This window comes from Salinimicrobium sp. WS361 (assembly GCF_050750585.1).
GTDB lineage: Bacteria > Bacteroidota > Bacteroidia > Flavobacteriales > Flavobacteriaceae > Salinimicrobium.
The window spans coordinates 1-41,004 of record NZ_JBOJLM010000023.1; the positions used below are offsets into that span (position 1 = coordinate 1).

Consider the following 41,004-nt stretch of genomic DNA (forward strand, 5'->3'; position numbering starts at 1 on the left):
AGAAGGCCGTCGCCCGAGGATCATGGTGGCCAAAATGGGACAGGATGGTCATGACCGTGGCGCCAAAGTAGTATCTACAGGTTATGCCGATGTGGGTTTTGATGTAGACATAGGACCATTGTTCCAGACTCCGGCAGAAGCTGCAAAGCAAGCCGTGGAAAACGACGTGCACATTTTGGGAGTTTCTTCTCTGGCTGCAGGACACAAAACCTTAGTGCCACAGGTAATTGAAGAACTCAAGAAATACGGCAGAGAAGATATCATGGTGATTGTTGGAGGGGTAATCCCTTCACAGGACTACCAGTTCCTCTTTGACGCAGGTGCCGTAGCCGTTTTTGGCCCCGGGACAAAGATCAGTGAAGCAGCGATAAAACTTCTGGAAATTCTTATTGACGAGCCTAGTTAAGGTTTAAGGTTTAAGGTTTAAGGTTTAAGAAAATTAAATTTCAAATTCCAAGCACCAAATTCCAAGCGCTAATATCAAAATATTAAATTCCGGACACCAAATTCCAATACCAGACATTGAATAATATATAGTAATTTGAAGTCTTGATTCTTGACTCTTGGTTCCTGAATCTAATTAAATATTTAAATTCTAAAATCTCACATCTAATGGATTACACTCAAAAAATGCTTCGGGACGATGCGCTTAAAGGAAAAGTAATTGTCGTAACCGGCGGTGGCAGCGGCCTTGGAAAGGCGATGACAAAGTATTTTCTTGAACTGGGAGCAAAAGTGGCGATCACTTCGAGAAACCTGGAAAAACTGCAGGGTACCGCTAAAGAGCTTGAAGAGCAAACCGGGGGCGAATGTTTGCCAGTACAGTGTGATGTAAGACATTACGAGCAGGTTGAAAACATGCTGCAACAAACCGTAGAAAAATTTGGTTCCGTAGATATTTTGCTGAACAACGCTGCCGGAAACTTTATTTCTCCCACAGAACGATTAAGTGCTAATGCCTTTGACACCATTATTGACATTGTTTTGAAAGGCAGCAAGAACTGCACTTTAGCTTTTGGAAAACATTGGATCGACAAAGGTGAAAAGAACAAAACGGTATTAAATATTGTCACCACTTATGCCTGGACAGGCTCTGCTTATGTAGTGCCAAGTGCCACAGCAAAAGCCGGAGTGCTTGCAATGACCCGGTCGCTTGCCGTAGAATGGGCTAAATATGGTATAAGAATGAATGCCATTGCACCCGGACCTTTCCCAACTAAAGGCGCATGGGACAGGCTACTTCCGGGAGACCTGAAGGAGAAGTTTGACCTGGCTAAAAAAGTGCCGCTAAAGCGGGTTGGAGAACATCAGGAACTGGCGAATCTGGCTGCCTATCTGGTTTCCGATTTTTCAGCTTATGTCAATGGAGAAGTGATCACAATTGATGGCGGTGAATGGCTTAAAGGTGCCGGACAATTCAATCTTCTGGAAGCAATCCCGGAGGAAATGTGGGATATGCTGGAGCAAATGATCAAGGCTAAAAAGAACAACTAAACTTTGGCTTCTTCCGAAGAAACCATTAAGAACAATTAACAGGATGAACCCTTTAAAGTGCTATTTTTGAAGGGTTTTTTCTTTACAGGCTATGCTAAAAACCTGTTAACAATTTACCTTTCGTAAACCTATAATAAATTGTATTTTTACCCTTTAAATCCAAAATAACTGAATGGGTAAGATCATTGCCGTTGCAAATCAAAAAGGAGGTGTAGGTAAAACTACAACTTCAGTAAACCTGGCGGCATCTCTCGGGGTGCTTGAAAAAAAAGTTTTGCTCATCGATGCCGATCCGCAGGCGAATGCCACATCGGGTCTGGGAATAGATGTTGAATCGGTCGAGTTAGGAACTTACCAGTTACTGGAGCACTCTATTAAGGCTGAAGAAGCCATCATGAAAACTGAGTCCCCAAACCTCGACATCATCCCGGCACATATTGACCTGGTGGCCATAGAGATTGAGCTTGTTGACCAGGAAGAGCGGGAGTACATGCTGAAAAAGGCTATTGGACACCTTAGGGAACAATACGATTATGTGATCATTGACTGTGCGCCATCTCTGGGTCTACTCACACTTAATGCCCTCACTGCAGCCGATTCGGTAATTATTCCTATTCAGTGTGAATATTTTGCTTTGGAAGGTCTGGGGAAACTTCTCAACACTATTAAAAGTGTTCAGAAAATACACAACGTAAAACTGGATATTGAAGGCCTATTACTTACCATGTACGACTCCCGCCTAAGGTTGTCTAACCAGGTGGTGGAAGAAGTACAAAAGCATTTTGACGAAATGGTGTTCAAAACAATCATTCAGCGAAATGTTCGTTTAAGTGAAGCCCCCAGTTATGGAGAGAGCATTATAAACTATGATGCCGGTAGTAAAGGTGCAAGTAACTATCTTAGTCTTGCACATGAAATTATAAAGAAAAACTCATAGGAGCAGATGGCGAAGGCGACAAAGAAACAGGCTTTGGGAAGAGGACTTTCAGCATTACTGAAGGATCCTCAAAATGATATAAAGTCGGCAGAAGATAAGAATGCAGATAAGCTGGTTGGGCACATTGTAGAGCTTGACCTTGATGCTATTGAAGTAAACCCTTTTCAGCCAAGAACAAGTTTCAATGAAGAGTCGCTGCGCGAACTCGCTTCTTCGATACGGGAGTTAGGAGTTATTCAGCCTATTACGGTTAGAAAACTCGATTATAACCAGTATCAACTCGTTTCGGGAGAAAGACGTTTTAGAGCGTCAAAACTGGTAGGCCTGCAGACCATTCCTGCCTATATTCGTATTGCCAACGACCAGGAATCACTGGAAATGGCCCTTGTAGAGAACATTCAGCGGCAGGACCTTGATCCTATTGAGATTTCATTGTCTTACCAAAGACTTATTGATGAAATCAACCTTACCCAGGAACAATTAAGTGACCGAATTGGTAAAAACAGATCTACTATTGCCAATTACCTTAGACTGCTGAAATTAGATCCTATTGTGCAGACGGGAATGCGCGACGGCTTTTTAAGCATGGGGCATGGAAGGGCACTTATTAATATTGAAGATCCACAGGTGCAGTTGGAGATCTATGAAAAAATCCTTGCCAACTCTCTTTCGGTGCGGGAAACTGAAAAGTTGGTTAGAAACCTTCAGGAAGGAAAACCTGAAGTTAAAACAACCACTTCTACCTCGAATATTTCCCGGGATGTAAAGAAAAGCATCAAAGAATTTTCAGAAAAACTGGGGGCCAAGGTTGATGTTAAGGTGTCAAAAAAGGGAAATGGAAAGCTTATTATTCCTTTCACTTCCGAAGAAGATCTCAACCGCATTAAAAAGATCATTCAGGGTGAAGATTAAAAATCTCATAGCGTTCTTTACCACCTGTTTATTTTTCCTGCAAGCCTCGGCACAGGAAGATTCCCTGCTGGTAGACCCGCAGCTGGTGATTGAAGAACCTGCCTACAAACCTTACGACCCGCTCTCTCCTGCCCGTGCTGCATTTTATTCGGCAGTACTTCCAGGATTGGGCCAGGCATATAATGGCAAATACTGGAAAATTCCAATAGTCTATACTGCTCTTGGAGTGGGTATTTACTTCTATTTTGATAATGACCGGCAGTATGATCGCTACCGAAGCGCCTACAAAAGCAGGCTTGCCGGAAATACCAATGACGAATTCTACGACGAGAACGGGGAACCGCGGGTATCGACAGACGGACTTATTGATGCACAACGTTTTTACCAGCGCAACAAAGAGGTTTCTATAATGGTTACCTTGGGACTCTATGCCTTAAATATTATTGATGCCAACGTTGATGCCCACCTGCAACAATTCAATGTAAGTGAAGATTTGTCACTTAAGCCAAATGTGGATTACGATCAATTTACAGGAACCACAGGCTATGGCCTTACATTAAACTACAATTTTTGATGAAAATAGCTTTACTGGGTTACGGAAAAATGGGTAAGACCATTGAAAGACTAGCTGTAGAACGTGGCCATGAAATAATACTAAAAGTTGATAATGATATTGATAACGCCGATCTTAGCCAGGCCGATGTTGCCATAGATTTTAGCGTTCCTGATGCTGCATTTAAGAACATCACGGCTTGTTTCAAAAAACAAGTCCCGGTGGTTTCGGGAACTACAGGATGGCTTAAACGATACGATGAAGCCGTTGAGATTTGCAAAGAACAAGAGGCCGCTTTCATTTATGCTTCCAATTATAGCCTGGGCGTCAATCTCTTTTTTGAACTCAACAGGAACCTCGCGAAACTCATGCAGAGGTTTTCGGAATACAACGTGGCGATAGAGGAAGTTCACCACACCCAGAAACTGGATGCGCCAAGTGGCACGGCAATCACTTTAGCTGAACAGATCATTGAAAATTCAGATAAAACCGGATGGCAGCTGGATAGTGCCCTGCAGAACGAAATTCCTGTAACAGCCAAAAGGATAGAAAATGTTCCCGGCACCCATACAATCTCCTACAATTCGGAGGTTGACACCATTAAAATAGAACATGTAGCCCATTCCCGTGATGGTTTTGCCCTTGGTGCCATCATAGCAGCTGAGTGGCTTCAGCATAAAAAAGGAGTTTTCAGCATGAAAGACGTGCTGGGCTTGTAACAGAATAGTACTACGGCAGACCAATAAATAAACTACGCTCATGACTTTTACAAACTGGCTTTTGTTTGTTCTTCTTATTCAGCTTATCCATTTCGCAGGAACCTGGAAACTTTATCAAAAAGCAGGACGCAAAGCCTGGGAGGCAGCAATACCCGTATACAATGCGGTAATCTTAATGAAGATCATTAATAGGCCGTGGTGGTGGGTACTTCTGCTTTTCATTCCTATTGTTAATCTCATTATGTTTCCTGTGATTTGGGTGGAAACCGTGCGTAGCTTTGGGCGTACTTCTACTACAGATACTGTACTGGCGGTGGTTACCTGCGGACTTTACATATATTACCTCAATTACCTGAGCGACGTTAAATACAGGGAAAACCGCAGCCTGCACCCGGGTACTGCTGCAGGAGAATGGATAAGTTCAATTCTCTTTGCCATAGTCGCTGCTACTATAGTACACACTTATGTAATGCAGCCGTTCACTATCCCCACTTCTTCTCTTGAAAAGACGCTGCTGGTGGGAGATTACTTGTTTGTAAGTAAGTTTCATTACGGGGCCCGTACGCCAATCACTTCAATTGCTTTTCCTATGGTGCACGACACCATTCCTGTACTGGGGCTAAAGTCATACTGGAACAAACCTCATATTCCATATTTCAGGATTCCGGGGTTTCAGGATATTGATCGCACTGATATTGTGGTCTTCAACTGGCCGGTAGATACGGTGAGAAAGTTCCGGGATCAATCGGGAATACGTTATGATAAGCCTATAGACAAGAAGTCTAATTATGTAAAAAGGGCTGTTGGTTTACCGGGAGATTCTCTTGAAATTATTGACGGAAGGATTCATATAAACAACCAGCCTCTTGAGTTACCCGACAGGGCAAAGCCACAATACTCTTATGCCGGGACTACAAAAGGCCAGGGCTTTGATCCTTATACAATGTATAAGATGTATGATATTACCGATGCGTTTTATCAGGATCCTAATACCAACCAGTTTTACATACAGTCTTTAACCGAAGAAAACTACCAAAGACTAAAGAACCATCCCAATGTTGCCTCCCTGGAAAGGATTACAACTCCGGCAGGTCAAAAGGATGTGAAGATCTTTCCAAACAACAACAGGTTTAACTGGAATTCTGACAACATGGGGCCTCTTTATGTCCCTAAAGAAGGAACTACTGTAACGATCACACCCGAGACTGTAGGTCTATACCGCTTAATCATTGAAACTTATGAAGGCCTCGAAATGGGCCGGGAAAGGAAGATCTCCCTTAGAGACGATAAGGTACTTTTGAATGGCCAGCCCTTAGAATCCTACACATTTGAGCAGGATTACTACTTCATGATGGGAGACAACCGGAATAACAGTGAAGATAGCCGCTACTGGGGTTATGTTCCCGAAAATCATATTGTTGGGAAACCTGTTTTTATATGGATGAGCCTGGATCCCAATGCTTCAGGTCTTAGCAAAATAAGATGGGAGCGTATGTTTACTACTGTAGGAGGACAGGGAGAACCAGTTTCTTACCTACCTTACTTCCTGGTAGTAATAGTCGGACTTTTTGGATATAGCTTTTTCAGAAAAAAGAAGACCAAATAAGAATTTTTAATGCAGAAGTTGCTTTTACATCCTGCCTATTTTGGCCCTGTCTCTCAATTTGTGGCCATGGTCAATGCCGATGAGCTTGTTTTTGAAAATGAAGACAATTATCAAAAACAAACCTATCGCAACCGCATGTATATTTATGGTGCCAACGGAAAGTTACTGCTTAACATTCCTATTAAACACACCGGCAACAAATCTGGACATCAAAAATTTAAGGATATAAAAATTGAGAACGATTTCCCCTGGCAAAAGCAGCACTGGAAATCTCTTGAAACCGTTTACCGCACCTCCCCTTTCTTTGAGTTCTATGAAGATGAGTTCTACCCGCTCTATCACCGTGAGTTTGACTATTTAATGGATTTCAATTACCATTGCCTCCAACTTGCTCTGGATTGCCTGCAATTAGACCTTAACTATAAAAAGACGGAAGAATACTTTAAAGAACCGAAAGACCTTCTTGACGGAAGATCGCTGATTGAAGCTAAAAAAAACGAACCTCAGTCATTAGAACCCTACTTCCAGGTTTTTAAAGAAAAATACGGATTCTTAAATGATCTTAGTATTGTGGACCTTATTTTTAATGAAGGCCCAAACGCTCTTAACTATTTACAGAGCCAGAAAATCTCATTTCCCTAACCTAAGCTTAGCGGTAATGGGAAAATGATCTGAATAAGGAACCATATGGTTCTGAAAAGTGAGGATCCCCATTGATTCCTGTGGCAGGATAAAGTCTATGCGAAGAGGTAAGATCTCAAATATTTCGAAGGTCTTTCCAAAGCCATTGCCGGCTTCTTTATAAGCATCGTTAAACCCAATGTCTCTTAGTTCACGATAAATATAGGAATACGCCGTATTATTAAAATCTCCAAGAATTATTGCGGGATAAGGACTTGACAGCACCGACTCTTTTACCAACTTCATTTGTCGCTCCTGTTTTACAAAGGTCTGCCCCATTCCAAAAAGCACTTTTTTAGAATGCTCTTTCTCGATATTGTTCAGGTTTGGTTTTATACCAAACGATTGAAAATGTACATTCAGAACCCTTATGGTGTCCCCGTTCTTTACAATATCAGCATAAATTGCATTGTTGTTACTAGTAGTGGGAAAATCTAAAGAACCGGAGTCTATAATAGGATATTTCGAAAAGAGTGCAAGACCGAACTCAGCATTCTTCTCTTTCAGCTTAATATATTCGTAAGGGAAACTTTTTGCTATTTCCAGCTCCCCTTTATAATACTCCTGCATTGCCACAACATCGGGATCCTGCTCTTTCATGAATGCCGTTATCTTCTGCGGAATATCCACATCATCGGCCCAGCCGTACTGATTAAACTGCCGTACATTATAGGTCATGATCTTGAGCACATTGTCTTCAACCATGCCATCTTCTTCCGAAGAAATCTCGTAAACAGATGTCACATGGTTAAACCCCAGCAAGAGCACCACGAGGGAAAGGATTGCCTGCCGTTTTAACCTGAATAGCCACAACAGCAAAAAAATGATATTGATAATGATCAACAGGGGTACTCCCAGGCTAAACACTGAAAGCAGGGCGAACTTTCCAGGCGGTATGTAGGGTAACAGATAAGAAAATAGCAATGCCAGCGCAAAAAGGATGTTTAGCAAGAACAGGAACCTGTCAAACCAGTTGAGACCTTTCATCAATTGTCTTTTCCTGCGTTGAACAAATAGTCCTTTTCCTGCTTGGTAAGGCTGTCATAGCCGCTTTTACCAATCTTATCTAAAATAGCATCTATTTTCTCCTGTTCCTCCTTTTTGTTGCGCATTCCGCCACTATAACGGCCAGATGTACTTCCTGCCGACTTTCTTTTGTGAACGGTCTTTAAATTACTCCTTTTACCGGAAGCATTACTTGATGAGAACATGGAGCCAATCCAGTCCAGCAGCTTTTCAAAACCACTTGCAATATTGTTTCCTTTCCCCAGTTGTTTCGCGTATAAATAACCAAAGCCGGCACCTCCCAAGTGCGCCAGGTGGCCTCCGGGATTTGAGATTGGTATCTGGATCACATCCAGAACTACCAAGAAAGCTGCAATCCACCATAATTTTATACTACCAAGCAAAATAAGCCGCACTCTCATGTGAGGAATATGCGTGGCAATTCCCACAAGGATTGACATTACTGCAGCCGAAGCGCCTATTAAATAAGACCTTCCCGTTCCCTGAAAAGCAGGAAATAAGTTATAACTGGCCATATAAACAAGGGCCCCAAATATACCTCCCAAAAAGTAGAAATTCAGAAGCTTTTTTGGAGAGAAATAGGTGAGGAAATAGACACCCGAAAAGTACAAAATCAACATATTTGACAGCAAATGCCACAGGCCGCTGTGAAGAAAAGCATAGGTGATAATAGACCAGGGCTTAAATAAAAATTCCCCCGGCTCCTTTGGGAACACCAACCACTCCAGAATAGAATCTGCATCAAAACTAAACAGGAAGGCAAGGGTTTTAAAGAAGAAAAAAAGCACAAAGGCAATAACGTTGACAGCGATGAGTTTTTCGCTCACCGTAGCCATTGCAATCTTTGCTCTTATGTTATCCCTACTTCTCATTAATCCCAACGGTTTTGGTTAAACTGGTTCTTTTTCCAGTACCACATCATGATAAAACCAAAGAGAGCGCCACCCAGGTGTGCAAAGTGAGCAATCCCTCCTCCAAATATAGAATATCCAGTCAAACCGGAAAAGAGGTCAAGTGCAATTAATGCCGGAATAAAGAACTTTGCCTTTATGGGTACCGGTACAAAAAGCAGGAACAACTCCACATTTGGGAACATCATTCCAAACGCTACAAGGATTCCATATATTGCACCCGATGCTCCCACAGCAGGTGTAAGGTAAGTCTGGAACATCGTCCTCAAAACATCCTGATCTACGCCCTGAGGGATCCTAAACTCGCCACTGCTGGCAATAGAAGCATAAGACTCCCGCAAATACTGTTCTACCTCCATAGTGCCAAACCCGGCATCGAGAAGAGCACTGTACCCGGCCTGAAAATGATAATAATTAACCAAAGTGTGAATAATGGCAGCTCCAATTCCTGCCGAAAAGTAGAAGAAAAGAAATTTGTTCTTTCCCAACACCTGCTCTATAGGACTTCCAAATGCCCACAGCGCATACATATTAAAGAGGATATGAAAAATACTGCTGGGGTCATGCATAAACATGTGCGTAACCACCTGCCAAAACTGGAAATTATCATTTTCAATAAACCAGAGGGAAAACAATTGATAGGCCTGATCCCCCAAAACCTGGCTCCCTATATAAACTATGACATTAATAATCAAAAGAACCTTTACGGTTTCGGTCATTCTTCCCATTTACATGAACTTTTTATCTAATTCGTCTACAGTTAAGGTAATAAACACAGGTTTATTAAAAGGCGATAAGCTTGATTCTTTACAGGCAAACAGACTATTCACAATATTTTGTTGTTCTGCAATATTTAAAGCGGTGCCCGATTTTACAGCCATTCCTCTCGACAGGGATTTTGCCAGCGTATCTACCTGCGAAAAAGCCGCTCCCGGCACTTCATTTTCCAGGTCTAACAACAGCTGCTCAAGTAAAATCTCCACCTCGCTTTCTGAAATAAGCGTTGGAATTCCGCTGATCTCTACGCCATCTTTCTTTACTTCTGAAAAAATAAAACCGGTTTGCTCCAGGGAATCTTTGATCTCCTTGAGCAACTCCATCTCATTAGTTGAAAACTGGATAGATAACGGGAACAATAACTGCTGGCTAACGGCCGAAGTAACCGTAATATTCTTTAGCAACTCTTCATACAGGATCCTGGTATGGGCGCGTTGCTGGTCAATAACGAGAATTCCGCTTTTTAAGGTAGTGACTATATATTTTTTATTAAGCTGAAAAGTAGTTCCTCCGGCCTCTCCTTCATCTTTCATCCCAAAGAGGTTGCCTGTGACCTGGTCACTTTCAAACTCTACCTGTGTTCTTTCAGAAAAACTTTCGGTTCCTTCACTCCGTAAACCGTTGTACAGGCTTTGCCAGCTGCCGGCCGACTTTTCGGTTCTGTAGTTTGGGGAAGCGTATCCTCCACCCGACCTTTCCGTTTTAAACGGATTAAAATTAGGATCTACCTCTACCTTTGGAGGAGTGATCTCCTTTTGAGAAAAATCATAAGGCGTATCAAGGCTCGAATCCCGGTCAAAATCAAGTACCGGTGCTACATTGAACTGTCCCAGGCTATGTTTTATTGAACTGCGCAAGATGGTATAAAGCGCATGCTCATCATCAAATTTTATTTCAGTCTTTGTGGGGTGTATATTGATGTCAATACTTTTAGGGTCAACATCAAGAAAGAGAAAATAACTGGGGTAAGCTTTATCTTTCAGAAGTCCTTCAAAAGCTGCAGTCACAGCATGATTGAGGTAAGGACTTTTAATAAACCTGTCATTTACAAAAAAGAACTGTTCTCCCCTGCCCTTTTTGGCAAATTCGGGCTTCCCTACAAAACCATGTATCTTTACTATTGCCGTGTCTTCCTCTACCGGCACAAGTTTTTCATTGGTCTTTCCGCCAAAAATATTCACAATGCGTTGCCGGTAATTGGCTTCAGGTAACTGGAAAAGTTCACTACCGTTGTGAAAAAGGGAAAATTGTATAGCAGGATGCGCCAATGCAACTCTTTGGAATTCATCTATGACATGACGCAGTTCAACCGTGTCACTTTTAAGAAAATTCCTGCGGGCAGGAATGTTGTAAAAAAGGTTCTTAACACAAATGGTAGTTCCAACCGGGGTAACGCAGGCTTCCTGCGAAGTGACTTCACTGCCTTCAATTTTAATACAGGTTCCCACTTCGTCATCCTGCCGCCGTGATTTGAGTTCAACATGCGCAATTGCGGCAATAGATGCAAGCGCCTCACCTCTAAACCCTTTAGTTTTAAGACTGAATAGGTCTTCGGCCGAATTGATTTTGGAAGTTGCATGCCGTTCAAAACACAATCGTGCATCGGTGACGCTCATGCCTTTCCCGTTATCGGTAACCTGAATAAGTGTCTTGCCTGCTTCTTTTACAAGGATCTTTATATTGGTACCGCCGGCATCAATTGCGTTTTCCAGCAATTCCTTAATAACAGAAGCCGGCCTCTGCACCACCTCACCTGCTGCTATTTGATTGGCGACATGGTCTGGCAGGAGATGAATAACATCTGTCATTTAATACGGATTGCTAAAAATGGATAAATCAAAGTCTATGATCCACAGAAATATAAGAACAAGAATGGCAATGATGACAAGAACCGTTTTATTGATTTCCCTGTTTCCACGGTGGCGGCTACTTTCACGCGCCTCTTTCCACTGGGATCCAAAATCTACGGCATTGGTAGCCTGCCTAAACTTGTTGATCTTGGTATCGAAACTGTAAACATTCCCGGTATCCTTGCCTTTGTAGTAACGCGGAGTATAATTATACCGATTGTTCTTCTTTCGTGCTGAAAAAATGTTGAGTTTAAGCATTACTTCTTTTTATTTCCCGGAAATATCAAATTTACTGAAAATGCTCAAAATTTCCGAAGTTTAGATGAGCAAACTCAATAACACAAAAATAATGCCTTAGCAAAAATGGGTTCTAGATTCTGGAATCCTTACGCAGTTGTGCCATCTTAATAGCTGCTACAGCTGCCTCGGCACCTTTATTCCCATGCTTACCTCCAGATCTGTCTATAGATTGTTGCTTATTCTGGTCGGTCAAAACACAAAAGATCACAGGGATATCGCTTTGCACATTGAGATCTTTGATTCCCTGTGAGACAGCCTGGCATACAAAATCAAAATGTTTTGTCTCCCCTTCAATCACACTGCCTATAGCAATAACGGCATCTAACATGTCGTAAGATTCCTGCATTTTTTTGCAGCCGTATATGAGCTCAAAGCTTCCGGGAACATTCCAGCGTACTATCTTTCGTTCCAACACGTCGTGTTCCAGAAGCACCTCAATGGCGCCCCGGCAAAGATTTTCGGTTATTTCTCCATTCCATTCAGAAACAACAATCCCAAACCTGAATTCCTTCGCGTTTGGGATTTTGTCTTTATCGTATTCTGAAAGATTATTTCCTTCTGTTGCCATACTATGTTTTACTATTGCATTGTCTGTGCCTGCCCAAGATAAACTTTCACCCTATTTGCTTCTACAGATTCTGGATATTCAGTTTCTATTCTGGTAAGGTATTTTTCGGCAGCAGCACCATTTCCTAATTTAATTGCTGTCACTGCAGCTTTAAGTAGAAATTTTGGAGTAGTAAAGTTATTGTCTCTCATCTTGACAGCCTCTTCATAGTAACCCAAAGCTTCTTCGGGTTGGTCTAATTGCAAGAATGCATCTCCAATAGCCCCTTTTGCAAGAGGTGCAAGAATTTGATCGTCGCTCTCAAAATCGTCAAGGGCTTCTATCGCTTGCTGGTACTGGTTAGTATTAAGATACGCCATACCTGCATAGTAAAGAGCCAGGTTACCGGCATTTGTAGAACCATAGTTCTCAATAATATCCTGGAAACCGTACTTACCTTCTCCTCCTGTCAAAGCCATGTTAAAAAGAGAGTCGCTTTGTGCACCCGATGCCTGTAACGCATTGTCAAAATACTGCTGCGCCATAAACATTTCATTGGCAGCCTCTGCTTCTTTAGGTTCCTGAATAAACTCTTCGTAAGCAAGATATCCAAGGATAGCCGCTGCAGCAACTCCAATGATGATAAAAATATACTTTTGATTCCGGGCAACCCATGCCTCGGTTTTACTCGCACCTTCATCAAGGGAATTAAACACTTCTGCAGTTGTAGAATGATCCTCAACAGCAGCTTGTTGCTCCTCTTTGTTACTGGGCTTATATCCTCTTTTCTTGTAAGTAGCCATAAATAAACGTTAATTGAAGCGCAAAAATAGAATATTTCTTTAAAATTAAAAGGGAATTAAATTGTTTATTTATGCTAATTTGCACCGGCTTAAGGCCTCCTTGAGTGTAGCTATTACAGCACTGAATAACAGCTTCTTATGTTTCTCAAAACCCTCTCCTTACTAAATTACAAGAATTTTACCTCGGCCGAATTTGATTTTGACCGCAAAATCAATTGCATAGTTGGAAATAATGGAATTGGAAAGACCAATGTTCTGGATAGCATATATCACCTCTCTTTTGGGAAAAGCTATTTTAATCCTATCACCAGCCAAAACATAAATCACGACGCCGAATTTTTTGTTGTAGATGGCATTTTTGAGAAGCATGAACGGGAAGAGCAAATCATTGTTAGCGCCAAGCGGGGACAGAAAAAAGTCATTAAGCGCAACAACAAACCCTACGAGAAATTCAGTGAACATATTGGCTTTATTCCTACTGTAATAATTTCTCCGGCAGATCGTGACCTTATTATTGAAGGAAGTGAAACCCGTAGAAAGTTCATTGATGGTGTTATTTCTCAAAGCGACAATAAATATCTCAACAGTCTCATTGACTACGGAAGGATTTTGGCGCAGCGCAATTCCCTGCTGAAGTATTTTGCAGCCAACAACAGTTTTGACAGGGACACACTTTCAGTCTATGACATGCAGCTGAAAGATCTTGGGAACATCCTGTTTAAAAAACGTAAAGCTTTTCTTGAAACTTTTATTCCCATTTTTCAGAAGCGTTATACTATAATAAGTAATGGTCGCGAAAAAGTTTCCATTACATATAAGAGTCAGCTGGAAGACGGCGATTTCAAAGATCAACTGGAGCAAAACCTGCAGAAGGATATGGCCTTGCAATACACTGGTGTGGGCACACATAAAGACGACCTGGTTTTTGAGATTGAAGGGCATCCCATTAAAAAATTCGGTTCGCAGGGGCAGCAAAAATCCTTTCTGATTGCTCTTAAACTCGCACAGTTCGATTTTATTAAAGATTTGGCGAAGGTCTCTCCCATTCTGCTCATGGACGATATTTTCGACAAGCTGGATGAAAATAGGGTAGCGCATATTGTAGACCTTGTTGCTACAGATGAGTTAGGCCAGCTTTTTATAAGTGACACCCACGGAGACCGGACAGAAAAAGTGGTAAAAAGTACCACGCAAACCTATAAAATGTTTAACCTGTGAAAAATGCCATTTTTGGATTCCTTTTAGGAATGATCTTGCTCTCATGCAATACCGATTCTCCCCTTGAAAAAGTGGACAACCTCAACGGATATTGGGAAATAACAAAGGCCGAACTTCCCGAAGGGATCACCAAAGAATTCAAATATTCCGAAATTGTAGATTTTATAGAGGTAGACAGTCTTACGGGCTTCAGAAAAAAAGTGCGTCCACAAATTGACGGCAGCTTTATCACCACAAATGATGAAGAAGTATTTGAGGTTAAGCTTGAAAATGACAGCATTAATTTGTACTATACTACCCCCTACGCAAACTGGAAAGAAACTGTGATTTCTTCGGAAGAGAACGAGCTGGTGGTTATCAACCCCAGGGGAATTATCTATACATATAAACGATTTACTCCATATTCAGGAAACTATGGCAAAGAGGATTAACGAACATATAAGCATAAGTGAAGCTCTAAAAGAATTTGTGAGCGACAACAAATTGCAGAAGGGCCTTGATAAGGTACACGTTCGCGAAGTCTGGAACAGCCAGATGGGGCCTGCCATAAAAAAATATACCACTTCTATAAAACTTGACAGGGATACACTTTACGTACAACTGAGTTCTTCGGTACTGCGCGAAGAATTGAGCTACGGCAAAGAAAAGATCGTAAAAATGCTGAATGAAGAACTGGGACGTGACCTTATAAAGAAGCTTATTCTACGTTAGTTCAAGGTTTATGGTTCATGGTTCATGGTTTAATTTAAAAAACTAAAATCTGAATCAAGATTATCGTTCCGCTTAAGGAGAAATTTTCTCTTTTCCCTGATACGATCTGGACTTTCCACTTCCCTCTCTAGATTCTCCCCTCCCCGCTTTCCACTTCCCACTTTCCACTTTCTTTCCAAAAATGTCATTCCCCAACAACTTTTCACAACCCAGTTGGCGCGGATTTGTAATCCGTGCCGGCTCCTCCTCTTACGTCACCTCGAGCGGAATCGAGAGGCCTTTATTCTGAAAAAAACTCCTGTAATTCCCTCCAAAAATGTCATTCCCCAACAACTTTTTAAAACCCGTTGGCGCAGATTTGCAATCCGTGCCGGTTCCTCTCCTTCCATTACCTCGAGCGGAATCGAGAGGCCTTTCTTCTGAAAAATACTCCTGAAATACCTTCCAAAAATGTCATTTTTCAACACCTTTTTTAAAACCGGTTGGCGCGGATTTGTAATCCGTGCCGGTATCTCTCCTTACGTTACCTCGAGCGGAATTGAACGCTTTTTGAAATCCAATGTCATCTCGAGCGGAGTCGAGAGGCCTTTCTTCTGAAAAAAAACTCCTGAAATACCTTCCAAAAATGTCATTTTTCAACACCTTTTATAAAGCCAGCTGGCGCGGATTTGTAATCCGTGCCGGTTCCTCTCCTACGTTACCTCGAGCGGAGTTGAACGCTTTTTGAAATCCAATGTCACCTCGAGCGGAGCCGAGAGGCCTTTCTTCTGAAAAAAACTCCTGAAATATCCTCCCAAAAATGTCATTTCTCGGCACCTTCATTAAAACCCGTTGGCGCGGATTTGTAATCCGTGCCGGTATCTCTCCTTACGTTACCTCGAGCAGAGTTGTACGCTTTTTGAAATCCAATGTCACCTCGAGCGGAGCCGAGAGGCCTTTCTTCTGAAAAAAACTCCTGAAATATCCTCCCAAAAATGTCATTTCTCGGCACCTTCATTAAAACCCGTTGGCGCGGATTTGTAATCCGTGCCGGTATCTCTCCTTACGTCACCACGAGCGGAATTGAACGCTTTTTGAAATCCAATGTCACCTCGAGCGGAGTCGAGAGGCCTTTCTTCTGAAAAACTCCTGAAATACCTTCCAAAAATGTCATTTCTAAGCAACTTTTTTAAAACCAACTGGCGCGGATTTGTAATCCGTGCCGAAGCCCTTCCCACCCCTACCCAATTCCGAAAAAGACACGGAATTACTTTCCAAAAATGGCATTTTTCACTAACTTTTTAGAAATCTATCCAGGAACAGCATTATGACCGGAAAAGAAGAAATGATCGAACAACAATTAAAAGGACGCGGCATTTCTAATTCTGATGTTCTAAGAGCTATGCAGGAAGTGGATCGTTCTCTCTTTGTTCCCGAAGACAAACAGCAAAAGGCCTATGAAGACAGGCCGCTCCCCATAGGAAAGGACCAAACTATTAGTCAGCCATACATTGTAGCTTACATGGCAGAGCAGCTACAGCTGAAGAAAGATGAAAGAGTCCTGGAAGTAGGCACCGGTTGCGGGTATAATGCGGCGGTCATTTCACGCCTTGTAAAAAAGGTTTATAGCGTGGAAATAATTGAATGGCTGGCAAAGCTGGCCAAAGAGAATTTGGCAAAGACAGATTATAACAATATCACCACCAAACACGGTGACGGATATTCGGGCTGGAAAGAGTTTTCACCTTTTGATGCTATAATATTAACCGCGGCACCTCCTTCAATTCCACAGCCGCTTAAAGATCAATTAAAAGTGGGAGGCCGACTTTTGGCGCCTGTTGGCCGCTTGAATCAACAACTGGTAATGCTTTACAAAACCGGGGAGGATGAATTTGAAGAAAAGACCCTGCTCCCGGTGCGTTTTGTCCCTATGACAGGGCGGGCCGATAAAGGTGGCAGCTACGGAGGGTGAAAAATAAAAAAACCACCTAAAAAGGTGGTTTTTTGATCTTATTTCAGAAGTTACTTAGAACATTTCTCTTCCGGCGAAATGGAAAGCACCTTCAATTTGTGCATTCTCATCGCTATCACTTCCGTGTACGGCATTTTCACCTACAGAAGCAGCATATTTCTTTCTAATGGTACCTTCGGCAGCATCTTCAGGATTTGTAGCCCCAATAAGGGTTCTAAAATCTTCAACAGCATTTTCCTTTTCAAGAATAGCGGCAACGATTGGCCCGCGGCTCATAAATTCAACCAGCTCCCCGTAAAATGGACGTTCACTGTGTACTTCGTAGAATTTTTCGGCATCGCGACGTGTCATTTGCGTAAGTTTCATCGCAACAATTCTGAATCCTGAAGCAGTGATCTGCTCTAAAATAGCGCCAATGTGTCCTTTTTCAACTGCATCGGGCTTAATCATGGTGAAAGTTCTATTTTCTGCCATTACTTAGTTTTTAATTTTGCTGTAAAAATAATCAAATCAGGGCCATATACAAGGTACATAGGTTTTTATTCGATCTTCCGCAGATAAAGGCTGTCAAAAATGACATTTTAGGAACTGCAGTAAGTACTTTTTGAATCTTCAAATATTCAATATCTTCGCTCTCTATGACAAACGAAGATATTTCCAAAATAAAGGAGTTACTTGAAGGCAAAAAGAAGATCGTTATTGTTCCCCATAAAGGGCCCGATGGTGATGCGATGGGTTCTACACTTGCTCTTAAGATCCTGCTTGAGGGACTGGGGCACTACGTAAATCTTATCGCTCCCAATGATTACCCTAGTTTCTTAAAGTGGATGCCTTACGAAGAAGAAACGCTGCTTTATGACAGGGATACCGAAAAATGTGAAAAGATTATTGCTGAAGCCGATGTGATCTTCACGCTCGATTTCAACCACCTCTCACGAGCTGGCGATATGTACAAACCACTACAGGAGGCCACAGCTGCTTTTGTGATGATAGACCATCACCAACAGCCCGATGATTATGCCGATGTTACCTATAGCGATGTTACCATGTGCTCTACCTGCCAGATGGTCTATCACTTTATAGAAAATATTGGCCTGGCACAAAAGATCACTCCGCAGATCGCCACCTGCCTGTATACAGGTATAATGACCGATACCGGATCTTTCAGGTATAGATCTACCACCAGTCTCACCCACCGCGTGATAGCCGATCTTATTGAAAAAGGGGCCGACAATACTTCTATCCACGAAAATGTATTTGACACCAGTTCTTACGGGCAACTGCAGCTTTTGGGATGCGCACTGCAAAACCTGAGAGTAGTAGAAGGCCTGCGTACGGCATACATCACTTTGTCACAGGAAGAACTGGACAGGCATAACTTTAAAAAAGGAGATACTGAAGGTTTTGTAAACTATGGCCTCTCTCTAGAAGGTATAGTTTTTGCCGCCATTTTTATCGAAAATGAAGCCGAAAAGATCGTGAAGATATCCTTCCGTTCAAAAGGTACTTTTTCGGTCAATGAATTTGCACGGCGCTATTTTGAAGGCGGCGGCCACACTAACGCCGCAGGAGGTAAAAGTGATCTTTCCCTGCAGGAGACCGTCGAAAGATTTATTAGTATCTTGCCTACTTATAAGACAAACCTGGCACTATGAAAATGAAATATGTAATACTGTTTATTGGTCTGCTCCTTTTTTCGTGCAAGTCGCCTGAAGCCAGAAGACCGGTGACGCAGGAGTCGGGCTCCTATATTAATGAAGCTGTAGAGCGCAACCGGAAAATTGTAGCCAAAGAAGAAGCCCAGATCCAGAAGATCATCGAAACCGATACTATGCGAAATTACATTTCTTCGGCTAACGGATTTTGGTACTATTACAATAAAAAAGATACCACCGCTGCTAAGACTCCAAAATTTGGGGATGTTGTAGAATTCGATTACAACTTAAAAACACTTGGTGGCCGTGTTATTTATACCGATGATGAGATCGCTCCCCGCACCTATGCCATAGACCAGGAAGAACTTTTCAGCGGACTGCGACAGGGGCTCAAGCTTATGAAAGAAGGAGAAACAGTCACTTTTTTATTTCCTTCTCACAAAGCTTTCGGGTATTACGGAGATAAAAAACGTATAGGAGCAGATGTGCCGTTGATTTCGACGGTAACCCTCATAGATATTTCAGAAGCACCTGAAGCTAATCAGGAAAATAACAACTAAACAATTAATTTAAACATGAAGAAAATCAATTTTTTGCTTTTATGCAGTGTGCTATTTGCTTTTACTGCCTGTAATGACGAATATCCAGATCTTGAAGACGGAATGTACGCCCAATTCAAGACCAACCAGGGAGACTTTATCGCTGAACTTTATTTTGAAGAGACCCCAATGACGGTTGCCAGCTTTGTTTCTCTTGCCGAAGGTACCACTACCATGGCCGAAGAACAATATCGTGAAAAGCCATTTTACGACGGACTCGTTTTTCACCGTGTGATTGGAGATTTCATGATCCAGGGAGGTGACCCTCAGGGTACCGGTACAGGTGGCCCGGGCTATAAATTCCCAAATGAGATTGTTGACACGCTTACCCATGATTCTGCAGGGATTCTTTCTATGGCAAACTCCGGTCCTAACACCAACGGAAGCCAGTTTTTTATCACTCTAAAAGAAACTCCGTGGCTCAACGGCATGCACACCGTATTTGGTGAGGTTGTAAAAGGTATGGATGTGATAGAGGCAATTGGAAACGTAGAAACAGGAGCAAATGATCGTCCTCTTGAAGATGTGGTAATGCAGGAAGTAAAGATCATTCGTAAAGGCCAGGCAGCCAAAAACTTTAAAGCTGCTGATGTTCTTTCACAGGAGCTTGAAGATTTTAAGACTGAAGCCGAAGAAAAGGAACGTAAAATGAATGAGCAGCGTTCTGCTAACGCTCAGCGTTACGAGGAATTGAAAGCCGATTCAAAAGAACTTGAAAGCGGTCTCCAGATCGCATTTTTGGAAGAAGGTGAAGGCCCAAAGCCACAACAAGGTGATACCGTAAGGGTAAACTACAAAGGCTATTTGAGCTCTGGTGATCTTTTTGATACCAACATTGCCGAAGTAGCCGAAGAAGCAGGTGTACTTAATGAAAGAAGACAGCAAATGGGAGGATATGCCCCTATGCCAATGCTTTACAGCAAAGATGCACCTATGATCCCCGGCTTTAAAGAAGGCGTGCAGCAAATGCAGGTAGGAGATAAAGCAGTGTTGTTTGTTCCTGCTCATTTAGGATACGGAGAAAACGGTGCACCTCCAGTGATCCCACCATCTGCCGATCTTATTTTTGAAGTTGAGATGGTAGATATCCAGTAAAAGAAGTTACACCAATAAAAAAACTCCCAAAAATGTCATTTTTGGGAGTTTTTTTATTGGATCAATCCTGAAGAATTACTTTTTCTCCGGAATGTTCTTCAATACCTCGAGTACAAAGCTCCAGTACTTTTGAGCTGAAGATATACTTGCTCTTTCATCGGGCGAGTGTGCGCCACGAATGGTTGGTCCAAAAGAAATCATATCCATTTCGGGATAGTTCTTTCCTAAGATTCCGCATTCAAGGCCGGCGTGGCATGCAGCAACGTCGGGTTCGTCGGAATTCATTTTCCGGTAGAGTTCATCGAGCACCTTAAGGATAGGAGAATCCATATTAGGAGCCCATCCCGGGTATGTACCCGAAAGTTCTACTTCAAAACCTGCCAGTCCAAAACCAGCGCGAAGGCTGTTAGCGAGATCGGTCTTTGAAGAATCTACAGAAGATCGTGTCAAACAAAGCACTTCAATTTTGCCATTTTTGACAGTTACGCGCGCCACATTGTTAGAAGTTTCCACAAGGCCTTCAATATCGGGGCTCATCCTGTACACGCCGTTATGAGCAGCGTAAATTGATTTCAGAAATAACTCCTGCGCTCCCAGCTCCATCACCTTTTGAGGGACTTCAGTTTCTGAAACCTCAATGAGTAGCTTTGGCTCCAGCGATTTGAATTCCTGCTGAATCTCCTGGATAGCTTTCCCAATTTCAGCTGTAAAATCTTCCTTCTGAATTTTCTCAACCACTACTACCGCTTCACTTTCCCGCGGAATAGCATTACGGAGGCCGCCGCCATTTATTTCAGAAATTCTCATTCCGAAGTTTTCATAACCTCCGAAGAGAATGCGGTTCATGAGCTTATTTGCGTTACCAAGACCTTTGATGATATCCATTCCTGAATGTCCTCCCTGCAGGCCTTTCACCTGTACCCTGTACGCAATAGAATCTTCTGGCACAGGTTCTTCTGTATAAGTTCCGGAAGCAGTAATATCTACGCCACCGGCACATCCAATTCCTATCTCATTATCTTCTTCGGTGTCGAGGTTAAGCAGGATATCCCCTTTCAGCAGTCCGGGTTTTAAGCCCATGGCTCCTGTCATTCCGGTTTCTTCATCTATGGTAAAGAGTGCTTCTAAAGCCGGGTGTTCAATTTCCTTACTTTCCAAAATGGCCATCATGGTAGCTACACCAAGTCCGTTATCGGCTCCCAGGGTAGTCCCATTTGCCCGCACCCAGTCACCATCGACATACATCTCTATCCCCTGATTTTCAAAATCGAAATTGGAATCGCTGTTTTTTTGATGCACCATATCCAGGTGAGACTGCAGCACTACCGCCTTTTTGTTCTCCATGCCCGGGGTGGCAGGTTTACGTATAATGACATTTCCCACCTCATCAACTTCGGTTTCCAGCCCCAGGTCATTTCCAAAGTTCTTTACAAACTCGATTACCCGTTCCTCCTTTTTTGAGGGTCTGGGAACCGCATTGAGATCGGCAAATTTATTCCAGAGTGGCTTAGGTTCTAAAGCCCTTATTTCTTCGTTCATGATGTTGTTAATTTGAATTCTCACAAATATAAGAAATCGTAGAGCATTAGAGTTAAACAACCCACCCCGACCTTCGGCCACCCCTCTGGAGGAGGGGATACTTTGAAAGAGAAACAGAAAATCATTTGTGAATTAGTGGCTACAAATATCCGAGCACTGAACAAGCAATTACCACCCCGCCTTTCAGGCACCCCTCCGGAGGAGGGGACTCTTCAGGAGAAAAAAATAGCATAAAAAGCGTAGAGTTTACTCGAAAGCGGATTTTAAATATCAGGGGTTCCTGCTCCCTCCCTGTCTTTCAAATCCTCCTCCAGAAAAGTGTGCTTCACAAAAGAAATTCTAACGATTAGGATATATTTTCTTAATTTAATTAAATGATCAGGGATGAAAACGAAAAAAAGTCGGGAGGGTCCCCTAACTCGGAGGGGTGTCCGCAGGACGGGGTGGGAAATCGCACCATCCTTACTACAATAGATGCTATTCCCATATATCGCAGATCTTCTCCTTATTTACCGGCAGAAAAGAGTCTTCATACCAGGGCAAGGGCTTTGCGTAAAATGGGTAACCAACCGGAAATCGTTTTTTGGCAACAGGTTCATAAAGGAAAATTTTACAATATTGATTTTGATAGGCAACGTGTCATTGGACATTACATTGTAGATTTTTACGTTAAGGGATTAATGCTGGTCGTCGAAATAGATGGTTCCAGCCATAACGAAAAGCAAGAATATGATGATCGGCGGGAAAATTATCTCCGAAATTTGGGTTTACTGGTCTGGAAAGTGAGTGCTACTGAGGTAATGATGAATGTTGAACGGGTTATGGAGAATCTAAAGCAGTATATAATTGATAAGTATTCATAGATTGATCGTCTACTCCCACCCCGCCTTTCAAGCACCCCTCCGGAGGAGGGGACGCTTCGGAAGAGAAATTTTGATAAAATAGGTAAGGTGATATATAAAAACATAATTCAGGCATTGATACCACCCACCCCGACCTTCGGCCACCCCTCCGGAGGAGGGGACACTTTGAAAGAGAAATTCAGTAATAAAAGTATTATTTCTGATAAAAATTGAGATTCTGAAGACCATCACCCCCGGCCTAGGGTTACGCTCAGGAGAAAGAGATCGTCTGGAGATAATAAAAATCATTTGTGTATTTGGGGTCAAAATTATCTGAGTACTGAACAAGGAATTTTCCCCCGCCTTGCAGGCACCCCTCCGGAGGAGGGGACACTCGGAAGAAAAATTCAGTATAAAAAAAGTGTTACTTCTGATAAAAATTGAGATTTGGAACACCATCACCCCCGGCCTAGGGTTACGCTCAGGAGAAAGAGATCGTCTGGAGATAACAAAAAATAATTTGTGAATTCGTGGCTAAAAATATCCGAGTACTGAACAAGGATTTCCACCCCGCCTTACAGGCACCCCTCGGGAGGAGGGGACACTCGGAAGAAAAATAGTTCTACTCAAGTTTTCCCGGTTTCAACCAAAATACCGATAATTTTATTAAAGTCTTGGCTGCTGTCTCTTGCAGGTTGATCCCTAAAAATCCTATTTTTGAAAGGTGAAGAAAAAAGTTGCTTTAATTCTAGCCCTGTTCTTGCCTGTTCAGATCATCCTGATTAAGGTATTGGCTAACTACCCTCTATTCGTGGAAAAGTGGTACAGCAACGGCATTTATCCCATTACTTCGGCCTTACTGAGAAAAACCCTCGGATTCTTTCCGTTTTCTCTGGGGGATCTTTTGTACGCTTTACTGGTGATTATGCTTATTCGCTGGGTCGTATTGAGAATAAAGCAAAGATTCAAAGATCCCAGGAAATGGATATTAAATGCTCTTGCCGTATTATCTCTTATCTATTTTTGCTTTAACCTCTTTTGGGGTTTTAATTATTACCGGTTGCCGCTGCATGCTGCCCTGGAAATTGAAAATGATTACACTACAGAGGAGCTGGTAGAGTTAACGCAAGATCTTATTGCCACCTCCAACGAACTTCATCTTTCTATTACCGGCGATGACTCTGTAAAAGTGGAAATTCCTTATTCAAAATATGAACTCCTCAAATTGTCGGTAGAGGGATATAAGAATATTGAAGATGATTTTCCGGAACTTGATTACCACGTGCCCAGCCTAAAGCGTTCTCTCTACAGCGTTCCCCTTACCTATATGGGTTTTAATGGTTACTTAAATCCGCTAACCAACGAAGGGCAGGTAAACACGCAAATTGTGGCGTATAAGATTCCTACTACCGCGAGCCATGAAATTGGTCATCAGTTAGGTTTTGCTAAAGAAAATGAGGCCAACTTTCTCGCCTGTCTTACCACGATGAACCATCCTGATCCATATTTCAACTATTCGGGCTACACCTTTGCCTTAAGCTATTGCCTGAGTGAACTTTACCGCCGGGATCCTAAATTAGCCGAAAAGTTTGCCGCAGAACTTAACTTTGGGGTCAAGGAAAACTACCGGGAGGTGCGGGAATTTTGGGAAAGCCACAAAAATCCTTTCGAACCCATTTTTATGTTCACCTACAATTCCTTCCTGGTGGCCAATAATCAGCCACAGGGAATGAAGAGCTACAGTTACGTGGTGGCGCTGCTGGTAAATTATCACAAGAGCAGGGGGAAATTATAATAACTTTATAATTCTCGTTTTTTTGTTAACTTACCTGCTCAAAATTCCAATCCTATAACAATTTTATGAGAATTAAACTTTTATTCTGCCTGCTGTTTAGTGCCGTAACCGGACTGCAGGCGCAGGAGTATTTTCCTAAGAATGATGCCGTTAAGGCTCAGAAAAATACCAACTTCACAGTTCTTTCGAACGCCAACATTTATGTAGATCCTTCCACAATTATTCAAAACGGTATGCTGGCCATGCGCAATGGAAAGGTCACCGCCGTTGGAAAAAACATTAAAATTCCCGCAAATGCGGTAGTCATTGACCTTAAAGGAAAAACAGTTTACCCTTCCTTTATTGATCTTTACTCGAGTTTTGGGATTGAAAAACCGAAGAGCGAAGGCGGCAGCCCCTACAGCGGGAATCCGCAGTACGATGCCGGGCGTGAAGGTTATTACTGGAATGACCACATAAGGCCAGAAACTTCCGCTTTAGAAAACTTCTCCTATAATAAGGAAGAAGCCGAAAAGCTGAGAAAGCTCGGTTTTGGCGTGGTTAATACTCACATGCCCGACGGAATTGTTCGCGGTACCGGAATCCTTATCGCCTTAAATTCCGAAGGAACTGAAGGAGACAGAATGCTCGATGAAGAGTCTGCACAATATCTTTCCTTTGAAAAAAGTGCAAAATCAAAACAGGTCTACCCTTCTTCTAAAATGGGTGCCATGGCATTGTTAAGACAGACTTATCTTGACGCCGACTGGTACGCCAAGGGTAACGCCGATAATAAAGATCTTGCTCTTGAAGCTTTTAATGAGAACAAAAACCTCCTTCAGATCTTCAAAACCGACAATTTACTGGATGAACTTCGTGCTGATAAAGTGGGCGACGAAATGGGTGTGCAGTATGTGATTGTGGGCAGCGGAAAGGAATTTGAGCGACTTGATGCCATAAAAGCCACCAACGCCGCCTTTATTGTGCCTGTTAATTACCCAGAGCCATTTGATATGGAAGACCCGTACATGGCCAACTACGCCACATTGGGAGACATGAAAGAATGGAACCAGGCGCCGGCAAACCTTAAAATGCTTAGCGAGAAGAAAATTCCCTACACCATCACATCTCATGATGCCGAAAAGAATTTCAGGGAGAATTTACTTAAAGCAGTGGCTTATGGACTTGATAAAAAAGATGCCCTTGCTGCCTTAACAACCGTGCCTGCAAAACTTATAGGCCATGAAAATAAACTTGGAACCTTAAAAGAAGGCGCCTGGGCGAATTTTATCATTACCTCTGGCGACTATTTTGAAAAAGAAACTACTATCTACGAGAACTGGGTGCAGGGAAAAAGAGAAGTATTTGAAGATATTGGCCTTGTGAACCTCAACGGTACTTATGATGTCAAGGTCGGTGGCGATACCTATACGGTAAAGATCACAGGCGAACCTTCATCACCCAAGGCTGAAGTTAGCACCAATAATAGCAAGATAGGTTCAAAGATCAACTACAGCAACAACTGGGTTAACCTGCTGCTATCTTCTCCCGATACTACAAAAACTGAATACACCAGGCTTAGCGCCAGAATCTCGAATAACGCAAAAACCTTCAGCGGAAAAGCCATTTTAGGAGATGGTACAGTAACCAGTTTTACTGCAATCCGCACCGAAGATGCTTCAGAAAAGAAGGATGAAAAATCTGAAGAACACTCCGAAGTACTTCCTGTCACCTTCCCGAATATGGCTTATGGATTCCAGGAGCTTCCGAAGCAACAGGACGTACTCTTCAAGAATGCCACGGTTTGGACCAATGAAGCTGAAGGCATCATGGAAAACAGCGACGTGCTGGTAAAGAATGGGAAGATTGCTGCAGTTGGTAAAAACCTTAGCGCCCGTGGGGCGACTGTAATAGATGCTACAGGAAAGCACCTTACTACCGGGATTATAGATGAGCACTCTCACCTGTCGGCATCGGCCGTGAATGAGGCGGGCCACAACTCATCGGCCGAGGTGCAAATGGAAGATGTTGTAGATCCCGATGATATTGGAATTTACCGGAACCTGGCAGGGGGAGTAACTACTATGCAGCTACTACATGGATCGGCAAACCCCATTGGAGGACAGTCGGCCATTTTAAAGATGAAATGGGGAGCAACTCCGCAGGAAATGGTTCTTGACAATTCACCAAAGTTCATCAAGTTCGCTTTGGGAGAGAACGTGAAACAGGCAAACTGGGACAGCAATTCCCGTTTCCCACAAACCCGTATGGGTGTGGAACAGGTATTTGTAGATTATTTTACCCGTGCCCGGGAATATGAGCAACTAAAGAAGAGCGGCAAACCTTATCGCGAGGACATTGAAATGGAAACCATCCTGGAAATCATTAATGGCGAACGCTTTGTGACTGCTCACTCCTATGTTCAAAGTGAGATCAATATGTTGATGAAGGTAGCCGAGCAATTCGGTTTCAATATAAATACGTTTACTCATATTTTGGAAGGTTACAAATTAGCCGATAAAATGGCCGAACACGGCGTGGGAGGTTCTACTTTCTCTGACTGGTGGGCGTATAAATATGAAGTAAAAGATGCCATCCCGCAGAATGCTGCCATTATGCATAATGCCGGTGTAACAGTGGCCATTAACAGTGATGACGCCGAAATGAGCCGTAGACTAAATCAGGAGGCGGCAAAAAGTGTAAAATACGGGGACATTTCTGAAGAGGAAGCCTGGAAGTTTGTGACCCTCAACCCGGCAAAACTGCTTCACATAGACGATCGTGTGGGAAGTATCAAAGAAGGAAAAGATGCCGATTTAGTGCTGTGGAATGCCCATCCGCTTTCCGTTTACGCCAAGCCTGAAAAGACAATTATTGAAGGCGTAGTGTATTTTGATCTGGAAAGAGATCAACAACTTAGAAAGGAAGTGGAAAAGCAGAAAAACCTGCTCACCTCCCAGATGCTAAAGGCCAAAAACAATGGTCTTAAGACGCAGCCGGTAAAGAATTCCACCAAAGAAGAAATGCACTGTGACACCCTCTAAAAACTGAAGTATGAAAAATTTGAAAATATATATCCTGCCGGTCCTGCTCCTTTTTGCAGGTTCGGTCATAGCACAACAAACTCCGGCGCCACAACAGGACCGGGCAATAAGCATTGTTGGAGCCACTGCCCACGTTGGTAACGGAGAGGTAATCGAGAACAGCGTGATCATCTTTGAGAACGGAAAACTAACTACGGTGACTGATGCGGCTTCGACCAATCGACAATATCCCGGTACCGTGATCGATGCTAAGGGCAAACACGTTTATCCCGGATTTATCGCCCCTAACTCCACTCTCGGATTGGTAGAAATTGATGCGGTGGTACAGAGTGATGACGAAGATGAACTTGGGGAGCTTTTACCTCACGTTCGCAGTCTTATCGCTTATAATGCCGAAAGCCAGGTGGTGGAAAGTATGCGTCCCAATGGCGTGCTTGTCGGGCAAATCGCTCCGCGGGGCGGAAGGATCTCCGGTACCTCGTCTATTGTACAGTTTGATGCATGGAACTGGGAAGATGCCGTATTAAAAGAAGATGATGGCTTGCACATTAACTGGCCCAACAGCGTTCGCAGAGGCCGTTGGTGGATGGGTGAAGATCCCGGCATAAAACCGAATGATGATTATTCAAAAGACCTTCAGGAGTTGAGCTCATTTTTTAAAAATGCCAAAGCCTATCTCGCAGGACCCCAGGAAAAAGCGAATCTGCCTTTCCAGGCCATGGAAGCTGTATTTAACGGAAAAAAGAAAATTTACATCCACGCCGATTCAGAAAAAGAGATTATCGATGTCCTGGCTTTTAAAGAAGAGCATCAACTGGACAATGTAGTGCTTGTGGGCGCTTACGATGCTTTTAAAGTAGCCAATCAAATCAAGACAGCCAATGTCCCGGTACTTGTAGGCCGTGTGCACGAAACCCCGCAAATGGAAGATCAGGATTATGACCTACCCTACAAACTCGCCTACCTGCTTAACCAGGAAGGAATTCTTGTGGGGCTGGAAACCAGCGGTGACATGGAAAGAATGAACAGCCGAAACTTGCCATTTTACGCAGGTACAGTTACCGGTTACGGCCTCAGTAAAGCCGACGCTCTTAAAATGATCACTTCAAACACTGCAAAGATCCTGGGAGTTGACGACAGCCTTGGAACACTGGAGGCCGGTAAAGATGCCACTCTTTTTATTAGTGAAGGAGACGCGCTGGATATGCGTACCAATAAAGTTGCCCAGGCATTTATTCAGGGGCGTGAAATAAGTTTGGAAAGCCACCAGACAGAGCTGGCAAAAAGATATACTGAAAAATACGGCCAGCAGGAGAAAAAATAATCTCCAAAAATGCCATTTTTGACAGGAGGCTGATTGAAAAACTAATCCCGTTTAACCTGAAGGTTTTCAGGTTCTAACTACTTCTGAAAATTAGGATCGGTAGATTCTAAAACTTCCGAAGAAAAGATTAGTACTATTTCAATCAGCCTCTTTTTTTATACTTTAAAATCTTCCGAATTCAGTACCACCTGCGTAGAAGGCAGTACAGGTTTACTGTTATCTTCCGCAGTAATAAATATCCTTATAGGTTCATAAGGCGTATTGGTGGTCAATTTCCCGTTGTTCTTGCGATTGATATCCAGGCGGCCCAGGTTAATGGTTCCGTGTTTTTTAGTCACCATCCAAACCACATAATGCTCCCGCGAAGGTGTAAGCCTGTTGGGGCTTGCAAGGTTACTCACCTCAAGCTCGACTTCATAATTCTGGTTGTCATCTTTGTCGACCTTTACAACGGCTTCAGCAGCGGGTACTACATTAGAAACAGGGAAAGTGATCTTTTTACTGCAGGCAGTAATCAAAATAGCAGCAAAAATAAAGCTGAGAACCTTAAAAGCATCTTTTATCCCAAGAGGCTTCTTTGTCGTGTTTTTCTTCTTCATAAGTCTGTTTTTCGTTTTCCAGTTAATTTACCTCTTTTTTTTCAATATTGAAAATCGGGGTTTAGCGTTCTCCCCTATCCCTGTACCAAACCCGAAGTTTTCTATCTTTGCAGCATGCAGAAATTTATAAGTAGTTTTCAAAATCAGGCGGTAAAGAGGATCCTGCAGTTACAGGAAAAATCCCGTGCCCGTAAAAAGGAACAAGTCTTTGTAGTAGAAGGCATCCGGGAAATAAATTTAGCGATAAAAGGAGGCTACCAGGTCACCGAACTGTATTATACATCTGATCTCTTTCCTGCTGAAAAAGCCGAAAATCTGCTTTCATTTATTTCAAATCCTGTTGATGTGACCGAACTTTCTTCGGAAGTATATCAAAAGATCGCATACCGCGGAAGTACCGAAGGTGTACTTGCCGTTGTAGCCTCCCGGGAACTCAGCCTGCAACAACTGACGTTTAAAACTGATAACCCGCTGATTCTCGTCGCCGAAGCCCCCGAAAAACCCGGAAATATAGGAGCTTTATTGCGCACCGCCGATGCTGCAGCTGTAGATGCCGTACTTATTGCCAATCCGCGGACAGATATGTTCAATCCAAACATCATTCGCAGTAGTGTAGGCTGCATCTTTACAAATAAAATCGCCACCGGCAGTACTTCCGAAATCATTGCTTTTTTAAAAGAACGAAAAATTGCCATTTTTGGAGCCGCACTGCAGGCCTCTGTTCCTTATCACAGTGTCGACTTCACTGGCGGCAGTGCCATTGTGGTAGGTACTGAAGCCACAGGGTTAAGTAGCGAGTGGCTGGAAAACACTACCCAAAATATTATCATCCCCATGGAAGGAGCAATAGATTCCATGAACGTATCGGTTGCTGCGGGAATCTTGATATTTGAAGCAAAAAGGCAGCGGCAATAATTAAATTTCAGGTTCTCTTTTTAATGTTGCGGGTTTCGGGTTGTAAGTTACGGTTGCAGGTTGCGGGTTACGGGTTGCAGGTTGCGGGTTACGGGTTGCGAGTTGCGGGTTGCGGGTCGCGGGTCGCGGGTTGCGGGTTGCGGGTTTGCTTTAATTGCCCACCACGTCTTGCAGGCACCCCTCCGGTGGAGGGGACGGTACTGAGAATGTTTATTTTTAAGATGAGATACTCTTGAAACCAAAGTAAACTTCAGCCTGTTCAACAGTGACTATCGCTGCTTCAAGTCACGGGAAGAAAGAGTTTTTAGTTAAACATATTATTTGTGAATTCGTGGTCTAAATTATCTAGCAATAAAGAGTAAAAAGATCCAAACCTCCCAAACTTACAATTCCGAACCAAAACCCACCCCGCCTTGCAGGCACCCCTCCGGCAGAGGGGACGGTACTGAGAATGTTTATTTTTAAGATGAGATATTCTTGAAACCAAAGTAAACTTCAGCCTGTACAACACAAATCATCACTACTCAAAGTCACTCAGGAACAAAGAAAGAGCTTTTAATTAAACATATTATTTGTGAATTCGTGGCCTAAAATATCTGGCAAGACAAAACCCACCCCGCCTTACAGGCACCCCTCCGCCGGAGGAAGGGACACTTTGAAAGAGAAACAAAAAACATTTGTGAATACGTGGCCAAAAATATCCGACAATAAAGAGTAAAAAGATCTTAACCTCCCAACCTTACAAATCCGAACCAAAACCCACCCCGCCTTACAGGCACCCCTCCGCAGGAGGGGACGGTACTGAGTATGTTTGTTATTAAGATGAAAAATTAGATTTCATATAAGTTAACTTTAGTGGTCATCTATATCCGGGACGTACAACTCTCCACTTCCCTCTTTCCTCTCTCCACTCCCCTCTTCCCTCTCTTCACTTCCCTCTTTCCCCCAAAAGTCCTGTCTCCTCAAATGTGATTCTTCAATAAAGATTCTGCTTATATTAGCCGAAAACAACAAATTTGACTGCAAATACTCTTTTTTGGATCATCGTAAGTATCATCATTATTGACTTTTTAGTCGATAAGATCCTGGATGCCTTGAATGCCAAACACTATAATGATCCTGTGCCCGATTCGCTCAAAGACGTTTTTGACGAGCAGGAATACGAGAAATCACAACGGTATAAGAAATCGAACTACAAATTCGGGATGGTTTCGTCTACATTTTCGGTGGTGGTATTGTTGCTGTTCCTTTTCCTCGATGGCTTCGATTTTGCTGATACTCTTGCACGATCAGTTTCAGATAACGCCATTTTGATAGCACTGATCTTCTTTGGCATTATTATGCTTGGGAGCGATCTTTTATCGCTTCCCTTCTCGTGGTACCACACGTTTGTAATAGAAGAAAAATTCGGTTTTAATAAAACGACTCCCAGAACCTTCATTTTAGACAAGCTAAAAGGTTGGGGAATGTTGATCGTCCTTGGCGGCGGCATACTGGCATTGATAGTGTGGTTCTACCAGTTCGCAGGTGATAGCTTCTGGTGGTACGCATGGATATTAGTGGCGGCTTTCAGCATCTTTCTGAATATGTTCTACGCCAGGTTAATAGTTCCGCTTTTCAATAAACAAACTCCACTTTCCGAAGGTTCCCTGCGGAATAAGATAGAGGCCTATGCCCAGAAAGAAGGTTTTACTCTCGAAAAGATCTTTGTGATAGATAGTTCGAAAAGAAGCACTAAGGCCAATGCCTATTTTTCGGGTTTTGGAAGTGAGAAAAGGGTCACCCTTTACGACACTTTAATCACCGACCTGCAGGACGAGGAGATTGTTGCGGTTTTGGCACATGAGGTGGGGCATTACAAAAAGAACCACATCATCATCAACATGGTAATAAGCATTTTAAGCACAGGATTCACCCTTTGGATTTTGTCTCTTTTTGTGGGCAACCCGTTACTTTCGGAAGCATTGGGAGTGGAAAATCCAGGGTTTCACATAGGATTGGTAGCCTTCGGAATTTTGTACAGCCCTATTTCTGAACTTACCGGGATCATCATGAACTATCTCTCCCGGAAGTTTGAATATCAGGCCGATAATTTTGCGAAACAAACCTATAAGGCACAACCTTTGATTAGTGGATTAAAGAAGCTGTCAAAAAACAGCTTAAGCAATCTTACCCCGCACCCTGCTTATGTTTTTGTACATTACTCTCATCCGCCATTGTACAAACGTTTCAGGAATCTTGAAAGGTAATTAAATTGCCTGTTTTCAATCTTAATTGTATTTTTAGATCATGACGGAAGCCGCTATAGAAAAAGAAAACAAAGACATTGCCCAGCAGTACAAGGAACTGCTGCGCATAAGCTACCAAACCCTTACCGATGATGATAAAAAGCTCATTCGGCAGGCTTTTGATGTGGCGGTAGATGCCCATAAAGATCAGCGTCGCAAATCGGGAGAAGCTTATATTTTTCACCCCATTGCCGTAGCCAAAATTGTTGCTTCGGAAATTGGGCTTGACGCAACATCTATTGCTGCTGCCCTTTTACATGATGTGGTAGAAGACACCAGCTTTACTCTTGAAGACATTCAGCAGACGTTTGGTGATACTGTAGCGCGAATTGTAGACGGGCTCACCAAGATCTCTAACCTTGAACATGATAAAGATGTTTCCCTGCAGGCCGAGAACTTCAGGAAAATGCTGCTTACGCTGAATGATGACGTGAGGGTTATTATTATCAAGATCGCCGACAGGCTGCACAACATGCAGACGATGGATTCCATGCGGACAGACAAGCAGGAAAAGATCGCTTCAGAAACACTTTACATCTACGCTCCCCTGGCCCACCGTATTGGTTTGTACAACATCAAAACCGAACTTGAAGACCTGGGACTAAAATATACTGAACCTGAAGTTTATAACGAGATCCTTCAGAAAATTAGGGAAAGTAAGGAAGAGCAGGACAAATACATTGCTGAATTCACTAAGGTGATTCAGGATTCCCTGGACAGGGAAAATATGAAGTACACCATCAAGGGACGTCCAAAATCGATCTACTCGATACGGCGAAAAATGAAGAACCAAAATGTCACTTTTGACGAGGTATACGACAAGTTTGCCGTAAGGATCATCTACGGCAGTGATGCCGCCAATGAGAAATTTTTGGCATGGAAGATCTATTCAATCGTGACCGATCATTTTAGGCCCAACCCTACCCGCCTGCGCGACTGGATCTCCTCCCCAAAGTCCACCGGTTACGAAGCCCTGCACATCACTGTAATGGGACCTAAAGGCCGATGGGTGGAAGTGCAAATTCGCAGTGAGCGGATGAACGAGATTGCTGAAAAAGGTTATGCCGCGCATTACAAATACAAACAGGGCAGTGACCAGGAAGACAGCCTTGATGAATGGGTAAACAAGCTTCAGGAAGCCCTGGAAAATTCGGAAGTAAACGCAGTAGATTTTGTAGAGCAGTTTAAGCTGAACCTTTATTCCAAAGAGATCTTTGTATTTACACCACAGGGGGAACTAAAACCCCTTCCGAAGGGAGCTACCCCGCTGGACTTCGCCTTCAGCATACATACAGAAATTGGTTTGCGCACTCGTGGTGCCAGGGTGAACAGTAAACTGGTCCCGCTAAGCACCACCCTTAAAACCGGCGACCAGGTAGAGATCATTACTTCAGAAAAAGCAAAACCCAACTCCAACTGGCTCGATTATGCCACTACGGCACGGGCAAGGGCCAAGATCAAATCTTCCCTCAAAGAGGAAAAGAAGAATATCGCCGAAGAAGGAAAAGCCATTCTTTCAAGAAAATTACGGGCCCAAAAGATCCCGTTTAATGAAAAGACCATCAATGAACTGGTAATCTTCTTTAAGCTAAAAACAAGTCTCGACCTCTTTTACAGGGTTGGTGTGGGCACTATAGACAACCAGAAGTTGAAGGACTATGCAGCCTCGCGCAGCAACGCCCTGGTAAGTTTCTTTAAAAATAAGATAAGGAAACAGGACACGGTTGAGGATATTGACCGCGATGAGATCACAGCAAAATATGACCAGCTGGTGTTTGGCCGCGATGAAGAAATTCTCGACTATAAACTGGCCAACTGCTGTAATCCTATTCCGGGAGACAATGTTTTCGGGTTTATTACGGTAAGTGAAGGTATTAAAGTCCATAAAAAAGACTGTCCTAATGCCATCCAGCTGCAGAGCAATTTTGCCTACAGGATCATTCAGGCTAAATGGAAAGATTCTACCCAGGAAGAGTTCAAGGCAGTGATCAAGCTAACAGGAATAGACAATATTGGCCTGGTGAATGACGTGACCCGTGAGATCTCCAACAACATGAATACCAATATTAAAAATATTAATTTTGATAGCCAGGACGGCATTTTTACGGGCAGGATCACGGTTGTGGTCAAGAACAACAGCCTTCTTAAAAAACTCATTGAGCACCTCAAAAAAATAAACGGTATAGATAAGGTGACACGTGAATAATCTTATACCTTTGCACCCATATCATGAGCAAGAAAGTAGTGAACAAAAATGACCAGGCAGTAGTAAAGAATGTCTTTACCAAATACCTGGAAGAAAAGGGACACCGAAAGACTCCCGAGCGCTTCGCCATCCTGCAGGAGATCTACAACAGCGAAGAACATTTTGACATAGAGTCGCTCTACATCAAAATGAAGAACAAAAAGTACCGCGTGAGCCGTGCTACATTATACAATACCATTGAACTGCTATTGGAGTGCGGACTTGTGCGAAAACACCAGTTTGGCAACAACCAGGCCCAGTACGAAAAATCATATTTTGACCGTAACCACGACCATATTATCTTAACAGATACAGGTGAGGTGATCGAGTTTTGTGATCCACGGGTACAGGCTATCAAGCAAACAATAGAAGAAGTGTTTGATATACAGATTAACAATCATTCCTTATATTTTTACGGAAACAAAAAAGCAACCGAATAACCTGAATTTTTATGGCAGTAGACTTACTTCTTGGATTACAATGGGGAGATGAAGGCAAAGGAAAAATAGTAGATGTTTTCACCAAACAATATAACATCATCGCCCGCTTCCAGGGAGGCCCAAATGCAGGGCACACCTTAGAATTTGATGGTCAAAAGCATGTACTTCATACCATCCCTTCGGGCATCTTTCACGAAGATGCGTTAAACCTTGTAGGAAATGGCGTGGTAATAGACCCTGTTATCTTTAAGAGAGAATTAGATAACCTGAGCAAAGCCGGGGTAGATTATAAAGACAGACTTGTAATCTCCAGGAAAGCACATTTAATCTTACCTACACACCGTTTGCTAGATGCAGCCAGTGAGGCTTCAAAAGGCAAGGCCAAGATTGGCTCTACGTTAAAAGGAATTGGTCCTACTTATATGGATAAGACCGGCCGTAACGGAATTAGAGTAGGAGACCTTGAGCTAAGCGACTGGAAAGAGAAATACCGCACCCTGGCCGACAAGCATGAGGCTATGATAAGCTTCTACAACGTAGATGTTCAATACAATCTTGGGGAACTTGAAACCGAATTCTTTAAGGCTATAGAAACCCTAAAATCACTACAGTTTATTGATAGTGAAGAATACCTGTACCAGGCGCAAAAAAGCGGAAAAACCATTCTTGCTGAAGGTGCCCAGGGATCTTTACTCGATATTGATTTTGGTACCTATCCTTTTGTTACTTCCTCAAATACTACCGCGGCAGGAGCCTGTACGGGTCTTGGAGTTGCTCCAAACCAGATAGGGGAAGTCTTCGGAATATTTAAAGCATATACCACCCGCGTTGGAAGTGGCCCCTTCCCTACCGAACTTTTTGACGAAGATGGAGAGACCATGGGACGTGTGGGTAAAGAATTTGGTGCAACTACTGGAAGAGCCCGCCGTTGCGGATGGCTTGACATGGTAGCATTAAAATATGCAGTACAGGTGAGTGGTGTTACCCAACTCATTATGATGAAAGCCGATGTTTTGAGCGGTTTTGACACCTTGAAGATCTGTACCGCATATAACTATCGCGGCGAAGAGATCACCCACCTGCCATACAATGTTGAACATGAGAATGTAACTCCTGTTTATACACATTTTAAAGGCTGGGAGAAGGATCTCACTCAACTAAGCTCGGCAGACCAATTGCCAACTGAACTCAAAGATTATATTTCTTTTATTGAAAAAGAACTGGAGATCCCGGTGAAAATCGTTTCGGTAGGGCCAGACAGGCTACAGACTATCGAACTTTAAAGGGTCTCAAAAATGACATTTTTGAAAGGTGTTGCGAAAGCAGCACCTTTTTTTATGCCTACACTCAACCAGCATCAATAACCGCTATTATAATACGACCCTAATTTTTGTCGGCACCGGTTTTCTGAGAAATTTAAAACAACAGCTCATACATTTTCCTCTTGCACATTTAAAATTATTCACTAACTTTGAAACTCAAAGTACTTTTTAAATGAAGAAGACTGAAGAAGATTATATGCAAGACCTTCGGGAGATACGGTCTATCATGGAGCGATCAACTAAGTTCCTTTCCCTTAGCGGGGTTTCGGGCGTACTGGCGGGTGTATATGCTTTAGCAGGTGTTTATTCTGTGCACGGTATTTTTGATCAACAAGAGTCTCTTATTTACAAAACTGCTTCAAATGAACAAGTGTTGAGCCTTTTACTAACAGGAACTTTAGTCCTGCTTTTGGCTATCACAACTGCAGTCTTTTTTTCAGTCAGTAAAGGCCGGGAACGCGGGGAAAGAGTATGGAATGCAGCTGCAAAGAGCATGCTTAAAAGTATGGCAGTTCCGCTGGTTACCGGCGGACTAATTGCATTAATATTTTTAGCTAAAGGTTTGCTGGCATTCCTGGCACCCGTTACACTGATTTTTTATGGCCTCGCGCTCTACAATGCCAGAAATTACACCTTCAACGATGTAAAGTATTTTGGTATTGCCCAGCTGGTACTGGGGCTGCTGGCAATATATTTTACCCAGTACGGCTTGATGTTTTGGGCTTTTGGGTTTGGGGTATTGCATATCATATATGGCATTTACGTGAACTACAAGTACGAAAGGTGAAAATATCTATAAATGGTTTGCATAAGGCTTTTGAGAGCAGGATACGGCTCGGCATTATGTCGGCCCTGGCTGTGAATGATTCGCTTGATTTTTCTTCTCTCAAGGATTACCTCGAGGTGACAGATGGGAATTTAGCCAGTCATTTAAAAGCACTCGAAAAAGAGCATTTTATTGAAGTGACAAAAGCATTTATTGACAGAAAACCCAATACAAAATATGCAATGACAAGATCGGGGAGAAAAGCCTTTGAAGAACACCTCACAGCGCTGGAAAACCTTATCAAATCACAAAAGTAATTTTTTTACCTATATACTTTGAGATTCAAAGTACTTTAAAATAACTAAAACCCTGAACATGATGACGACCACGGAAATTGATCTACATCTCTTTACAGCTGAATACTCCGATGAACAAGTTTGGCTGCACCGTTACAGTCTTTATAAGGGAAGAGATAATCTGAAAGACCGCTCTAATCAAAATAAATTCAGGAGTTTCCTAAAATAAAAACAACTATAAAAATCAGACATTATGAAAACCAAAAGACTAACTGTTATCTTACTCGCCGCCACATTACTTCTACTTCTTCCTCTCCTTGGCATGCAGTTCAGTCAGGAAGTGAACTGGGACCTTTTCGATTTTATCGTTGCAGCCATTCTCCTCTACGGCACCGGGATTATCATAGAAGTGATATTAAGAAAGGTGAAAGACAATCAAAAACGACTTATCATCTGTGCCATCATTCTGGGAGCACTCTTTCTTTTTTGGGCCGAACTCGCCGTAGGTGTATTTGGCAGCCCCTTTGCCGGCAGCTAATCAAAGGTAGAATACAGCATGAGAACAATCCTTATTTACTTTCTGCTCCTCGCCTGCTGTCTCTCCTGCAAGCCTGAAAATGACAAGAATTTTCTTGCTTCGGAAAAAATTGCTGAAACCCCTGCGATATCTTTTGATGCTGAAAAATGGCATTTCAAAGATGGTTTCAATTATCCTTACAGAAATAGCATGCTGAAGGATCTTATGGAAGACACAAATTTCAGAAAGCTGAAGAAGCCGGAAGTGTTGGACCTTCTGGGAGAACCAACCAGGGTAGACACAAATTATCTGTTCTACAGAGTCCGGGAAAAGCGATTTGGTCTTGTGCCTTTCCACACTAAAACCATGGTTATGAAATTTACAGTAGCAGATAGCATCGAATGGATCAGGATCCATGAATAAAGAGCTAATTTTAAAAGAATAAGATGATCTGGCATAAATACATATCGAAATTGAGCGGCTGGTTATTCGGTCTGCTGCTGGTCACTCTAGGTATCCTTAACCTCTTACTGGTACATCCTGTGACCGGCTTGATATATCTTTTTCTGGCCCTCATTTTCCTGCCGCCCATAAGCCGTGCTTTTAAAAAACATTTCAGATTGTATATTCCGGTTGCGCTGAAGATCATTCTTGGTATTGTCATTCTCTGGTTTACCCTAGGCATAAGTGATCTTGCGGAAATATACGGGCTATAATAAAGATGGAAAGTAGGCAGGAAAATTGCACAAAAGAGAGAAACGATGAGTCCTGAAGTATGGAATATTTTGTGAAGAAAGAATCGATAGTAAGAGAGATTTGGGGTAAGAGTGATACTATCCTGGTCATTTTTGCAGGTGCATCGGCCGAATTTGCTTTGAACAAAGCAGTAGACTGGCTGTACTTCACCGGAAAATTACCCGCCGATCCTTTAGGCCGGCTCTTTTCAACCGTAACCTATGCCCGGCAAATCGTGTTCCTTACACATTCCGAAGCCATAGGAGCTATCAACAGGATCAATGCCATCCACAGCGGAGTAGAAAATCAGCGGGGCAGCAAAATTCCGCAGTGGGCGTACCGGGACGTGCTTTTTATGCTTATTGGATATTCCATTCGAGCCTATGAACTACTGGAGCGGAAACTTTCGGAAGAAGAAAAACAAGAAGTTTTCGACGTTTTCCACAGAGTAGGAAAGACAATGGAAATCGAAGACTTACCACCAAATTACAATGATTGGCTATCACAAAGAAAACAGCACCTGGAACAGGACCTGGAAGAGAGCAGGTACAGCAAAGATCTCTACCGGCAGTACAAAAAGCATCTTGGCCCTGTGCGCTACTGGTTCCTGTTAAAAGTACAGGAACTGGTATGCCCACAAAAGGTCAAAGAACTACTCCACCTAACTTCAAACCCGGTCATACCAACTGCGTTAAGAGCATACAAGATCATGCGGCACTTAAAACTGGACCATATCGCCAAATCACTGCTGCTCCCCAATGATTATAAGGACCAGATAGAAGACCTGGACAGTTTTAAAAACACGAATCAAAAACCCACTGAAGTCAGTTTCTAGAAAGATTTCACTAAGGTTTTATTGAGTTTTTTTTACAAAATCTTGAACCTGCAGAAGAACCCCTCCCCTCACTTTACCACCACATCCTGAATAAAATAGGGTCGTAAAAAGAACAGAAAAACCTGTTGTTATCCCGCAACTTTAATATGATAAAACACTATATTAGTTTTCATATAACGAGTTGTGCTTCATTATTTCAGCGAGCAATATTCTATAGAACATAAAGTTTCCAGAATTATCTGATTGATTAAAAATCATATCTTTAGAAGAACTAATCAATACACTAATGATAAAATTCTTTAGAAAAATTAGACAAAATTTACTTTCCGAAGGAAAAACTGGAAATTATCTAAAATATGCATTCGGAGAAATAATATTGGTAGTAATTGGAATTCTGATTGCATTACAGATTAATAACTGGAACATAAGCCAAAGCAATTTAAAAGAATCCAATGAGTTTGTAGGGCGACTTAAAGCTGAAGTAAAAAGTAATATAGATTTTACCAAAGAAGAAATTGAAAAAAAAGAAAGCCAAAAAAGGAGTTCATTGGCCATTTTAAAGATGTTCGGGGAAGACATAACCAAACTATCTTCCAAGACATTCGATAGTCTAATTAATATTAGTATGGCAAATGGCAATATGGAATTTAAGAACGGAACCTTAAATGAAGGACTTAATACTGGAAAGGTAGCACTTATTAAATCCGATTCCTTAAAGACACTTTTATACGGTTTGCCATCTTTAGTTGAAGAAGTCAGAACAGGAGAAAAATACATGAATGAAGACCTTAACGAATATTTTTATCCATTTATATACGAAAATATCAGTTTCAGACAGATGGATTATAAAAACGCTGAACATGGAGAACAAATCGGCCCATCTAAATTTATTAACCACAACAATTTAGATGCGCTAAATAGCTTAAAGTTTGAAAGCTTAATAGACAATATTTTTTACAACTCTAATGTACAGGTTGAAAACTATCAAAAACTTAAAAATGAATTAGAAACACTATACGAATTAATGGAAAAATATGACTAAAATAACGAAAGCACAACATCGGTTAAGCGCAAATAGCGGGCAATCTGGTGAAAAGTGCTATTTTAGAGATCAAGTAATAAACAACTAAGCCGACAAGTTCGCGTTCCTACTCCACGCTACTTGCCTTAACCAAGAC

41 protein-coding genes are annotated in these 41,004 nt (G+C 42.5%); 31 read left to right on the forward strand and 10 right to left on the reverse strand.

Annotation, left to right across the window (positions count from 1 at the left end; all coding sequences use genetic code 11):
* From ACQ93I_RS15965 to ACQ93I_RS16000, 8 genes are all read left to right on the forward strand, one after another.
* A partial coding sequence (locus tag ACQ93I_RS15965; RefSeq protein WP_431699390.1) for a cobalamin-dependent protein occupies nucleotides 1-406 on the forward strand: 406 nt, incomplete at its 5' end.
* 206 nt (nucleotides 407-612) lie between these two features.
* The gene (locus ACQ93I_RS15970) at nucleotides 613-1,494 is read left to right on the forward strand and encodes an SDR family oxidoreductase (protein WP_431699391.1); all 882 of its coding nucleotides are present in this window, start codon (nucleotides 613-615) and stop codon (nucleotides 1,492-1,494) included.
* Between the two features lie 172 nt (nucleotides 1,495-1,666).
* Entirely contained in the window at nucleotides 1,667-2,431 is a 765-nt protein-coding gene (locus tag ACQ93I_RS15975; protein ID WP_266071008.1) for a ParA family protein, read from the forward strand.
* Between the two features lie 6 nt (nucleotides 2,432-2,437).
* Nucleotides 2,438-3,343, forward strand: coding sequence for a ParB/RepB/Spo0J family partition protein (locus ACQ93I_RS15980; RefSeq protein WP_431699392.1), 906 nt, complete (start codon nucleotides 2,438-2,440; stop codon nucleotides 3,341-3,343).
* Nucleotides 3,333-3,917, forward strand: coding sequence for a DUF5683 domain-containing protein (locus tag ACQ93I_RS15985; protein ID WP_431699393.1), 585 nt, complete (start codon nucleotides 3,333-3,335; stop codon nucleotides 3,915-3,917). Before ACQ93I_RS15980 ends, ACQ93I_RS15985 begins: the two co-directional genes overlap by 11 nt.
* A complete protein-coding gene (dapB, locus tag ACQ93I_RS15990) occupies nucleotides 3,917-4,615 on the forward strand; it encodes a 4-hydroxy-tetrahydrodipicolinate reductase (protein ID WP_431699394.1) in 699 nt (232 codons plus the stop codon). Before ACQ93I_RS15985 ends, dapB begins: the two co-directional genes overlap by 1 nt.
* 40 nt (nucleotides 4,616-4,655) lie before the next feature.
* Nucleotides 4,656-6,221, forward strand: a complete 1,566-nt coding sequence (gene lepB / locus ACQ93I_RS15995) for a signal peptidase I (protein WP_431699395.1) — start codon at nucleotides 4,656-4,658, stop codon at nucleotides 6,219-6,221.
* Nucleotides 6,222-6,230: 9 nt separating this feature from the next.
* Nucleotides 6,231-6,863 (forward strand): WbqC family protein, encoded by a 633-nt coding sequence (locus tag ACQ93I_RS16000; protein ID WP_431699396.1) that lies wholly within the window; start codon nucleotides 6,231-6,233, stop codon nucleotides 6,861-6,863.
* Here the strand turns inward: ACQ93I_RS16000 and ACQ93I_RS16005 are convergent.
* The 7 genes from ACQ93I_RS16005 to ACQ93I_RS16035 form a co-directional block, all read right to left on the reverse strand.
* The gene (locus ACQ93I_RS16005) at nucleotides 6,852-7,889 is read right to left on the reverse strand and encodes an endonuclease/exonuclease/phosphatase family protein (protein WP_431699397.1); all 1,038 of its coding nucleotides are present in this window, start codon (nucleotides 7,887-7,889) and stop codon (nucleotides 6,852-6,854) included. The genes ACQ93I_RS16000 and ACQ93I_RS16005 overlap by 12 nt on opposite strands.
* Nucleotides 7,889-8,800 (reverse strand): rhomboid family intramembrane serine protease, encoded by a 912-nt coding sequence (locus ACQ93I_RS16010; protein WP_431699398.1) that lies wholly within the window; start codon nucleotides 8,798-8,800, stop codon nucleotides 7,889-7,891. Before ACQ93I_RS16010 ends, ACQ93I_RS16005 begins: the two co-directional genes overlap by 1 nt.
* Nucleotides 8,800-9,567, reverse strand: coding sequence for a rhomboid family intramembrane serine protease (locus tag ACQ93I_RS16015; protein ID WP_431699399.1), 768 nt, complete (start codon nucleotides 9,565-9,567; stop codon nucleotides 8,800-8,802). Before ACQ93I_RS16015 ends, ACQ93I_RS16010 begins: the two co-directional genes overlap by 1 nt.
* Nucleotides 9,568-11,424: a DNA mismatch repair endonuclease MutL gene (gene mutL, locus ACQ93I_RS16020; protein ID WP_431699400.1), complete on the reverse strand. Its 1,857-nt coding sequence runs from the start codon at nucleotides 11,422-11,424 to the stop codon at nucleotides 9,568-9,570.
* On the reverse strand, nucleotides 11,425-11,724 hold the full coding sequence (locus ACQ93I_RS16025) for a hypothetical protein (RefSeq protein ID WP_266070998.1): 300 nt from the start codon (nucleotides 11,722-11,724) through the stop codon (nucleotides 11,425-11,427).
* Between the two features lie 112 nt (nucleotides 11,725-11,836).
* Nucleotides 11,837-12,334 carry a 6,7-dimethyl-8-ribityllumazine synthase gene (gene ribH, locus ACQ93I_RS16030; RefSeq protein ID WP_431699401.1) on the reverse strand — a complete coding sequence of 166 codons (498 nt, stop codon included), beginning with the start codon at nucleotides 12,332-12,334 and terminating at the stop codon, nucleotides 11,837-11,839.
* An 11-nt stretch (nucleotides 12,335-12,345) separates the two neighbouring features.
* Nucleotides 12,346-13,116, reverse strand: coding sequence for a tetratricopeptide repeat protein (locus tag ACQ93I_RS16035; RefSeq protein WP_431699403.1), 771 nt, complete (start codon nucleotides 13,114-13,116; stop codon nucleotides 12,346-12,348).
* A 138-nt stretch (nucleotides 13,117-13,254) separates the two neighbouring features.
* Between ACQ93I_RS16035 and recF the strand changes: the two genes are divergently transcribed.
* The 4 genes from recF to ACQ93I_RS16055 all read left to right on the forward strand — a co-directional run bounded on the left by recF (nucleotide 13,255) and on the right by ACQ93I_RS16055 (nucleotide 16,996).
* On the forward strand, nucleotides 13,255-14,334 hold the full coding sequence (recF, locus tag ACQ93I_RS16040) for a DNA replication/repair protein RecF (protein ID WP_431699404.1): 1,080 nt from the start codon (nucleotides 13,255-13,257) through the stop codon (nucleotides 14,332-14,334).
* Complete coding sequence (locus tag ACQ93I_RS16045; protein ID WP_431699405.1) at nucleotides 14,331-14,765, forward strand: lipocalin family protein; 435 nt, start codon at nucleotides 14,331-14,333, stop codon at nucleotides 14,763-14,765. Before recF ends, ACQ93I_RS16045 begins: the two co-directional genes overlap by 4 nt.
* A complete protein-coding gene (locus ACQ93I_RS16050) occupies nucleotides 14,749-15,045 on the forward strand; it encodes a DUF721 domain-containing protein (protein WP_431699406.1) in 297 nt (98 codons plus the stop codon). Before ACQ93I_RS16045 ends, ACQ93I_RS16050 begins: the two co-directional genes overlap by 17 nt.
* Nucleotides 15,046-16,351: 1,306 nt before the next feature.
* Complete coding sequence (locus tag ACQ93I_RS16055; RefSeq protein ID WP_345598822.1) at nucleotides 16,352-16,996, forward strand: protein-L-isoaspartate(D-aspartate) O-methyltransferase; 645 nt, start codon at nucleotides 16,352-16,354, stop codon at nucleotides 16,994-16,996.
* A gap of 54 nt (nucleotides 16,997-17,050) precedes the next feature.
* Here the strand turns inward: ACQ93I_RS16055 and ACQ93I_RS16060 are convergent, their stop codons facing one another.
* Nucleotides 17,051-17,470 carry a nucleoside-diphosphate kinase gene (locus ACQ93I_RS16060; RefSeq protein ID WP_266070981.1) on the reverse strand — a complete coding sequence of 140 codons (420 nt, stop codon included), beginning with the start codon at nucleotides 17,468-17,470 and terminating at the stop codon, nucleotides 17,051-17,053.
* 164 nt (nucleotides 17,471-17,634) lie between these two features.
* Between ACQ93I_RS16060 and ACQ93I_RS16065 the strand changes: the two genes are divergently transcribed.
* From ACQ93I_RS16065 to ACQ93I_RS16075, 3 genes are read left to right on the forward strand one after another with little or no spacing between them, the layout of a single operon-like run.
* Nucleotides 17,635-18,651 (forward strand): DHH family phosphoesterase, encoded by a 1,017-nt coding sequence (locus ACQ93I_RS16065; protein ID WP_345598823.1) that lies wholly within the window; start codon nucleotides 17,635-17,637, stop codon nucleotides 18,649-18,651.
* Complete coding sequence (gene gldI, locus ACQ93I_RS16070; RefSeq protein ID WP_431699407.1) at nucleotides 18,648-19,211, forward strand: gliding motility-associated peptidyl-prolyl isomerase GldI; 564 nt, start codon at nucleotides 18,648-18,650, stop codon at nucleotides 19,209-19,211. The genes ACQ93I_RS16065 and gldI overlap by 4 nt, the downstream gene beginning before the upstream one ends.
* A gap of 15 nt (nucleotides 19,212-19,226) precedes the next feature.
* Nucleotides 19,227-20,345, forward strand: a complete 1,119-nt coding sequence (locus ACQ93I_RS16075; RefSeq protein WP_431699408.1) for a peptidylprolyl isomerase — start codon at nucleotides 19,227-19,229, stop codon at nucleotides 20,343-20,345.
* 75 nt (nucleotides 20,346-20,420) lie between these two features.
* On the opposite strand, the gene ACQ93I_RS16080 is transcribed toward ACQ93I_RS16075, so the two are convergent.
* A complete protein-coding gene (locus ACQ93I_RS16080; protein WP_431699409.1) occupies nucleotides 20,421-21,884 on the reverse strand; it encodes an aminoacyl-histidine dipeptidase in 1,464 nt (487 codons plus the stop codon).
* A gap of 374 nt (nucleotides 21,885-22,258) precedes the next feature.
* Between ACQ93I_RS16080 and ACQ93I_RS16085 the strand changes: the two genes are divergently transcribed.
* From ACQ93I_RS16085 to ACQ93I_RS16100, 4 genes are all read left to right on the forward strand, one after another.
* Entirely contained in the window at nucleotides 22,259-22,747 is a 489-nt protein-coding gene (locus ACQ93I_RS16085; RefSeq protein WP_431699410.1) for an endonuclease domain-containing protein, read from the forward strand.
* Between the two features lie 703 nt (nucleotides 22,748-23,450).
* Nucleotides 23,451-24,521 (forward strand): DUF3810 domain-containing protein, encoded by a 1,071-nt coding sequence (locus ACQ93I_RS16090; protein ID WP_431699411.1) that lies wholly within the window; start codon nucleotides 23,451-23,453, stop codon nucleotides 24,519-24,521.
* Nucleotides 24,522-24,586: 65 nt separating this feature from the next.
* Nucleotides 24,587-27,544, forward strand: coding sequence for an amidohydrolase family protein (locus tag ACQ93I_RS16095; RefSeq protein WP_431699412.1), 2,958 nt, complete (start codon nucleotides 24,587-24,589; stop codon nucleotides 27,542-27,544).
* 10 nt (nucleotides 27,545-27,554) lie between these two features.
* Nucleotides 27,555-28,868, forward strand: a complete 1,314-nt coding sequence (locus ACQ93I_RS16100) for an amidohydrolase family protein (protein ID WP_431699413.1) — start codon at nucleotides 27,555-27,557, stop codon at nucleotides 28,866-28,868.
* 155 nt (nucleotides 28,869-29,023) lie between these two features.
* On the opposite strand, the gene ACQ93I_RS16105 is transcribed toward ACQ93I_RS16100, so the two are convergent.
* Nucleotides 29,024-29,467: a hypothetical protein gene (locus tag ACQ93I_RS16105; RefSeq protein ID WP_431699414.1), complete on the reverse strand. Its 444-nt coding sequence runs from the start codon at nucleotides 29,465-29,467 to the stop codon at nucleotides 29,024-29,026.
* A gap of 114 nt (nucleotides 29,468-29,581) precedes the next feature.
* On the opposite strand from ACQ93I_RS16105, the gene ACQ93I_RS16110 reads away from it, so the two are divergent.
* The 12 genes from ACQ93I_RS16110 to ACQ93I_RS16165 all read left to right on the forward strand — a co-directional run bounded on the left by ACQ93I_RS16110 (nucleotide 29,582) and on the right by ACQ93I_RS16165 (nucleotide 40,868).
* The gene (locus ACQ93I_RS16110; protein WP_431699415.1) at nucleotides 29,582-30,382 is read left to right on the forward strand and encodes a TrmH family RNA methyltransferase; all 801 of its coding nucleotides are present in this window, start codon (nucleotides 29,582-29,584) and stop codon (nucleotides 30,380-30,382) included.
* A gap of 1,016 nt (nucleotides 30,383-31,398) precedes the next feature.
* Nucleotides 31,399-32,631: a M48 family metallopeptidase gene (locus tag ACQ93I_RS16115; protein WP_431699416.1), complete on the forward strand. Its 1,233-nt coding sequence runs from the start codon at nucleotides 31,399-31,401 to the stop codon at nucleotides 32,629-32,631.
* A 40-nt stretch (nucleotides 32,632-32,671) separates the two neighbouring features.
* Entirely contained in the window at nucleotides 32,672-34,876 is a 2,205-nt protein-coding gene (locus tag ACQ93I_RS16120; RefSeq protein WP_431699417.1) for a RelA/SpoT family protein, read from the forward strand.
* A 23-nt stretch (nucleotides 34,877-34,899) separates the two neighbouring features.
* Nucleotides 34,900-35,355, forward strand: a complete 456-nt coding sequence (locus ACQ93I_RS16125; RefSeq protein WP_266070967.1) for a Fur family transcriptional regulator — start codon at nucleotides 34,900-34,902, stop codon at nucleotides 35,353-35,355.
* Nucleotides 35,356-35,366: 11 nt separating this feature from the next.
* Entirely contained in the window at nucleotides 35,367-36,638 is a 1,272-nt protein-coding gene (locus ACQ93I_RS16130) for an adenylosuccinate synthase (RefSeq protein ID WP_431699418.1), read from the forward strand.
* A gap of 211 nt (nucleotides 36,639-36,849) precedes the next feature.
* Nucleotides 36,850-37,464 carry a hypothetical protein gene (locus ACQ93I_RS16135; RefSeq protein WP_431699419.1) on the forward strand — a complete coding sequence of 205 codons (615 nt, stop codon included), beginning with the start codon at nucleotides 36,850-36,852 and terminating at the stop codon, nucleotides 37,462-37,464.
* Nucleotides 37,461-37,760, forward strand: a complete 300-nt coding sequence (locus tag ACQ93I_RS16140) for a winged helix-turn-helix domain-containing protein (protein WP_431699420.1) — start codon at nucleotides 37,461-37,463, stop codon at nucleotides 37,758-37,760. The genes ACQ93I_RS16135 and ACQ93I_RS16140 overlap by 4 nt, the downstream gene beginning before the upstream one ends.
* Nucleotides 37,761-37,992: 232 nt before the next feature.
* Nucleotides 37,993-38,277, forward strand: coding sequence for a hypothetical protein (locus tag ACQ93I_RS16145; RefSeq protein ID WP_431699421.1), 285 nt, complete (start codon nucleotides 37,993-37,995; stop codon nucleotides 38,275-38,277).
* A gap of 18 nt (nucleotides 38,278-38,295) precedes the next feature.
* Nucleotides 38,296-38,679: a hypothetical protein gene (locus tag ACQ93I_RS16150; protein WP_431699422.1), complete on the forward strand. Its 384-nt coding sequence runs from the start codon at nucleotides 38,296-38,298 to the stop codon at nucleotides 38,677-38,679.
* Nucleotides 38,680-38,702: 23 nt separating this feature from the next.
* Complete coding sequence (locus tag ACQ93I_RS16155) at nucleotides 38,703-38,972, forward strand: hypothetical protein (RefSeq protein ID WP_431699423.1); 270 nt, start codon at nucleotides 38,703-38,705, stop codon at nucleotides 38,970-38,972.
* A 59-nt stretch (nucleotides 38,973-39,031) separates the two neighbouring features.
* Nucleotides 39,032-39,826, forward strand: coding sequence for an oxygenase MpaB family protein (locus ACQ93I_RS16160; protein WP_431699424.1), 795 nt, complete (start codon nucleotides 39,032-39,034; stop codon nucleotides 39,824-39,826).
* A 286-nt stretch (nucleotides 39,827-40,112) separates the two neighbouring features.
* Nucleotides 40,113-40,868 (forward strand): DUF6090 family protein, encoded by a 756-nt coding sequence (locus ACQ93I_RS16165; RefSeq protein WP_431699425.1) that lies wholly within the window; start codon nucleotides 40,113-40,115, stop codon nucleotides 40,866-40,868.
* The last annotated feature ends 136 nt before the right edge of the window (nucleotides 40,869-41,004 follow it).

Coding starts and splice junctions, on each gene's coding strand:
- ACQ93I_RS16025 (WP_266070998.1), bottom strand. CDS start 11,724: ATGCTTAAACTCAACATTTTTTCAGCACGAAAGAAGAACAATCGGTAT.
- ACQ93I_RS16000 (WP_431699396.1), top strand. CDS start 6,231: ATGCAGAAGTTGCTTTTACATCCTGCCTATTTTGGCCCTGTCTCTCAA.
- ACQ93I_RS16055 (WP_345598822.1), top strand. CDS start 16,352: ATGACCGGAAAAGAAGAAATGATCGAACAACAATTAAAAGGACGCGGC.
- ribH (WP_431699401.1), bottom strand. CDS start 12,334: ATGGCAACAGAAGGAAATAATCTTTCAGAATACGATAAAGACAAAATC.
- ACQ93I_RS15980 (WP_431699392.1), top strand. CDS start 2,438: ATGGCGAAGGCGACAAAGAAACAGGCTTTGGGAAGAGGACTTTCAGCA.
- recF (WP_431699404.1), top strand. CDS start 13,255: ATGTTTCTCAAAACCCTCTCCTTACTAAATTACAAGAATTTTACCTCG.
- ACQ93I_RS16165 (WP_431699425.1), top strand. CDS start 40,113: ATGATAAAATTCTTTAGAAAAATTAGACAAAATTTACTTTCCGAAGGA.
- ACQ93I_RS16120 (WP_431699417.1), top strand. CDS start 32,672: ATGACGGAAGCCGCTATAGAAAAAGAAAACAAAGACATTGCCCAGCAG.
- ACQ93I_RS16075 (WP_431699408.1), top strand. CDS start 19,227: ATGAAGAAAATCAATTTTTTGCTTTTATGCAGTGTGCTATTTGCTTTT.
- ACQ93I_RS16110 (WP_431699415.1), top strand. CDS start 29,582: ATGCAGAAATTTATAAGTAGTTTTCAAAATCAGGCGGTAAAGAGGATC.
- ACQ93I_RS16035 (WP_431699403.1), bottom strand. CDS start 13,116: ATGGCTACTTACAAGAAAAGAGGATATAAGCCCAGTAACAAAGAGGAG.
- ACQ93I_RS15970 (WP_431699391.1), top strand. CDS start 613: ATGGATTACACTCAAAAAATGCTTCGGGACGATGCGCTTAAAGGAAAA.
- ACQ93I_RS16150 (WP_431699422.1), top strand. CDS start 38,296: ATGAGAACAATCCTTATTTACTTTCTGCTCCTCGCCTGCTGTCTCTCC.
- ACQ93I_RS16050 (WP_431699406.1), top strand. CDS start 14,749: ATGGCAAAGAGGATTAACGAACATATAAGCATAAGTGAAGCTCTAAAA.
- ACQ93I_RS16155 (WP_431699423.1), top strand. CDS start 38,703: ATGATCTGGCATAAATACATATCGAAATTGAGCGGCTGGTTATTCGGT.
- ACQ93I_RS16080 (WP_431699409.1), bottom strand. CDS start 21,884: ATGAACGAAGAAATAAGGGCTTTAGAACCTAAGCCACTCTGGAATAAA.
- ACQ93I_RS16010 (WP_431699398.1), bottom strand. CDS start 8,800: ATGAGAAGTAGGGATAACATAAGAGCAAAGATTGCAATGGCTACGGTG.
- ACQ93I_RS16100 (WP_431699413.1), top strand. CDS start 27,555: ATGAAAAATTTGAAAATATATATCCTGCCGGTCCTGCTCCTTTTTGCA.
- ACQ93I_RS16145 (WP_431699421.1), top strand. CDS start 37,993: ATGAAAACCAAAAGACTAACTGTTATCTTACTCGCCGCCACATTACTT.
- ACQ93I_RS16160 (WP_431699424.1), top strand. CDS start 39,032: ATGGAATATTTTGTGAAGAAAGAATCGATAGTAAGAGAGATTTGGGGT.
- ACQ93I_RS16015 (WP_431699399.1), bottom strand. CDS start 9,567: ATGGGAAGAATGACCGAAACCGTAAAGGTTCTTTTGATTATTAATGTC.
- ACQ93I_RS16060 (WP_266070981.1), bottom strand. CDS start 17,470: ATGGCAGAAAATAGAACTTTCACCATGATTAAGCCCGATGCAGTTGAA.
- ACQ93I_RS15975 (WP_266071008.1), top strand. CDS start 1,667: ATGGGTAAGATCATTGCCGTTGCAAATCAAAAAGGAGGTGTAGGTAAA.
- ACQ93I_RS16105 (WP_431699414.1), bottom strand. CDS start 29,467: ATGAAGAAGAAAAACACGACAAAGAAGCCTCTTGGGATAAAAGATGCT.
- ACQ93I_RS16130 (WP_431699418.1), top strand. CDS start 35,367: ATGGCAGTAGACTTACTTCTTGGATTACAATGGGGAGATGAAGGCAAA.
- ACQ93I_RS16095 (WP_431699412.1), top strand. CDS start 24,587: ATGAGAATTAAACTTTTATTCTGCCTGCTGTTTAGTGCCGTAACCGGA.
- ACQ93I_RS16065 (WP_345598823.1), top strand. CDS start 17,635: ATGACAAACGAAGATATTTCCAAAATAAAGGAGTTACTTGAAGGCAAA.
- ACQ93I_RS16125 (WP_266070967.1), top strand. CDS start 34,900: ATGAGCAAGAAAGTAGTGAACAAAAATGACCAGGCAGTAGTAAAGAAT.
- dapB (WP_431699394.1), top strand. CDS start 3,917: ATGAAAATAGCTTTACTGGGTTACGGAAAAATGGGTAAGACCATTGAA.
- lepB (WP_431699395.1), top strand. CDS start 4,656: ATGACTTTTACAAACTGGCTTTTGTTTGTTCTTCTTATTCAGCTTATC.
- gldI (WP_431699407.1), top strand. CDS start 18,648: ATGAAAATGAAATATGTAATACTGTTTATTGGTCTGCTCCTTTTTTCG.
- ACQ93I_RS16085 (WP_431699410.1), top strand. CDS start 22,259: ATGATCAGGGATGAAAACGAAAAAAAGTCGGGAGGGTCCCCTAACTCG.
- ACQ93I_RS16005 (WP_431699397.1), bottom strand. CDS start 7,889: ATGAAAGGTCTCAACTGGTTTGACAGGTTCCTGTTCTTGCTAAACATC.
- ACQ93I_RS16135 (WP_431699419.1), top strand. CDS start 36,850: ATGAAGAAGACTGAAGAAGATTATATGCAAGACCTTCGGGAGATACGG.
- mutL (WP_431699400.1), bottom strand. CDS start 11,424: ATGACAGATGTTATTCATCTCCTGCCAGACCATGTCGCCAATCAAATA.